This window comes from Streptomyces sp. NPDC059355, from assembly GCF_042752335.1.
In the GTDB taxonomy this organism is placed as follows: domain Bacteria; phylum Actinomycetota; class Actinomycetes; order Streptomycetales; family Streptomycetaceae; genus Streptomyces.
On record NZ_JBHYXN010000006.1, the window covers coordinates 55,744 to 112,407 of the forward strand.

A 56,664-nucleotide genomic window follows, 5' to 3' on the forward strand; every position below is an offset into this window, starting at 1 on the left:
GGTTGATGGCGCCCTGGCCCCGCCATCCGGTGATGAGCCGGTCCACTTCCTCGATGTGGCGGGCGAAGAGGGAGCCCGCCGGGGAACCGGCCGCGACCACGGCCCTGCGCAGCACGCGGCGACGGACGGCCGGGGGCAGGGCGTACAGCTTGGCGCACTCCAGCCGGCCGTCCTCGTCCCGTACGCCGGTCTCGGCCTCGGCGGCCCAGGAGTCGAGGGCGTCGGCGTCGTCGCGGGACAGTTGGGCGGTGCGGGCCAGCGCCTCGACCACTCCCTTGCCCAGCGCCTTCTCGAGGGCGGGCAGTCCCTCGTGGCGGAGCCGGGAGCGGGTGTAGGCGGGGTCGATGTTGTGCGGGTCGTCCCAGACCGGCAGGGACTGGACCATGCAGGCCTTGCGGGCGGTCTGCCGGTCGATCTGGAGGAAGGGGCGGCGGTAGCGGTGGCTGCGGCCCGGTCCGCCCGACACCTCGGCCATGCCGGACAGCGAGCGGATCCCGGAGCCGCGGGCAAGGCCCAGCAGGACGGTTTCGGCTTGATCGTCCCGGGTGTGGCCGAGCAGTACGGCGGCGGCGCCCAGACGGTCGGCGGCCTCGTCCAGGGCGGCGTAGCGGGCGTCACGGGCGGCGGCCTCGGGCCCGCCGTCGCGGCCGACGCGCACGGAGGCGGACTCCACCGGGTCGAGGCGGAGCGCGGTCATGCGGGTGACGACCTCGGCGGCGCGCAGGTCGGAGCCGGCCTGGAGGCCGTGGTCGACGGTGATGCCGCCGGCCCGGATGCCCAGCTTGGGCGCCTCGAAGGCCAGGGCGGAGGCGAGGGCCATCGAGTCGGCGCCGCCGGAGCAGGCGACGAGTACGAGTGGCGGGGTGCCGCCGGCCGCGGCGGGCCCTTGGCGGCCGGCGGGACGGTCGGTGAGGTCGGTGAGGTCGGTGAGGACGTCGTGGAGTACGCGGCGGACCGCCAGGCGTATCGCCGCGACCGCAGGATGGGGACCCATGTCCGGTGCCCTTCGGTGGAGTTCGGATGCCTCGAAGGCTGGGGGTGTGGTGCTGGAACGGCTGCTGTTCGGTGCTGTTCGACGCTGCCCGGTGTCCCGGCTCCCGTGAGGAGCCCCCCGCTGGGAGCCCCGCGAGATGAGGGTTGTCACTCAGAGTGCGTCGATGGTGACAGAACCGAGCCGTTCCCTGAGCATCGCACGCCCTTCCACGCCCCACGGTCCCTCGGACGGGTGACGCTTCTTCCCCCAGTGGGACATGTTTACGCCCCCTGAGTCACTCCCCTTCGCTCCTATTCGCCCTTGCGGTGCACCCGCGCGACCCAGTCCGCGGGCTTGGCGATCTCCGCCTTCGTCGGCAATGTGTTCGGGGAGGTCCAGACCCGGTTGAAGCCGTCCATGCCGACCTGGCCGACGACGGCCCGTACGAACCGCTCGCCGTCGCGGTACTGGCGCAGCTTGGCGTCGAGCCCCAGCAGCTTGCGCAGCGCGGCGTCGAGGCGTCCCGCCCCGCTGGCCCTGCGCTGCTGGAACTTCTCCCGGATCTCGGCGACCGAGGGCACCACGGAGGGGCCGACGCCGTCCATGACGTAGTCGGCGTGACCTTCCAGCAGGGACATGACGGCGGTCAGGCGGCCGAGCACCTCGCGCTGCTCGGGGGTCTGGACGAGCTCGACCAGGGAGCGGCCCTCGTCGCCCTGCTCGGAGTCGGGGCGGGCTCCGGCGAAGGACTGCGCGGCCTCGCGCAGCCGATTCAGGACGGTCGCCGGGTCGACCTCGGTGGCGCTCAGGAACGTCTGGATCTCGCCCTCCAGGTGGTCGCGCAGCCAGGGGACGGCCGTGAACTGCGTACGGTGCGTCTCCTCGTGGAGGCAGACCCACAGCCGGAAGTCGTGCGGACGCACGTCCAGCTCGCGCTCGACGTGGACGATGTTCGGGGCGACGAGCAGCAGCCGGCCGCCGCCCGCGGCCGAGCCCGGCAGGTCGCGCCCAGCCGGGGCGAAGGTCTCGTACTGGCCGAGCACGCGGGAGGCCAGGAAGCTGAGCAGCATGCCCAGCTCGACGCCGGTGACCTTGCCGCCGACGGCGCCGAGGACGGCGCCCGCCGGGGCGCCGGCGCGGCGGTCCTGCATCTTGCCGAGCAGCGGGGCGAGGAGCTCGCGGAAGCCGGCCACGTTGGCCCGGACCCAGCCGGCCCGGTCGACGACGAGGACGGGGGTGTCGGGGACGACGGCCCCTTCGGGGATCATCCGGGTGAACTCGCGGACGTGGCGTTCGGAGGTCTTCGCATGCCCGCGCAGCTCCGCCACCACGGCGCGGGCCTCGTCGCGGCTGACCTCGGGACCAGGCCGTACCAGCCGGGTCGCGGTCGCCACCGCGAGATTCCAGTCGACCATCTCGGCACCACCGATGCTCGTCATGCGTCAACGGTACGTGGACCGGCGCCGCGGCGGATCCCCTCGGAGGCGCCGGGAGGCGCTACGAAGCGCGGGCGACGGCCGCGGCGAGCTTGTCGAGGCCCTTCTCCGCGGCCCCGGGGTCGGGGGTGTTCGCGGTCAGGAACGCGAAGGCGAGCAGTCGCCCGGAGGAGTCGACGACGGTCCCGGCGAGGGAGTTCACGCCGGTCAGGGTGCCCGTCTTGGCCCGGACCAGGCCGGCCGCCGGTGAGGTGCCGGTGTTGCGGCTGCGCAGGGTCCCGGTGAATCCGGCGACGGGCAGTCCGGTGAGCACGGGCCGCAGCTCCGGCCGTTGCGGGTCGGCGGCCTTGGCGAGGAGTCCGGCGAGCAGCCCGGTGCTGATCCTGTCGGCGCGGTTGAGGCCGCTGCCGTCGGCGAACCGGGAGCCGGACGTGTCGACGCCGAGGGCGGTGAGCCGGCCGGTGACGGCTTTCTCGGCGCCCTCGAAGCTGGCGGGCTGCCCGGAGGCGAGGGCGGTCTGGCGGGCGAGGACCTCGGCGATGTCGTTGTCGCTGTTGGTCAGCATCCGCTCGACGAGCCCGGCGAGCGGGGTGGAGAGGGTGGTGGCGAGCGGCTGGACCCCGGCGGGCGCCGTGGCCTTGGCCGGGTCGGCGGTGACCTTGATGCCGCGGTCCTTCAGCAGGGCCGCGAAGGAGCGGGCCGTCTCCCTGGCGGGGTCTGCGACCCGGTCGGCGGGGCCGGAGGTGGAGTCGTCGGTGCGGCCCTCGTCGGCCGCCAGGGCGGTGACCGGCGCGATGTTGGGGTTCTCGCCGATCGGGTGGCGGGCGGGGCCGGTGAAGAGGGTGTCGTCGTAGCCGAGGCGCACGGAGTCGGTGCCGGCGGCCTTGAGGGCCTGGGCGGTGTCGGCGGCGAGGGCGACGAGGCTGCCGCCGGACCCGGCGGGGCTCTTCTTCCTGGCGGTGAGGGAGGGGTCGCCGCCGCCGACCAGGACGATCTCCCCGGGGCCGGCCCCGGGGGCCACGGTGGTCCGGATCCGGTACTCGGGGCCGAGCGCGGCGAGGGCCGCCGCCGCGGTGGCGATCTTGGTGGTGGAGGCGGGGGTCATGGCCTCGCGCGGTCCGGACTCGAAGAGCACCTGCCCGGTGGCGGTGTCCACCACCGAGGCCGTACGGACGCTCCCGAGCGCGGGGTCGGCCAGCAGAGGCCGCAGCACCTCGGCGAACCGCCCCGGATCGGCGGCCACGATTCCGCTGCCGGCCGTGCGCACGGCCCCCGGGCCGATCCCCGGGAGCACCCCGGGGGCGCTGGGCGCGGCCTGCGGCAGCGGCCCGCCGGCGCGGTCGTCGCCGTGATCTGCGCCACCCGTAAGGCCCCGGGAGGCGGCCCTGTCCCGCTCGGCCTTACGCTGGCCGGAGTCCCAAGGACCGGCGGCGGCCACCGCGGCCACCGACAGGGCGAGGCCGGCGACGGCCGACACCGCGATGAGCTGCCACGTCTTGACCAATGGCACCTCGGACCAGCCCCTTTCGCGATCACACATATGCGTGAGGGACACTTAACCACTGCGTCTTGCCGCGAGCATGGCACCCCACCCGGCAGGGCCGGGGGCGACCCGCGAGCAGATGAATCAATGCAGTCCCGAAGCAAATGAAGCTGATCATGGAGGAGCAGGACGTGGAGTTCGACGTCACCATCGAGATCCCCAAGGGTTCGCGGAACAAGTACGAGGTGGACCACGAGACCGGCCGGATCCGTCTGGACCGTCGCCTCTTCACCTCCACCAGCTACCCGGCGGACTACGGCTTCGTCGAGAACACCCTCGGTGAGGACGGCGACCCGCTGGACGCCCTCGTCATCCTGGACGAGCCCACCTTCCCGGGCTGCCTGATCAAGTGCCGCGCGATCGGCATGTTCAACATGACCGACGAGGCGGGCGGCGACGCCAAGCTGCTCTGCGTGCCGGCCTCGGACCCGCGCGTGGAGCACCTGCGCGACATCCACCACGTGTCGGAGTTCGACCGCCTCGAGATCCAGCACTTCTTCGAGGTCTACAAGGACCTGGAGCCGGGCAAGTCGGTCGAGGGCGCGAACTGGGTCGGCCGCGCCGAGGCCGAGGCCGAGATCGAGGCCTCCTTCAAGCGCCTCGAGGCGCAGGGCGGCCACCACTGAGTCCGCTCAGCCCCTGAACGACAAGAACGGGCGGTACCCCTTCACCGAGGGGGTACCGCCCGTTCGTCGTCTGGTTTCGCCGAGGACGAAACGGTTCCGCATACTGATACCCGGGCTGGCCGGGGACTGGAGGACGTGTGGCGGAGGGCGAGGGATCCGGGGGTACGGAGGACCGGAAGCCGAAATCCGACGAGGCGCGCAGCGCCTTCACTGCCCCCTCCGGAATCGAGCCCGAACCGGTCGACGAAGATCAGCCGACCTCCGAGTTCGCCGTGCCGGAAGGGGTTCCCGAGCCGGCCGCCGGGCCCGGACCCGAGGGCTCCGCCTTCGCGCCCCCGGCCACGTACAGCGCCCAGCACTCCCCGCCCGCCTACACCCCCGGCGCGGGGTTCCCCGTCTCACTGATGAAGGAATCCCCCTGGCAGGACCGCATGCGCACCATGCTGCGCATGCCGGTCGACGTCCGGCCCGTCCCGGAGGCCGTGCAGAAGCACGCCGAGTCCGGGCCCGCCGTGGGCCGCGTGCTCGACCTCACCCTGCGCATCGGCGAGCTGCTGCTCGCGGGCGGCGAGGGCGCCGAGGACGTGGAGGCCGCGATGTTCGCGGTGGCCCGCTCGTACGGGCTGGACCGCTGCGAGCCGACGGTCACCTTCACGCTCCTCTCGATCACCCACCAGCCCTCGCTCGTCGACGATCCGGTCTCGGCGAGCCGGACCGTACGCCGCCGCGGCACCGACTACACCCGGCTGGCCGCGGTCTACCAGCTGGTGGACGACATCAGCGCGCACGAGTTCGAGCTCTCGCTGGAGGAGGCCTACCGGCGCCTCGCCGAGATCCGCCGCAACCGGCACCCGTACCCCTCCTGGGTCCTGACGGCCGCCGCCGGGCTGCTCGCCGGGGCCGCCTCCACCCTGGTCGGCGGCGGGGTGCTCGTGTTCTTCGCCGCCGCGATCGGTGCGATGCTCGGCGACCGGCTGGCCTGGCTGTGCGCCGGGCGCGGGCTGCCGGAGTTCTACCAGTTCGTGGTCGCCGCGATGCCGCCCGCGGCCATGGGGGTGGCCCTGAAGCTGGCCGAGATCGACGTACGCGCCTCCGCGGTGATCACCGGCGGGCTGTTCGCGCTGCTGCCCGGGCGGGCCCTGGTCGCGGCCGTGCAGGACGGCCTGACCGGCTTCTACATCACCGCCTCCGCCCGGCTGCTGGAGGTCATGTACCTCTTCATCGGCATCATCATGGGCGTGCTGGTCGTGCTGTACCTCGGGCTCCATCTGGGCCCCTCGCCGAAGCCGGAGGAGGTCCTCCAGATCACCCAGCGGCCGCCGATCCAGATCGCGGCCTCGATGGTGCTGGTGTTCACGTTCGCGATCCTGCTCCAGCAGGAACGTTCCACCGTGTGGATCGTGACGCTGAACGGCGGGGTCGCCTGGGTGACCTTCGGTGCCCTGCACTACGCGGGCGGCATCCCGCCCGTGCCCTCCACGGCGATCGCCGCCGGGCTGGTCGGCCTCTTCGGCCAGCTCTTCTCCCGGTACCGGTTCGCCTCGGCCCTGCCGTACACGACGGCGGCCATCGGCCCGCTGCTGCCGGGCTCGGCGACGTACTACGGGCTGCTGCTGATCGCCGAGAACCGGCTGAACGAGGGCCTCGGCTCGCTGGTGAACGCGGCCGCCATCGCGCTGGCCATCGCGATCGGGGTCAACCTGGGGTCGGAGACCTCGCGGCTGTTCATGCGGATCCCGGGGGCCGCGAGCGCGGCCAAGCGGCGCGCGGCCAAGCGGACCCGCGGCTTCTAGACGCCCCCCGGCCCCTCAGCCCCTCAGCCCCGCACACGCGAAAGCCCCGGCCGACCTATCGGGTCGCCGGGGCTTTCGGACGGGCCTGTACGGGGCTCAGCGCTTGGCGTGGCGGCCGCTGCGCCGGCCAGGGGCCTGCGGGTCCTCTTCGGCCGCGGGCTGCCCGCCGGAGGCGACCGCCGCCTTCTTCTCCTTGCGGGCCTTCAGCACCTCGAAGATCACCGGGATGACGGAGATCAGGACGATGACGATGAAGATCGGCTCGACGTTCTTCTTGATGATCTCGAACTGGCCGAGCTGGTAGCCCAGGATCGTGACGCCCGCGCCCCACAGGATGCCGCCGATGACGTTGAACGTCAGGAAGGTGCGGTACTTCATCGCCGTCGCGCCCGCGACCATCGGCGCGAAGGTGCGGATGATCGGCACGAAGCGCGCGAGCACGATGGCCTTGGGGCCGTGCTTCTCCATGAAGTCGTGTGCCGAGTCGAGGTTCTCGCGCTTGAAGAGCTTGGAGTTCGGCCGGTTGAAGATCTTCGGACCGAAGACCTTGCCGATCATGTAGCCGACCTGGTCGCCGATGATGGCGGCCGCCGAGATCAGGGTGCAGACCAGCCACAGCGGCTGAGTGATCGTCCCGCTCGCGGTGAACAGGCCCGCCGTGAACAGCAGCGAGTCCCCCGGCAGGAACGCGAAGAGGCCGGACTCGGCGAAAACGATGACCAGGATGCCGATCAGACCGAATTGCCCGATCAGATACTCCGGGGACAGCCACTCAGGGCCGAGCGCAAGCGTGTACACGAGTTCCGGGCTCTCCTGGATCTGGGGGTGTCGCGGCGGGCGCCCGCGGGTGCGCCGGACAAGACGGCGGTTTCAATTATCAACGCACAGGACCCCCTCCCGGTTCCAGGTACCGGGAGGGGGCCATGTGAGGAACATCAGGCCGTCCGGACGCTTCGCCGCGGCCGCCACGGCCCGGTCCGGAAGACAGGCCCTAGACGCTGCGGACGGCGTTCGCGAGGATCGCGTCCCGCACGAACACCGCCAGGCCGGTCCGGATCTTGTCGTAGTAGGCCGTGAAGCGCTCGTCCGCGACGTACATCTCCCCCAGGCACGTGTGCATCTCGTGCGAGCAGGTATAGCAGTTGCGGTCGATCCAGCCGCGGTGGTCCTCCGCCACGTCCATGGCCTCCTCGGAATCCGCGGCCGCGCCGGAGTCCAGCAACGCGGCGAACCGCCGGTTGATCGCGTCCGCCTCGTCCTGGAAGCGCTTCCAGTCTTCCTTCGTGAAGCCGGCCGCCCGGCGGGCGGACTCCTTGTACGCGTCCGTGTTCCCCCAGCGCTGGTGCGCCTCGTCCGCGTACCGGTCGGGGTCGAAGTCCCCGAAGACCTCGAACTTCTCCTCGGGCGTGAGGTTGATGCCCATCTTCTGCGCCTCCATGGCGTGCTCAACGGCCTCGGCCATCTGCTGGAGCCGGGCGATCCGGTCGGACAGGAGGGCATGCTGCCGGCGCAGGTGCTCCCTCGGGTTCGAGTCAGGATCGTCCAGCAGGACCGTGACCTCTTCGAGCGGGAAGCCGAGCTCCCGGTAGAACAGGATCCGCTGCAGCCGGTCGAGGTCGGCGTCGTCGTAACGCCGGTGACCCGCGCTGCTGCGGCTGCTTGGGGAGAGCAGGCCGATCTCGTCGTAGTGGTGCAGGGTGCGCACCGTCACTCCGGCGAATCCGGCGACCTGTCCCACGGAGTGGCTCATGGTTTCCGCTCCTTCGGTCGGTACGCCCTTCACTCTGAGCCCTCACGCCACGTGAGGTGCAAGTCCGCCCCGAAGGTCCCCGTCGGAGCCGCTGCTATCCCATCGCCTTGGTGCCGTCCAGGGACTCGCGGATGACGTCCGCGTGGCCCGCGTGCCGGGCGAACTCCTCCACCAGGTGCAGCAGCATCCAGCGCATCGAGACCTTGGCGTTCTCGGGGAACCAGGGCGCCTGCGGCAGCGGGAAGGTCTCGTCCAGGCTGGGGAGGTCCCGTACGAAGGCCGCCAGCTCGGCCGTGACCTCGTCCCAGAAGGCCTGGACGGACTCGATGGTCTCGTCCCCGACGAGACGGAAGGCATCGGCCCAGGAGTCGGGGTTCTGCTCGGTCTCGCCCGCCCGCCCCTGCGCCATCCGCAGCCATGCCAGCTCGACCCCGGCCACGTGCTTGACCAGCCCGGACAGCGACAGCTCGCTCGCGCTGGGCCGGCTCGCCGCCTGCTCCGCGGTCAGTCCGGCCAGCGTTTCGCGGATCGCCGTGCGCTGGGATTCGACGAAGAGCAGGAGCGTGCCGCGCTCGTCGCCCGGGACCTCTTCGGAGATGTGAGCCATGACCAACCGCCTCTTTCGTGGGTCTTCCCTCTGACAAGGAACACGTTACGAAGGGTCGCGGTCAGGTCCTGTCCTCAATCCCGCCGGTGTCGGGCCTAGTTTCCGACACCCTCCGGGCGGATGGCCGGGAGCTGCGTCTGCGGCTTGGGGAGGAGGGCCTTGGACAGGTCCTGGCTGCCCTTCTCGTCGAGCCCGTACATCGCCTCGTAGATATTGCGGACCGCCGGCCCGGAAGCCCCGGAGCCCGTACCGCCCTGGGAGATCGTCATGACGATCGCGTAGTCCTCGGTGTACGAGGCGAACCAGGAGGTGGTCTGCTTGCCCTGGACCTCCGCCGTGCCGGTCTTCGCGTGCATCGGGATCTGCTTCTGCGGCCAGCCGCCGAACCGCCAGGCCGCGCTGCCGGTCGTGGCCACCGAGGCGAGCGCGCCGTCGATGTCGTCGCGCAGTTCCGCGTCCATCGGCAGCCGGCCCTGCTCCTTCGGCGCGATCTCCTTGGCCGAGGTGCCGTCGGCGCTGACGACCGCCTTGCCTATGCTCGGCTGGTGCGTAATGCCGCCGTTGGCGATGCCCGCGTAGATCGACGCCATCTGGATCGGGGTGACGAGGGTGTCGCCCTGGCCGATCGAGTAGTTGATCGCGTCGCCCTCGCGCAGCTGGTTGCCCTGGCGGCAGTTCTCGTACGCGATCTTCTCGGCGTACGAGCCGTCCTTCTTGCCGTCCCGGCACCAGGCGGCCTTGTTCGCCTCGAAGAAGTCCTTCTTCCACTGGCGGTCGGGGACCCGGCCGTTCACCTCGTTCGGCAGGTCGACGCCGGTCGCCTTGCCCAGCCCGAACTCGTGGGCCGTCCTGTAGAACCAGTCGCCCGGGTCCTTCTTGGGGTTGATCCCGCCGTCCTTCTTCCACTCCTTGTCCGCGATGCCGTAGTAGACGGTGTCGCAGGAGACTTCGAGGGCCCGGCCGATGGTGATGTCGCCGTAGCCCTGCGATTCGAAGTTGGTGAAGGTCTGGCTGCCGACCGAGTACGAGCTGGGGCAGCCGTACCGGCCGTTGAAGGGGTACCCGGCGTTCACCGCGGCGGTCGAGGAGACCACCTTGAAGATCGAGCCGGGGGCCGCCTGGCCCTGGATCGCCCGGTTGAGCAGCGGGTAGTTGGATTCCTTGTCGGTGAGGGACGTGTAGTCCTTGGCGGAGATGCCGCCCACCCACGCGTTCGGGTCGTACGTCGGGTTGGAGGCCATCGCCACGATCCGGCCGGTCTTGGCCTCCATGACGATGACCGCGCCCGAATCGGCCTCGTAGTTCTTGTGCGTGATCTTGTCGTACGTCTTGCGCGCTTCGAGCATCGCGTTGTTCAGCTCGCGCTCGGCGACCGCCTGCACGCGCGAGTCGATCGAGGTGACGATGTTGGAGCCGGGCGTCGGCTTGTCGGCCTGCGCCTGCCCGATGACGCGCCCGAGGTTGTCCACCTCGTAGCGGGTGACGCCCGCCTTCCCGCGCAGCTCCTTGTCGTAGGTGCGCTCCAGGCCGGAACGGCCCACCTGGTCGGAGCGCAGGTACGGGGAGTCGGCCTTCCTGGCCTTGGTGATCTCCGCGTCGGTGACGGGCGAGAGGTAGCCGAGCACCTGCGAGGTGTTGGCCCCGTCGGGTCCGACGTAGCGGCGCAGGGCGGTCGGCTCGGCGGTGATGCCGGGGAACTGCTCGGCGTGCTCCCTTATCTCCAGCACCTGGTCCGTCGTCGCCTCGTCGGTGACGGGGATCGGCTGGTACGGGGAACCGTTCCAGCACGGCTTGGGCGTCTTGGCGTCGCACAGCCGGACACTGTTGACCACCTCGTCCGGATTGAGGCCCAGGACGCCGGCGAGCCGGGTGAGGACGTCCTTGCCCTTGTCCTTCATCTTGGTGAGGTCGGTACGGCTGGCGGAGACGACCATGCGCGTCTCGTTGTCGGCGAGGGGCACCCCGCGGGAGTCCAGGATCGAGCCGCGCACGGCGGGCTGGACGACCTGTTGGGTGTGGTTGTTCTTCGCCTCGTCCGTGTACTCCTGGCCGTTGCGGACCTGGAGATACCACAGGCGCCCGCCCAGCGTGAGCAGCAGGGAGAAGACGACCACCTGGATGACGACCAGGCGGTTCTGGACCCGGGGCGTGCGCCCCGTCTCCGGAATGTTGCTCAACTCAGGACTCCCCCGGAACGCTGCCCGCCACTGACTCGCACGAGTCTAGAGCGACCCCGGAAGGAGAAACGAGGCCGGAAGGGGACCAGAGGCCGGAAGGGCGTCGGCGTCAGAACGGGAAAGTGGTGCGGCCGTGCTGCACGGAGATCCACTTCTGGGTGGTGAAGGCCTCGATCGTGGCCTCGCCGTTCAGCCGGCCCAGCCCCGAGGCCTTCTCCCCGCCGAACGCGGCGAGCGGCTCGTCCCCGATGGTCGAGTCGTTGACGTGCATCATCCCGGTCTCGATCCGCTGCGCGAACCGCACGCCGCGCTCCACGTCCCGCGTGTGCACGGCGCCGCTCAGCCCGTACGGGGTCGCGTTGGTCAACCGTACGGCGTCGTCCTCGCCGTCGAAGACCACCAGCAGCGCCACCGGGCCGAAGATCTCCTGGCCGAGCAGCGGGGAGTCCTCGGGCAGGCCGGCCAGGACGGTCGGCTCGACCAGGTTGCCGCGCGTAGACCCGCGTACGAGGGCCTGGGCCCCGGATTCGACGGCCTGGTCCACCAGCGCGGTCAGCGCGTCGGCCTGGAAGGAGTTGATCAGCGGGCCGATGTGGGTGTCGGCCTCGTGGGGGTCGCCGGTCTTCAGGCCCCGCACGCGGGTGGTGAACTTCTCGGTGAACTCCTCGGCGATCGAGGCGTCCACCAGGATCCGGTTGGCGGCCATGCAGACCTGGCCCTGGTAGACGAAGCGGCTGAAGACGGCCGCGTCCACCGCGTAGTCGAGGTCGGCGTCGTCGAGGACGACGAGTGCGCTGTTGCCGCTGAGCTCCAGGACCGTCCGCTTGAAGTGGCGGGCGGCGACCGAGCCCACGTGCCGGCCGACCCGGTCGGAGCCGGCGAAGGAGATGACCTTCGGGACGGGGTGGGTCAGGAGCGCATCGCCTATCTCGGCGATGTCCGTGACCAGCACGTTGAGGAGTCCGGCGGGCAGGCCCGCGTCCTCGAAGATCTTGGCGATGACCCCGCCGCCGACCACGGGTGCGTTCTGGTTCGGCTTGATCACCACCGCGTTGCCCAGGGCCAGGGCCGGGGCGACCGACTTCAGGGTGACCAGGAAGGGGAAGTTGAACGGGCTGATCACGGTGACGACGCCGACCGGGAGGCGCTGGACCCGGTTCTCCTTGCCGTCGACCGGCGAGGCGAGGATGCGGCCCTCGGGGCGGATGGCCAGCTGGATCGCCTCGCGGATGAACTCCTTGGCGAGGTGCACCTCGTACTCGGCCTTGGGACGGGTCCCGCCGAGCTCGTCGATCATCGCCTCGATGATCTCCTTCTCGCGCTCCTCGGTGATGCGGAGGGCGCGTTCCAGGACGGTGCGTCTGGCGTAAGGGCTGGTGGCGGCCCACTCTCTCTGGGCGCTCTCGGCGCCGCGGTAGGCCCGGTCCACCTGCTCGACGGTGGCCACGGTGATGGCCGCGAGCTTCTCCCCGTTGTACGGGTTGACGTCGATGATGTCCCACGAACCGGTGCCGGCCAGCCATTCGCCGTCGATGTACTGGTGAGCCAGGTCGTCGAATATGGACATGCCATCCCTTACTGCGAGCGCGCACCCGTGCGCTGCACCGGAGACCGATCGGTCATCATGCACTGATCAGACGTCATACTACGTGCGAATCAAGACAGTTGGAGCAGGCCGCGGAGAAGATCCCGCGTCCGGTCGGCATCGGGGCAGTCGGCCTGGAGCCGCTCCATCGCCCTTTCGTACTGCGCCACTTCCTCGTCTTTGTCCAGGTAGAGGGCACTGGTGAGCTGTTCCAGATAGACGATGTCCTGGAGATCGGACTCCGGGAAGCGCAGCAGGGTGAAGGCTCCGCTCTCGCCCGCGTGGCCGCCGAAGGAGAACGGCATCACCTGGAGCTGCACGTTGGGCCTTTGGGAGACCTCGATGAGGTGCTCCAGCTGGCCGCGCATGACGTCGCGGTCGCCGTACGGGCGGCGCAGGGCGGCCTCGTCGAGGACGGCGTGGAAGACCGGGGCGTTCTCGGAGACGAGCACCTTCTGGCGCTCCAGGCGCAGCGCGACGCGGCGGTCGATCTCGGCCTTGGTGGCGCCGGGCATGCCGCGGCTGACGACGGCCTGGGCGTAGGCCTCGGTCTGCAACAGGCCGTGGACGAACTGGACTTCGTAGATCCGGATGAGCGAGGCCGCGCCCTCCAGGCCGACGTACGTCTGGAACCACCCGGGCAGCACGTCGCCGTAGCTGTGCCACCAGCCGGCCGCGTTGGCCTCGCGGACGAGCCCCAGCAGGGACTCCCGCTCCGCGCCGTCCGTGACTCCGTAGAGCGTGAGGAGGTCCTCCACGTCCCTTGCCTTGAAGCCCACCCTTCCCAACTCCAAGCGGCTGATCTTCGATTCGGATGCGCGGATCGAGTAGCCGGCCGCCTCACGGGTGATGCCGCGGGATTCTCGGAGTCGCCTGAGCTGAGAGCCCAGGAGGATGCGGCGCACCACAGAACCGCTTGCTTCTGCGGTCACTAGTCCTGCCCTCCCCATCGCCATGTGTACGCGTGGTCTGCGCGTGATGTGCGTCGCCGGGGCCCCCGCGCCCCAGGCCCCGCAGTCTGCCACCAAAACGCATCGGTCCGTACTCGTTCTGTAACGGAATCCCGGCGCCCGGAAAAGAAGTCCGTAAGTATGCGTAGGAAGAAATGAGCAAGAACCATCACGGGAGTGGACAGGTCCGGCGCGTGCACGTGCATCTGCCCTTGCATCCAGCTTCTGCATTCGGAACGATGGTGCCGCGCACCTGCGTGCTCTTTCGCGCCGGCGCCGGACCCACCCCGCAGTTCTTTCTGGACGGAGCGCGCCGCTCCGCCCGCGAATCCCGGGAGTGCCTCGCATGGGGACGAATGGATCGACCATGCTCGAGCCGTTACGGCAGGGGCTGCCCCCGGTCGACCCCACGGCTGTCTCCGGGTCCGCCTCCTGCGCTCTGCCCGCCCGCTTCGAGGCGGTGCGGGGCGCCCGTTCGTTCACCCGGTCGACCTTGTCGCAGTGGGGTCTCGACGAGCGTTTCGACGACGTGGCCCTGGTGGTCTCCGAGCTCGTCACGAATGCGCTGCGCCATGCCCTGCCTGATGACGCCGGGGTCGGCGGCGGTTCGGGGCCGGGTTCCGGGGCGGGCTCGGGCGAGCCGGAACCGACGGTACGGCTGCACCTGATGCGGTGGAGCACCCGGCTGGTGTGCGCGGTACGGGATCCCAGCGAGGACCGGCCGGGCGGGTCGTTCGCGCCGGAGCGCACGCAGGAGAACTGCGACCTGGAGTCGGGGCGCGGACTGTTCCTCGTGGACGCCTACAGCGACAGCTGGGGCTGGCATCCGCTCGCGGGCCGGCTGACCGGCAAGGTGGTCTGGGCGCTGTTCATGCTGCACGAGTAGGGCGGCGGGGCGCGGGGGCGCGGGGCCGAAAACCGGACTCGGTGATTGAAACTGGCCGGGGTTGATCATTGCGATCAGTCCCGGCCAGTGCACGTGCATGGCTTGATCAGCGCGCCGTTCCTCCGGCCGTCCCTCCGGCCGATCAGGCGATGAGGTGGTCGAACTCGCCGTCCTTGACGCCCAGCAGCAGCGCCTCTATCTCGGCCGGCGTGTAGACGAGCGCCGGCCCGTCCGGGAATCGCGAGTTGCGCATGGCGACAGCGCCACCCGGCAGCTTGGCGAACTCCACACAGGAACCTTGCGAGTTGCTGTGTCTGCTCTTCTGCCAGGTCACTCCGTCGAGTTCTGCAGCTGCCATCCCGTTGTACGCGTGGTCCACAGGAAGCCCCCGATAGTGCAGATGTCAACTGCACCGGATCATAGCTGTGTTCATAAGCGCATGCATGGGCAGATGCACGTGCACGCGGAGGGTGCTCCCCTGATCACTGTCAGGGAAGAACTCGGGTGGATCAGGGGCGAATCAGACCCTTATAAAGCCTGGATCAAGCTCCGGCCAGGGTCGGGCGCCGTCCGCCCTTCAGGCCTTCTTCAGATTTGTCCGTACGCGGGCGGCGCTGTTCGATGGTCGGGACCGCACCGGAATTCCCATCACCCGTAAGGGGACCGCGCATGCTCCGCAACGCCCTTGAGCCCTGGCACCTGATCCTGCTCCTCGTGGTCTGCGTGCTGGTCTTCGGCTCGAAGAAGCTGCCCGACATGGCCCGCGCGGTGGGCAGGTCGATGCGCATCCTGAAGTCGGAAACGCAGGCCCTGCGGGGCGAGGGCGACGGACGGCAGCACTAACGCGGGAGCGGGCGCCGCCTGGTGGCCATGTGGGCCCGGTCGGCGGCGGCGGTGCCGTCCTCCCAGCCCGCGTGGTCGGTGGCACCGCGCAGCCGGGTGGTGGTGGTCCGGGGGAACATCTCGTCCGCCCGGGAGGTGACGGCGACGTCGCGGGCCACCAGGGCGGGCAGGTTGTCGGGGGCCTCGGCCACGGTGTGCTCGGCGGTCTCGGCGAGGCGCTGGCCGAGCCTGCTGGCGTACGCGAGCAGGAAGGACTGCCGGAAGGTCTTGGTCCGCTTCCGCCCGCCGGAGCGCTGCGCGGCCTCGGCACGGGTCATGGCGGCGGTGCCCTGCACGAGCAGGGACGTGTAGAGCAGCTCGACGGCTTCCAGATCGCTCTCGAACCCCACCACGGTGGAGAACTCGAAGGCGCTGTTCCACACCGCCCGACACCGGTTGGCAGTGGCCACGGCGTCCAGCAGCACCGCCTTCGCCTCCTCATAAGGAGCCTCGACCCCGATCCGGCAGGCCGCGGGCACCTGCGCGGGCCCCTTGCCGCTCGCCGCGAGCACGGCCTCGTCGACGGTGTGCCGGGCCATCAGCTCCTGCGCCTTGGCACTGAGTGCCTCGGCCTCCTCCGGGAAGTTGGTCGCCTCGGCCTTGGCGAGCAGCGCCCGGATGCGCGAGAGCATGCGGGGCTCGATGTGCGCGTGCTCCAGGGCGTCGCCGACGGGGTCCCCGGGCAGTGGCCCGACCGCCTCGATGGAGGGCAGCCGGATCAACAGCCGGAACACCTCGAGCACGGCGGTGGCCAGGCTGAACCGATCGCTCTTCTCCCGCCGCACGAGGGCTTCCCCGTACGCGCGGTCGTCTCCCCACCACACCTCGGCGTCGGTCCACCGCTCGGGCAGCCGGGCGTACCGGCGCGCCTCGGCGGCGATCAGGTCGCCGGTGATCCGCAGATGCCGGTCGCCGAGGTCCCGCCCCACGAGCCGGAGCACATCGGCGGGCTGCCACCCCCGCTCCCAGGCCTGCCGTACATACGCGTCCCCGCGCGCCAACAGCTCCCGCCCGACCCCACCCCACTGCCCGCCGTCCCCGACAAGCACCGAGGCCCCGGCATCCAACCCGGCATCGTCCTGGCTGTAGAGCGCGGCCTGACAAGCCCGATCGACAATCTCTCTCACCACCCCAGCTTGTCACGCCCCACCGACCCCACCCCCCGCGCGCCGACCAGGCCGGACTGTCAGCCCCCGGTGGGACACTCGCACCCATGAGCGACCCCATCCCCCACTGGGCCCTGGCCGAAGCCCCCGACGGCCTCTGGCACGCAATGCCGCTCACCCCCACGCACGCCGCCCCCGGCACGCCCACCACCCCCGCCGCCGCCTCCACCCGCTCCACCCCCGCCGGCGGGGACCGCCTCACCTTCGAAGACCCCGCGGAAGCGATCCGCACCGCCCCCACCCCCACCCGCTGGATCTGGCGCAGCACCACCGCCGTCTACCCCCGCCTGCTCGCCGCAGGCGCCCGCGTCGACCGCTGCCACGACATCGAGGACACCGAGCTCCTCCTCCTCGCCCACGAAGGGCGCTCCGGCGAACCCCGCTCGGCCGCTGCCGCCTGGGCCCGCCTCACCGGCGCCCCGGTACCCCCCGATCCCCCCGCCCGAGCCGCCGCCCCCACCGCCCAGGCCCAGGCCCAGGACTCCCTCTTCGACCCCCGGCCCGCCTCCATCCCGCTCCCCCTCGACGCCCTCGTCGCCGTCTACCGCGACCAGGCGAAGCGCACGGCCGCCACCGCCCACCCCGACCGCATGCGCCTGCTCACCGCCTCCGAGTCGGCGGCCTTCCTCATCGCCGCCGAAATGCAGCGCGCCGGCCTCCCCTGGCGCGCCGACGTCCACCGCGCCCTGCTCACCGAGCTCCTCGGCGAGCGGTACGCCGGCGGCGGCGAACCCCGCCGCCTCGCCGAGCTGGCCGAGGAGGTCTCCGCCGCGTTCGGCCGCCGCGTGCGCCCCGACCTGCCGGCCGACGTCATCAAGGCCTTCGCCGAGGCCGGGATCAGGCTCAAGTCCACCCGCCGCTGGGAGATCCAGGAGCTCGACCACCCCGCCGTCGAGCCGCTCCTCGCGTACAAGAAGCTGTACCGGATCTACACCGCCCACGGCTGGTCCTGGCTCCAGGACTGGGTCCGCGACGGCCGCTTCCGCCCCGAGTTCGTCCCCGGCGGCACCCTCACCGGCCGCTGGGTCACCAACGGCGGCGGCGCCCTGCAGATCCCGAAGGTGATCCGCAGAGCCGTCGTCGCCGACCCCGGCTGGCGGCTCGTCGTCGCCGACGCCGACCAGATGGAGCCCCGCGTCCTGGCCGCGATCTCCCGCGACCCCGCCTTCATGGAGGTGGCCGGACGCCCCGAGGACCTCTACACGGCCGTCTCCCGCCAGGGCTTCTCCGGCGACCGCGACAAGGCCAAACTGGCCGTCCTCGGCGCCGTGTACGGACAGACCTCCGGCGACGGCCTGAAGAACCTCGCCGCCCTGCGCCGCCGTTTCCCGCAGGCCGTGGCGTACGTGGACGACGCCGCCAAGGCCGGCGAGGAGGGCCGCCTCGTACGGACCTGGCTGGGCCGGACCTGCCCGCCGCCGGTCGGCGCCGACGAGGACGGCGAAGCCGGCATCCCGCAGGACCGGGAGGACGGCTGGACCCCGAGCTACGCCTCCACCAACACCCGGGCCCGCGGCCGGTTCACCCGTAACTTCGTCGTCCAGGGCAGCGCCGCCGACTGGGCCCTGCTGCTCCTCGCGGCCCTCCGCCAGGCCATCGCGGGTGCCGGGCTGCGGGCCGAGCTGGTGTTCTTCCAGCACGACGAGGTGATCGTGCACTGCCCGGCCGAGGAGGCCGAGGCGGTGGCCGAGGCGATCCGCACCGCCGGCGACCGCGCCGGCCGCATCGCCTTCGGCGACACCCCGGTCCGCTTCCCGTTCACGACGGCGATCGTGCAGTGCTACGCGGACGCGAAATAGCGGAGCCTCACCCCACTGCGCGAGCGTCCAGTCCGTGGAAGTAGACGTGGAACTCCTCGCGCTCGAAGCCCTCCGCCTCGTACAGCGCCTGCGCGACGTGGTTGTCGTACGCCGTCTCCAGCTGCACCCCGGACACCCCGGCCTCCCGCGCCCGGCGCAGCACCTCGCGCAGCAGCGCCCGCCCGGCGCCGGTACGGCGGCCGGACGGGTCGACGTACAGGTCGCTCAGGATCCACATCGGCCGCAGGGCGAGGGAGGAGAAGGTCCGGTAGACCTGCGCGAAACCGACCGTGCCGGCCTCCGGCACGTCGGCGAGCAGCACCAGCGACTCACCGGCCCGGATCCGCTCGGCGAGGAACGCCCGGGGTGCGTCCGGGTCCTCGACCTTCACCTCGTAGAAGTCGAGGTAGCCGCGGAACAGCCCACCCGCGACGTCGAGATCGCCCTGACCGGCAACGCGCAGCACCACACTCTGATCGCTCATTCCCTCAGTGTGCGGTAACGGACTGGGCGGGCAGCGTGAAGACGTGGTCCGGGGTGACGACCTTGGTGATCGCCTCGCCGAACAGGGTGCTGGGCTCGGAACCCTCGTAGGAGATGTCCGTGTTCAGCAGCACCACCAGCGTGGCCTTCGACTGCGGCAGGTAGACGGTCAGCGACTGGTAGCCGGGCAGGGAGCCGTTGTGGCCGATCCAGCCCTGGACGTTGAAGATGCCCAGGCCGTAACCGGTGCCCGGCAGCGCCTGGACCACCTTCAGCCGCTCCGCCTGGGTGGCGGGCTTCAGCAGCGTGCCCGTGGCCACGACCTTCGCCCAGGTCTTCAGGTCGCCGAGGTCGGAGATCATGGCTCCGGCGGCCCAGCCCCAGGAGGGATTCCAGTCGGCCGAGTTCTCGGTCTTGCCGGTGGCGGTCTGGTCGGTGTAGCCCTGGGAGTGCGGGGTGGGGAACTCCGCGCCGACGGGGAACAGCGTGTGGTGCAGCCCGGCGGGGGCGACGACCTTCTGGTTGATGTAGTCGTTCAGCCTCTGCCCGCTCTGCTTCTCCACCACCAGCCCCAGCAGGATCAGGTTGGTGTTGCAGTAGTAGAACTTGGCGTTGGGCTCGAACAGCACCGGGTGCTTGAAGGAGTACGCGAGCAACTCCTGCGGGGTGAACGGCCGTCGGGGATTGCTCGTCAGGGCCTTGAAGAAGCCCTCGTCCTCGGAGTAGTTGAACAGCCCGCTCCGCATCCCGGCGAGCTCGCGCAGCGTGATCCGGTCCCCGTTGGGCACCCCGGACACGTACTTGCCGATGGGGTCGTCCAGTCCGACCTTGCCCTGGTCGACCAGCTGGAGCAGGGCGGTCACGGTGAAGGTCTTGGTCTCGCTGCCGATGCGCATGTACATGTCCGTACGGATCGGCCGGCCGGTGGCCTTGTCGGCGACCCCGAAGGCCCGCACGTACGAGCCCTTGCCGGGGGCCGAGAGGGAGACCATCACCCCGGGTATCTTCGCCTGGCTCATCACCTTCAGGACGGCATCGTCCAACTGCCGTGCCACGGCGGGCGTGAGCTGCGGGAACTCCTCATCGGCCGCAACCGGGGCCGAAGCCTGGACGATGCCCGCCGCCGGCGGGGATTCCAACGCGTACCCCACCCCGAGCGGCACCACCACCAGCCCCACGGCGACCACCCCCACCGCCGCTCTACGCACCCGTGTAGACATGCCGCCTCCTACCACGCGTAGCCCAGGTCCAGCCTTCCCAAAGTAGCCCCACCCCCACCCCCCAGCGACCGGGCCCCGACCACCCCACGCGGAAGCACCGGCCGATGGCACGACGTAGACGCGATGGGCACGCGATGGGCACGCAGAACGGCGGGCCACGCATCAGGTCCTTGCCCCGACCTGTGGGGACATAGCAAAAGCCCCAGGTCACGGCGAGTGAGTCCTGGGGCTTCCACAGAGCCGCCTTCGGGATTCGAACCCGAGACCTACGCATTACGAGTTGTCCGATCACTGTCCACTAGCCTCCACAGACGTCCCCGACGGACTCAACTCCCCTGCTCGGAGCACGTAGCAGACGCCCAAGGACGCTCGCACACGACGCCGGACGCAGCCCCGAACGAGCCCAGAACTGAGACCCGGTCGCGCCGTGTAATGCATGAAGGACAGGCCTACAAGGAGTCATCGCGGCCAGCATGAGACTGGCAGAACCTCTCTCCATCTCGAAGCCCGCATCGGGATGGAGAGGCCCATTCATCCCTGCGGGCAGGGCAGCGAGACTCTAGAGTCGCTGCGAGAGCAGAAGATTGCCTTGCCGCGGCTGCGGGCGCTCAAGGTTATTGCCGAGGCGCCGAACGGGGAAGGAGGCCGAAGGCCTGAGGACGCCCGCAGGAAGCAGGCTCACCTGCCAAGATCAGCGTGCATGATGGCAGCTGTAGCGTGACGATAAATGTAGGTGGCCTGTCCGGCCAAGCTCCACCAAACCATTGAACCGAAAACCGTCGATTCCTGATGGTCTGAGAGCGTGACTTCTGCTCAGAGCCTGGGAGATGGTTAGTATGACTGACGATACCCCAGTCTTGTTGCTCGCACATTCAGATCCCTGGGTGCGCCGCCAGCTCGCCAAGGATATAGAGGAGCGGTCAAGACTGGAAGTTGTCCCTGTCGCGAGCAAGTATGACGCTTACGCCACGATCGGCACGATGGCAGAACATGGACACTATTTGGCTGCCGCTATCACGGATCAAACACTTGTGGACGACACTGGAGAAAATCTCCTGCGCGGAATCAACGACCGTTACCCTGCCGCGGCAAGTGCGATCCTCGCGGTGTCGAATACAGGCATGGACGCTGAAGTTTATGTCATGTCCGGCAAACGCGCGCAGCTTCGTACAGATCTGAACAGGCTGCGCTCCAGGTCTCGTCCGCCACACCCCCTCGTCGTCGTGACCGGACCCGAGGGGACGCAGAAAGCGGACGAAGTGCTCGCCACACTCGATCGGTCCTTGACCCCGTACAAATGGGTACAAGCAGATACGCAGCATATCAGTGTGAAAATTGACGGATCCAAAGAGGAACTTATCGATCCTCACCCTGGAGAGATCTTCAGGGCATTGAAGCTAGTTGGGGTTGTGAAACGCCGGCCAAATCACCCTTACGATCTGGTCATCGTAGGTGCTGGTCCTGCCGGTTTGTCCGCCGCCTTGAACGCGAGCGTTAACGTGGGCTTCAGCACTCTGGTAATAGAGAGCAAAATACCCGGGGGCACCGCCACGACTTCGATCAATCCTATAGATAATTACCTAGGATTCCCCCAGGGAGTTTCGGGACCCGCACTCGCTCAACTCGCACTTGAGCAGATAGCGAATCTTGAACTGGTCGACTTTCTCCCCACACTGGAGGCGCAAGCTATCAAGAAGGCCGCTCACGGTCGATACCTCATCCAGGCCCTGGATGCCACAAGTGGCGAAAATAAGAGATATATCCGCCGGGATGATACTTCTTGCGTGCGGGTCAAAGCCCCACACCCTGAAACTAGCCAAAGGAAAAGAGCGCATTCCCAACCGAGGCGTATACTACTCCGCTCTCCCTTGTGACCAGCAGCGCGAAAAAGGCAAGACCGTCGTAATCATCGGGGGCGGCGATTCGGCAGGTCAGGCCGCGCTGCAATTCGCAGAGAGAAGCAGCAGGGTGATCATTGTGGCCCGAGAGGGATTTGATGCAATGTCTCAAGCCCTGCAGGATTCCGTGAGGAAGAATCGCAAGATAAATACCGACTATTTCGGCTATGAGGTCGCCGAGTTCATTGGCGAGCAACAACTGGAAGCCGTTATGGTGAGGAAGACAGGCGGCGATAAGGCATCTAGCCGTAGACAGATAAAAACGACATCGGCCTATGTGCTAATTGGTGGGGACCCTGACACTGCGTGGGTGGGGCACAGAGCCGGCCCACACAGCGAGAGGGTGGCTCAGACGAGGAAGCACTACATCAAGACTGACGTGTACTTGAGACCGCATGGGACAAAACTACCGTTCGAGACAAGCCTGAATGGCGTGTTCGCTGCCGGCGATGTACGGGTGAACTCTTTGAGGCGCGTAGGGCAGGCTGTTGGGCAAGGAGCTGCGGCAGTGGCGTCCATGGAGAGATACGCTTCCAATAATCCCAGAATTCTTATCGACAAGAAGAGCCTGGCGTATACGAGATTTCATGTCCTTGCCCTCACAAGCCCTTAGAGAATTCAGGCATCCCCGGAAGAGGAAGGTCGATGCAACAGCTTCGGGCTGGACCTACTTTGGCGAGAGCGATCCCGGCACCGGAGCTACGGAACCGACGCCCCAGCCACGACGCACTCTTACTCACGTCAGGCGGCTTCTTGCGGTGCGCCCGGCACGGTATCGGCCTAGAGCGGGGCGGAGACAGGAGCGGCAGCTCAACCGGCCAGGTCGGGTGCGGCAAGCAGGGCTGGCCGCCTGGTGAAGGGAACTCTGAGACACGGGAAACGGTGCCGTTTCTCGCCGTCAGGCACCCAGCGAACTTCATTGCTACAGTCGGACTACCGCCGCGGAGTCGACCGTTGTTCGGCTACGAGGCGACTGGTGAAGCCTTGGGAGCGGAGGCGCTCGTACGCCGCCAAAACAGCGGGCGGAACGTCCTGCTGGATCAAGAAGCCCTGCCCTGGGTAGATTAGCAACCGCTGCTGCGCGCCTACGAGCATGTCGAAGACCAGCCGGGGGTCCTGTATCGAATCCACATACTCCGCGAGCGTCATCGGTGCCGATGCGCTGACCAACTTCACTTCCGGCCACAGCTTGCGGGCTGTCGCGTAAGCCCGCCGCTCCTCGTACGGCTTGGTAACCAACAGCACCGACTCGACTTGGACGCCCCGGTCTTCGAGCAGCGACCGCGACAAAACGATGTTCTCGCCCGTGTTGCGAGCCTGCGGCTCCACGAGGATGGCAGACGCGGGTACGCCCAGTTCCACCGCGCGCTCGCGGTAGTGCTCCGCCTCCCCGCGGGGCATCCGCTGGCGGGTCGTCCGGCTCGTGGCGCCGGTGAAGACGATCAGCGGCATCATGCCGCGCTCGTAGAGGTCAACTGTGAATTCAGCGACGCCCAGGTCGTGACTTCCGAGCCCGATGGCCACCGAGCAAGGCCGCAGCTCGTGGTGCATCTGTTGGAAGTCCCAAAGCCGCTCAGCAGCGGCCCAGTTGTGCGCAGAGATCACGGTGTTGCCTCCCGTGCCGAGTCGGGGACCTGGAAGTCGTAGGCCCAGGCGAAGCGGGTAGCCGCGTGCAGGCCGACGGCGAACTCGACGACGGTGCCGTCCGCCGTATACGTCGTCCGATGCAGTTCCACGACCCATTCACCAGGCGCCAGCTGAAGGAGGGCCGCCTCCTCGGACGTTGCAGCCCTGGCAAACAGCTCCTCACGCATGTGGTCGATCTCGTAACCCGCGTCGTAGAGGACTCGGAATCCGCCACCCCGGCCGGCAGGACCGGGGGTCGGATCCACGATGCGGGTTCCCTCGACGTGCTCGGGCCGGTAGTAGCTGGTCAGGGTGTGCGTCGGTTGGTCGCCTTCCTTCACGAGCCTGGCCCTCGCGTACACCTCGGCCCCCTCCGGAAGTCCGTGCGCCGCTGCCACCAGCGGCGGCGCCGGCACGCGGCTGACGCTCTGCGTCTGCTCACCGCGCTTGTACGCGCGGCCCGACGCGACGCGGTCGGCGATGAACGCCACCTCGTCGCCGTCCCGCCACTTCGCCTTGTCGTACCGGGCGATACCAAGGCGCTTCAGCGGGGTCTGCTGCCGCACTACCGTTCCGTGTCCCCGTGAGGAGATCACCAGGCCCTCGGCTTCGAGTGCTTTGTACGCCGCGTGGACCGTGGACTTCGAACCCTCACCCGCATCCACCAGGTCCCGGATGTGCGGTAGCTGCTGGCCAGGAGCGTAGTCGCCCCGCCCGATCTGTTCGGCCAGCTTGTCAGCCAGCTCTCGCCACTTGGGTGCCACGCGAACTCCTCTCGATGAGTCCAGTCAAGCACAGTCCCAGGACTGTTGACAGTCCTGGGACTGCGGGTCCATAGTCATCCACAGAAGTCCGCAGTCCTAGGACAGCGGACCAGAGAGAGGCCTTCTTTGGGCTGCTCTCGGCGCCCGGAGAGCTCGTGAGACGGCTCCAAGGAAGCGGTTGGTCATTGAGAACTGAACAGTGGACGAGGTATCCGTCCCCCTCTGAGCGGGCGGCGTGCGCGGGTTCCGTCCTCGCGTACGGATCAGCGCCACCCAACCACTCCGCCGCCTGACCGGGCTGCGGCCGGTTGCCTCCTCCGCCCGTCCGACGCCCTTTCGCCGGACGGACGGGGTCGAGGGGAGCCGGAGGTTCCGGCCCCGGAAGGGGTTCGAGATGGACAAGAAGCTCGCCGCGGCGATCCAGCGGGACAACGAGCTGGAGGACGCCGGCATGCACGGCGACGACCGTAAGACCTGCTGGACCCACCAGAGCTGGACCCAGGACTGCGCGGACCAGCCGTTCCACACCAGGCCGAGCGTCAGCCACTACCCGCGCCCGGCCTGACCTTCCCGCCTCAACGGCGTGCGGCCCCGGTGCTCGAACACCGGGGCCGCTTCGAGCCGTCCACCTGCTAGGGAGAACACGACTCATGAAGCACATCGCCGCACTTCAGAACCTCGTTACCCCGTGGTCGGACGGCTTGGAGCCGTCGGACGCGGAGCTGGACGCGATCGAGACCGAGATGCCGCTGGTCCTGGCCGAGGTCGAGCTGCTGGACGCGCTGATCGCCCAGCTCGACCGGACGTCGTCCGAGTTCGACGCCCGCCGGATCCGCCGGGCCCGCAACCGGGTGCTGGACGCCCGGCGGGACCTGGCCAACCGCGCCAGTCGTACGGAGTCGGGGGACGCGGCATGACGCACTCCGCCCGTCTGACTAACTCTCCCTTCGGGGAGTGGGAGCTCTACGTAGTCACCGACGGCCTTTGCCAGGGCTGGCCGACATACAAGTTCCACCGCATCCAGCCGATCCCGACGCTCGACGAGCGGACTGCCGCGATGGCCCGCCTGGGCTACGAGGCGGCCGACGAGGCCAGGTGGGAGTGGCTGGAGATGGACAACGGCGACGCGGGCGACGTCGCCCTCCTCGCCGCGTTCGACGTCTGCCCGATCGGGGACTCCTCATGAAGCGCGACCCGAGGGTTCTCCTGGTGCTGGCCCTGGTGGCCGTGGTCGGCATGGCTTTCCGGGTGTCCTGGAACGCGCTGCGGGATGTGGCCCGCGCCATCGGCGCGGACACCACGGCCGCGACGCTCTACCCGTTCGTCGTGGACGGCCTGATGGCCCTGGCCCTGGTCGCGGCCCTCGTCCTCACCGACCAGGCCCGCAAGTTCGCCCTCAACGTCCTCGGCGCGTACACGGCCGCCTCGCTGGTCCTGAACTACGTACACGGACTCGTTCCCGCACTCCACGACCACACGGTGGACTGGATGCGGCTGGCCGCGTGGGATCCGGCGAACTATGCGCTCGTCCTGCTCGCCACCAGCCTGCCGGTCGGGTCCATCTACTTCGGCTCCGACCTCGTCGCCAAAGTCCTCCACCACCGCCCCGAACCGCCGGAACCCGCACCGCACGGGGAGCGTGCGGATTCGTCCGCACGGCATCCGCACACCCTCGAAACGGCCGACATCGACCGGGAGCCGATCCCGGTCCCGCAGACGGCGCACCTGCCGGTGCGGGAGGCGTTGCCGCAGCTCACCACCCATGCGGACGGTGTGCGGGCAGACGATCCGCACACCCCGCACGCCGTCCCTGCACACCCCGCACCCACCGACGCGCACGCAGTGTCCGAGGACGTGTTCGAGGAGGCGGAGCTGGATCGAATGCGGCAGGACGCACGCCGTGCGTACACCGAATCCGCACAGGCCGCACGCCCCCTCTCCGCCCGTGCCCTGGGCGAGGCGTTCGGCATGAGCGAGTCCTGGGGCCGCAAGCAGATCCTCGCCGCCCGCCAGGACGACGACCGGCCCCACCTGACCGCCGTCCCGGCCAACACCGGCTGATGACCAGCCTCCCCGTCTACCGGTGGCGCCTCGCCCCCGACGGACTCGCCACCCGCCGACAGCTCCGCGCCCTCGGCCTGCGCCCCGGCGGTCAGGACGTCGTCGCCCAGCTCGAGCGTCCCCGCCGCCGGCACGGCCCACTGGTCGCCTACCTGTACCGGATCGAACTTGCCGTGCCGGTGCGGCCGATGACCCCAGGCCGGTGGGCGGCTCTCGCCCTGGCCGATGCCGCCCGGCGCCGGTGCCCGGTCTGCCGGGACCACCTCCCGTACGTGATCCCCACCTCCCGCGGCATGTGCAACGCCTGCCACGACTGCCACGGACAGTGCGTCGCCTGACTGCTCCGCCCCGAAAGGAGGAACCACCATGTCCGGAATCGACTGGGACGAGGAGTTCACCCGCCTGAACACCGAAGCCCCTGAGAAGCCCAGCACGTCGTCCAAGTTCTCCGCCAAGATCGGCAAGCTCGGCGGGGTCCGCCGCAACACTGCCGCGCTCGCCGTGTGCGGCACGATCGCTGTCCTCGCGGTGTGCGGCACGGTCGTGGCCGTCACCAGCATGCAGGGCGAGCAGGCCGTCCAGGACCGTGCCCGGGCCAAGGAGAACGCCGCGAACACCCTGGTCGAGGCAGAGGCCGACAAGCAGCGGGCGCAGACCGAGGAAGCCGCGGCCAAGACCCTGTACGAGCGGGAGATGGCCGTCTACCTGGAGTGCATGAAGGTCCGGGCGGCGGCCGTCGCCAAGGCCGCCTCCTGGGAGGTCTCGAAGATCCCCGCCTGCGCCGCCCCGACGCTCGGCGGCGGTACGGCCCCCAAGGCCAAGGAAGAGGCCACCGGGTCCGGCGACTCCATCACCTCCGGCCCCTGGCTGTGGGTGGCGCTCGTCGGCGGCGGCGGACTCATCGCCTACAAGAAGCTCTCCGCACCCTCCGGTTCCGGTGCGGTAACCCCCGCGAACGACAAGGGATTCACCTTCGAGAAGGGTGCGTGAAATGACGCTCCAGTTCTTCGCCCTGGCCCTGTTCGTGTGGGCCCTGTTCTTCACCTTCAAGAAGACCAAGGGAAAGCAGATGGCGATCTGCCTGATGCTGATCGTCTCCGGGATCTTCCTGCCGTACACGCCGTTCAGCACCGAGATCCGCAGCACCCTCGAATCGGTCTTCAACACGGCGAACACCACGGTCAGCAACATCGGAACGTCACGCTAGGCGATCTCCCGCACTGGTTACCGGTTACCGGTTACAGCCCACAGACGCCCGGTTCTAACCGCCCAGGGGGCCCGAACCGGCGTCCGCAGGGCCTGTAACCGGTAACCGGTAACCGCCTCCAACTACAGAGTGTCACTGAAGGAGGGTCGTGGAACTCCTCGTTCTCCTCGCCATCACCTACCTCGTCGGCGTCGACAACACCCACGGCAAATACGAGAAGGCGGGAATCAAGAAGCCCCCACCGACAACGAAAGCCAAATGGTCGCCGACCAGGGCACCGGACACCTTCCGAAACGCCGCCTACAACGTCTCCGCGAAAACCCATTACGGACTCCTGGCGGGTGCGCATTGGGCCGGTGGCCTCCGGGATGGGTGGCGTTCCGCCTACCTGAAGAAGCCGGGCACCAAGCCTTCCGGTTCACCTTCCGCCCAGCCGCCGCCAGGGCCCTCCGCACCCACCGCGGGGACCACCGTGCCGCCCAAGCCGACCACACCCCCCACGGTCCCGCCGCCGAAGCCGACCACGCCCCCGACACCGCCGCCCACTCCGCCCACCGCCGCGCCTCCGTCGGGGCCGACGATCCCGCCGCCCGGCACGATCCCGCAGCCCCGCACCGTCACGCTCCCCGACCAGATCAGGAAGGACCCTGCGATGCAGCCCAACCCGCCCGTTCCCCACAGCGCGACCGTCGACGACAAGGGCATCCACGTCACCACCGCCAATGGGAAGAGCCGCACCTACAGCGGCGGAGAGGTCATCACCCTCACCCAGGTCATCGACCTCGCCGAAGGCGCGGCGACTCTGTGCCAGTCCAGCTCGGAGAAGTGCCTGGAGCTCGTGGACGAGTCCGCCCAGCTCGCCGCGGACTGCGACGTGCTCATCGCCGAGATCACGGAGAAGGACGTCGGCGCGAACCTCATCGGCAAGTGCGAGCACCTCAAGGAGCAGCTCGAGCTCCAGGCCGCCGCCGCCAAGAAGTTGCACGACCAGATCCAGGGCGGCGAGGAAGCCTGCCGCACCGCGTCGGCGAACGCCGAGGTCCGCCACGGCGGCATCTTCCGGGCCGTCGCGGACTCCCCGCTGACCAAGCCCGCCGAACGCGACTTCTACAACGCCCGATAGCCGAGGAGAGGCCAGCATGTCTGCCACCGAATCCCTCAAGGACGCCGCGACCTACGCGGCCCTGCGCGTCAAGCTCGCCTGGCTCACCCACCAGGTCCACGCCCACGCCGACACGGTCACCAAGCTCGCCTCTGACGTCGACGAGACGGCCGAGCAGATGCAGGACGCCGCCGAAACGATGAAGGCGCTGGCCGTGGACGACGCCACAACCGCCGAGTTCGCGGACGCCGCGCTGACCATGACCGGCGCCAAGGACGCAGCCGGCGCCTACACCTCCGCCGCCGACAGCGCGGCCGCAGCCGCCGACGACGCCAAGACCACCACCGAGTCCGACCACGGCGGCATTGCCGACGCAGTGGACACCTCCCCGGTCGAGATGGCCGAAGCCGCTTTCTACGCCCAGCAGTAAGGAGCGGGCCATGGGGCCGACCCGAGCACGGTTCATCCAGTACGCGCCCGCCGCTCTCGCCGTGGCATCCGCCACGGCCGGCCCCTGGTCCGCCCTCGCCGCCGCGGCGGCCGGAGCGGGGGCGTGGGCCATCGACGCCTCCGTCCCCGCCCTGCGCTCCCTGATCGCCTGCGGGATCACGGCCACCGGGTGCGGCATCGCCGCTCACCAGGTCCTCGCGAGCGGGATGAACCCGCTGTTCGCCCTCGGGCTCGCTGTCCCGGCCGGCGCGGCCGCCCTCGCCCACCACCGCAACACCGGCGAGCTTTCCGCGCTTCCTGCCACGGTCACGCCCGCGGCAGGGCAGAGCTCGCAAGCGCAGCTCATCACAGCGTGGTGGAAGGAGTTCATCTCCGGCCCCACCCAGACCGAGGGCCGCAAGCTGATCCAGCCCGGGGCCCAGCTCGCGCACCTCGCCATCGAGGCGGGGGACGACCACGTGTCGTTCACCGGGATCATCACGCTGCCCCAGGGCCAGCAGGTCCGGGTGAAGGCCGCGGACATCGCCTCCGTCTACCAGATCCCTGTCTCCCAGGTCGAGATGGGCGACCCCAAGCACTACGCCCCGAACGCACTACCGGTCACCGTGCACCTCAAGAAGGCGCCGCAGCAGCAGATCGCGGCAGTCGGAGTCCCGACGACGCCGGAGCAGCTGTGGGCCGCGTACGTGGGTGTACCCGAAGGTGCGATGCCCGGCACCACCCTGGCCCTGACCCGTTACGACGGGCCCCTGGACTGGGAGGGGATCGCCACCCGCGACCGGAAGGCGATCGGGGCCGTCAACATCCAGGACCTGGCAGGCAACCTCCACCTGTCGGCGATCCAGATCGCTCTGAGTCCCGCCGACATGCCCTCGCAGATGGGGGTGCGCGTGATGAAGGAGCACGCGCTGATGCACGGCACGATGCTCTCTGCGGTCGTGGACGAGCTGGCCATGGACTCGCGCGGATACGTCCGCCTGGGCACCTACATCGACGCCCGCGCTGCTCTGGTTCCCCTGGCCCAGCCGGGTTCCGGCGCCCGCCACCTGTACCTCGTGGGCGGCTCCCGCTCCGGGAAGTCCGGGGTGCTGGAGCAGGTTCTTCTGTCCGCGCACAAGTCGCGGATCGCGGTGATCCTCTCCTCCCCGCAGGCCGGCACCATCGCCGGAGCAGGCCTGGCCGCGTACTGCGGCGACGGCCTGGATGAGGCGATGGGCGCTCTGCGGCTGGCCTACGCGCTGATGCTCGACCGCGAGGCCCGCTACCGCTCCCCGGCCTTCCCCTTCACCGACCCGCTGATCCTGATCGTCATCGACGAAGCGCACATGCTGCTGTCAGTCTCCTCCCAGTACCACGCGGAGGCCAAGGCGATTGTCGAGCAGCTCACCCGCCGGGCGCTCAAGCGGGGGATCGGCGTGGTCCTGGCCACCCAGACCCCGCTCGCCGAAGACCTCGGCAACTCCTCAATCATCCGCTCCCAGCTCCTGATCGGCGGCGGCGCGGTGTTCCTGCGCTGCGCCAAGGGCCAGGGCTCCCTGGTCGGGGCGAACGCGGTCGAGGGTGCCGAGGGCATCGACCTGTCGAGGATCCCCCCGCAGTGGCCGGGCCAGTACGCCAAGGTCGCTGACCGGGACATGAGCGGCCTGGACACCGAAGCCGCCGCCAATCCGGAGGACGGCACGTTCGGCCTCGGCTACCTCCTCACCCCCGGATCACAGGCCGTCCAGTTCCGCTCCCTGCACCTGGACGTCCCGCCCATCGCCCTCGCCGCAGACACGACCCCCGTCGCCATCGAGGACTGCCAGGCCTGGCGCCACCGAGAGGCGATCACGCAGACCCCGATGGTCGACCAGCGCGGCAAGAACCTGATCGGCAGCCTCACCGACGTCCTCACCAAGGCCCAGCAGGGCCCGCCCCTTCAACAGCAGCGGGCCCAGACCGAGCCCGCCGCCCCTTCGGACGGACAGGAGCTGATCAAGCCGCGAATCCTCGAACTCCTCCGGGAGGAATCCATCCCCATGACCGCCGAGACCATCGCCCGAAAGCTCGGCACGTCCGCCAAGAACATCAAGCCGCGCCTGTCCGAGCTGAAGAAGCGAGACGAGATCACCAACGAACACGGCCTCTGGAGGGCAGCATGACCACCCGCACCCAGACCCACTTCACCTCGATCGACCAGAACCTGTACGCGAAGGCATTCCAGCTCCTCGACCCCACCCCGGAACCCGTCGCTCCCGCACCGGTTTCCGTCATCCTCGCCGCCGCCCTGCCCGTGCACCGGCCCGGCGCCGTGGAGAAGACGCTCAGCGACGCCCTCGCCTTCCTCGACACCCACGGCTGGGCCAAGTACCGGCTGATCCACCCCGAGGGCGCCCGCTGCTCCATCGGCGCCCTGCGCGCAGCCGCCGGCAACCGCAACGCCGCATACCGGGACGCCGGGAAGCTCCTCCTGGACGAAGCCCGCCGCCAACACGGCCAGCACTGGGAGGCGATCCCGGCCTGGAACGACGCCCACACCGGAGCACAGGTCCGCAGCGTGTGGGAGGCCGCCATCCAGCGCGCCCACCACTCGAACATCTGAGCTTGGAGCCACCTGTGTCGTTCTCGTTCACCGACCCCAAACCGGACAACGACCGCGCGTTCTCCTTCACCGGACCTGCGGACGTGGAAGAGAAGCTCCAGACGATCACCGACATGGCGCACGAAATCCTCCGCCTCGTCGCCGACGTGCGCAGCCAGATCCGCAGCTGAGCGCCCCGAGCAGACACGACGAGGGCGGCTCCGTCTCGCCAAAGTCCGGGCCGCCCTCATCTCCCAGTCCGTGCAACAGACCTTCGGAGGTCTCCAGCATGACCCAACCCACCCACATCCGGCGAGACCCCACCGCCCACCGGCCGTTACTCCTGGATGCGTTCTGCTGCCAGGGCGGCGCCGGCATGGGCTACCACCAGGCCGGGTTCGAGGTGACCGGCGTCGACAAGGACGCCCAGCCCCGCTACCCGCTCGCCTTCCACCAGGGCGACGCCATCGACTTCATCCGCACCTTCGGCTCCGCTTTCGACTTCATCCACGCCTCCCCGCCCTGCCAGCACGACACCGACTGCCAGCGCATCCAGGGCAACACCCACCCCGACCTGATCGGCCCGACCCGCGAGGCGTTGAACGCGACTGGGCGCCCGTGGGTGATGGAGAACGTCCGCGGGGCCGCCCACAAGCTGCGGGAGCCGGTGATGCTCTGCGGGGCCATGTTCGGCCTGCGGACCTACCGGCACCGGTACTTCGAGACCGGCGGCGGCTTCACCCTCACCCCGCCCCCGCACCCCGCCCACACGGCGCCGCAGGCCAAGATGGGCCGCCCCATCCCCGAAGGCTGGTTCGGGCAGTTCGTCGGCAACTTCTCCGGCGTCCCCCACGCCCGCCGCGTGATGGACGTCGCCTGGATGACCCGCGACGGCATCCGCGAATGCATCCCCCCGGCCTACGCCCAGCACATCGGCGCCCAAGCCCTCACCCACCTGGCTACCGGGGCGGTGGCTGCATGAGCGCCACCGCGCACCTGCGCACGGCTCTGTGGCTCGCCGGGACCGGCGTGCCCGTGCTGCCGCTGCGGGCCGGGAAGGGGCCCATGGGCAACTGCGCCTCCTGCCGTGACACATCGTGCGGCGGTCGGCCGAACATGCAGACCCCCGGCCCCTGCACCTGTCCCCGCCCCTGCCATGCCTGGGCCGCAGCCACCACCAGCCCCGGCGTCCTCTCGTCTGCTCCATGGGCTGGTGCGTGGCGGCAGGCTGCCGCGGTGGGCTACCACCCCGGCGGCGCCGGGCTGACCGTCGTGGACCTCGACCACGCGGACGCGGTGGCCTGGGCCCGTGAGAACCTGCCCGCCACCCGGACGGTGGCGACCACCCGTGGGGAGCACTGGATCTACCTGGGCACCATGCGCTCCGTGAACGGCGTGCGGGACGGCATCGACCTGAAGTCCACCGCGTCCTACGCCCGGTGGCGCGGCGTCGGCACCGGCACGATGCAGCCCCTCCCGGACACCGTCCGCGCACTGGCCGACAAGACCCCGGCCGTCGCACGCCCGGCCGGAGGCACCGTCACCGTGCCGCGGCTGGCCGGGGGCGGGAAATGCCCGCACCGGTCGCCGGTGTACTTGGAGCGGGGGATCGCAATGGCGGAGCAGCGGATCACCGCCGCGGCCAGCGGGGTGCACGCCACGGCGTACCGGACGTTCCTGGCGGTGCTGTCCGCGCACGGCCGGTGCGGCTGCCTCACCGAAGCCCACATCGGCCGCCTGTTCACCGCCGCGCAGGCCAAGGGCGAGTCGGTCCGTCACTGCACGACGGCCTGGTCCAACGCTGCTGCCGCTCTGGGGATGTGACATGCCCGAGGACGAGAAGAACCCGGCGGCCCGCGAGGTCATCACCGAATACGCGCAGGCCCACTTCCGCTACTTCCGCACCGTCGACGGCACCGTCTACGCCCAGCGCAACGGCCACCCCGTCGCCCGCCCGATCCGCTCCCAGGGCACCACCGGAAGCCACCGCCAGGAACTCATGGTCGGCCTGTTCAACGACGGCCGCGGCGTCTTCAACGGAACCGCGATGAAGGAGGCACTCGACTTGATCGAAGCACTCGCCCTCAGCCAGGACGTACAGCCCGTGCACATCCGCGTCGCCCCCGGCTTCGACGGGGCGACCTGGCTCGACCTGGGCCGCGACGACGGCCAGTCCGTCCGTATCCACCCCACCGGCTGGGACATCCGCGTCCCCGACCCCCGCGAGGTCTGCTGGCGGCGCACCCAGCTCACCGGCGAACTCCCCCTCCCCGCCAAGGACACCGACGGCAAGGGCATCGACCTGCTCATGCGCCTGGTCAACTTCTCCAGCGCCCAGAGCGAGGGCCTGGCCCTGGCCTGGCTCATCGGATGCCTCGGCCCCGACGCTCCCGTCCCCGCCCCCTTCCTCACCGGCCCCCAGGGCGCTGGCAAGTCCACCGCCGGAAAGATGCTCGTGCGGATCATCGAAGGCATGAGCGGAGACCTGCGCCGCCCGCCCAAAGACGAGGAAAACCTGATCACCGCCGTCGCCGCCGGATGGATCACCGGCCTGGACAACCTCTCCCACCTCGGCCCGGACCTCTCTGACCTCATGTGCTGCATCGTCACCGGCGCAGAGAACATCAAACGCGCCCTGTTCACCGACGGCGACGTCGTCCGCTCCCGCTACCGCCGCCCCCTCCTCCTCACCGGCATCGACGTCGGCGTCATCCGACCCGACCTCGCCGAACGCCTCCTGCCCCTGCGCCTCGAACGCCCAAGGGTCCGGCGCACCGAAGAGGAGCTGTGGACAGAGTTCGCCGAGTCGCTGCCCGTGATCCTCGGCTCCGTCCTCGACCTCGCCGTCAGCGTCCGCGCAGCCCAAGCCGACATCCCCACCGACCTGCGCATGGCCGACTTCGCCCACCTGTGCGCACAGCTCGACGCCGCCCGCAGCCTCGGCGCACTCGACTCCTACCGGGCCAGCCTGGACGACCTCAACGACGACGTCATCGAGGGCGACCTCCTCGCCCAGACCGTCCTCAAGCACGCCGCCGGCAACGCGGTCCGGATGACGTCCGCCGAGTGGCTGCACGCCCTCACCCAGCTCTACACCGGCGAGGACTTCCGGCCCCTGCCCAAGGGCTGGCCCACCACCGGCAAAGTCCTCTCCGACCGCCTCAAGCGCCTCCAGCCCGTCCTCGCCGCCCGCGGCGTCCTCGTCGACTGGGGCCGCACCAAAGCCGCCCGCTACATCGAAATGACCCGCCCCGAGCCCCCGCACGACGAGCAACAGCAGCTCTCCTAGCCGCGCGCCGCACCGGGGCGCCCGCACAAGCAAGAGGAGCACCCCCCGGCGGCGCCCGGTGCTCCTCTTGCACTTCGGCGGCCGCGCCGCCGCCCAAAGGGCGCGCCGCTACGCGGCTCCTTCTTCGCTCTAACGCGCACACAACAACAGACACAGCCCCTCTCTTTTTCCTAAGTAGAAGGACGCTGCGTCACCTACGTCACCGAGGCACCAAAAACCCACCCTGACCTGCACCGACAAGGGTGACGCAGAGCTCCAAATCCTGCGTCATCCTGTGTCACCTGCGTCACCCCATGACGGACGGCTCCGTCACCGGTGACACAGCCCCCAAAGCCCTGCGTCACCGATTCCCGCAGGTCAGCGCCCCGAATGACGCTGATGACGCGGTGACGCAGAAATCCCAGCCTCGGACACACGCGGACCGCCCAGCCCCTCCGGCCGCATACGGCCGTAGTGACCCCGCCCATCGCCGTGGAGGCACTTCGATGACCACCGCCGCCCAGTCCCCCTCCCCCGTCCTCTGCACCGTGAAGGATGCCGCTGCGCTCCTCAGGCTCGGCCGCTCCACCGTCTACGAGCTGATGGCTTCCGGAGAGCTGCCCTTCACCAAGCTCGGCCGGGCCCGCCGCATCAAGCGGGCCGACATCGACGCGTTCGTCGCCCAGCTCCCGCCGCAGTCCGTCTGATCTCAACGCAGCCAAAGGCGGCCCTGGGGACACCCCAGGGCCGCCTTCAGCATGGAGGAGTACAGAAGTACATGAACACCCGCAAGCCGAACATGGAATCGTCCATCTACCTGGGCAGCGACGGATGGTGGCACGGCCGCGTCACGATGGGCGTGAAGCCCGACGGAGGCCCCGACCGCCGACACCGCCGTGGCAAGACCGAGACCGCGGTCACCAAGAAGGTCCGCGAACTGGAGAAGCTGCGCGACGAGGGCCGGGCCACGAAGGCCGGGCGGAAGCCAACCGTCGCGGAGTGGATGGACACGTACCTGACCACCATCGCGAGCCTGAAGCTCAAGCCGCGGTCCCTGGACGACTACTGGTCGAAGACCCGCAACGACATCATCCCCGGCGTCGGGAAGCACCGCCTCGACAAGCTCGCCCCCGAGCATCTTGAGGTCATGTACGCGGCCATGCTGGACGAGGGGCACGCCCCGTCGCACGTGGTCAAGGTCCACCGCATCCTCTCCCGGGCCCTGAAGATCGCCCACCGCCGCCGGATCGTCAACGAGAACGTCGCCACCCTGGTCGACCCGCCGTCTGTGGACGAGACCGAGGCGAACCCGTTCTCTCGGGGCGAGTCCAAGGCGTTCCTCGCCGCCGCAGCGAAGCGGCCCACCTTCATGCGGTGGGCCATCGGCGTCGGCATGGGCTTCCGACAGGGGGAGGCCCTGGGGCTGCGGTGGCCGTACGTCGACCTGGAGCAGGGGCTGTTCCACCCCGCCTGGCAGCTCCAGCGCCTCACTTGGAAGCACGGCTGCAAGAACGCGCACGCCTGCGGCGAACGGCTCCACCGGTTTGATCCGTGCCCGCCCGACTGCTCGACGCACAAGGGCTACAAGCGCGGCTGTCCACAGCCCTGCACAAAAACCTGCCGCCGGCACGCCAGCACCTGCCCCGAGCGGAAGGGGGGCGGCCTGGCCTTCACGCGGCCCAAAACGAAGAAGAGCCAGCAGCCCGTACCGATCCCCCCGCCCTTCCTGCCCTACCTCCTGGAGCACAAGGCGAAGCAGGACGAGCAGCGACAGGCCGCCGGAGAGCTGTGGGAGGAGTGCGGCGCGGTGTTCACCCGGGCCGACGGCCGGCCGCTCGACCCTCGGGCCGACTGGGAGGAGTTCAAGGAGCTACTCGAGGAATCGGGCATCAGCGACCGGCGGCAGCACGACGGGAGCCGTCACACGGCCGGAACGATCCTCAACGAGTTGGGGGTGGACATGCCGACCATCATGGAGATTCTTCGTCACACGCAGATCAGCCAGACGCGGCGGTACGTGAAGGGGCGATCGGAGCTCTCGCGGGAGGCGATGCGCCGGATGGGCGAGGCGTTCATGCCTGGCCCCAATCCGGTGTCTGAGACCAGAACTGAGACCGAGAGCACCCGGGCGGCCCGTGCACGTCGGCGACGCAAGATCCGGTGAATAGCAAAAGCCCCAGGTCACGGCGAGTGAGTCCTGGGGCTTCTACAGAGCCGCCTTCGGGATTCGAACCCGAGACCTACGCATTACGAGTGCGTTGCTCTGGCCAGCTGAGCTAAGGCGGCACCGCTGGTTAGACAAGTGTTCCCTCGAAGAGGAGCTCTCATCAGCAGCGGCGCCAAGTCTACAGGCTCGAACGGGGTGCCCTGAACCGCATTGTGCGGGGTGGGGCATGTGTCACATACAGGGTGGATCCGGGCGTCACGTGCACTTCTTGCCGTCCTTGGGCGCGGTCCCCTGCAGGAGGTACGCGTTGATCGCCGTGTCGATGCAGGAGCTGCCGCGGCCGTACGCCGTGTGGCCGTCGCCGTCGTACGTGAGCAGGACTCCCGAGTCGAGCTGCTGCGCGAGTGCCTGGGCCCACTTGTACGGGGTCGCCGGGTCGCGGACCGTGCCCACCACCACGATCGGCGGGGCGCCCTTCGCGGTCAGGGAGCGGGCCCCGCCTGTGGCCTTGACCGGCCAGTACGTGCAGTTCAGCGAGGCCCAGGCGAGGCCCGCCCCGAACACCGGGGAAGCCTTCTCGAAGGAGGGCAGGGCCGCGTCCACCGCCTCCGGGCCTGCAAAGGCGGGCGGCTGGTCGAGGCAGTTCACCGCGGCGTTCGCGAACATCAGGTTCGCGTACTTCCCGTCCGGCTCGCGCTCGTAGTAGCTGTCGGCGAGGCCGAGCAGCCCGGACCCGTCGCCGTTCATCGCCGCCGTCAGCGCCTCGCGCAGCTGCGGCCACGCGCTCTCGTCGTAGAGCGCCGCGATCACCCCGGTCGTGGCGAGGGACTCGCCCAGCGGGCGGGCCGGGTCGCCGCTGGGCACGGGCTGGGCGTCGACCTTGCGGAAGAACTCCTGCAGCCGCTGCGCCACCGCCTCCGGGCCGCCCTTGCCGAGCGGGCAGTCGGACTGCTTCGCGCAGTCCTTGGCGAAGGAGCGCAGCGCGGTCTCGAAGCCCCCGGTCTGGTCCCGGTTCATTTCGAGGGCAGGACGGGAGGGATCCATCGCGCCGTCCAGGACCAGACGGCCGACCCGGCCGGGGAAGAGGTCCGCGTACGTCGCCCCGAGGAGGGTGCCGTACGAGGCTCCGACGTACGTCAGCTTCTCGTCGCCCAGCGCCGAGCGCAGCATGTCCATGTCGCGGGCCGCCTCGACGGTGGAGACGTGCGGCAGGACCCGCTGCGAACGGGCCTTGCAGCCGTCGGCGAACTCCTTGAAGGCGGTCACCAGCTCGGCCCGCTCCGCGGCGTTGTCCGGCGTCTGGTCCACCTGCGTGAACTTGTCCATCTGCGGCCCGGTCAGGCACTCCACCGGACTGCTGCGGTCCACCCCGCGCGGGTCGAAGGAGACCATGTCGTACTGGGCGCGGACGGATGCCGGGTAGCCGATGCCCGCGTACGCCTGGAGGTACCCGATGCCGGAGCCGCCCGGTCCGCCCGGGTTGACCACGAGCGAGCCCAGCCGCTTGCCCGGGCCGGTGGCCGGGCGGCGGGCCACGGCGATGTCCACGTCCTGCCCGGATTGGGGGTGCGCGTAGTCCAGCGGGGCCTTCATCGTGGCGCACTGGAACCCGGGGACACCGCAGTCACGCCACTTCAGCTTCTGCTCGTAGTACGGGCGCAGCGCCGCCGGGACCACGGGCGGAGCCGCCTGCGCGGCGCCCCCGGACGAGGAGGCTGCCGCCTGCAGGCCCCCCGAACCGGTCGAGGTGCACCCGGAGAGCAGCAGCCCGGCGGCTGCGATCACGGTTCCGGTGGTACGCAGCAGGCGACTGGTGTCCATTCTCGGAGCCTACGGCCTGCCGGGCGCACCGGCCGGGCGAGCGCACGCCGACCGGCCGCCCGCCGCCCGGGGCCCGCCGCAGGCCCGCCCGGAGCCCGCACCGCGCGGCCCGACCTCGCCGGATCGCTCATACGGGTGAAGCGGTCAACGCGGGCGCCGGCGAGGGCCGGTCAGCCCGCGCGCAGGGACATCGTCATCGCCTCGACCGCGAGGAGCGGGGCCACGTTGCGGTCCAGGGCCGTGCGGCAGGCGATGATCGCCTCGATCCGGCGCAGGGTGCGCTCCGGTCCGGACGCTCGGGCGATCCGGTCGAGGTCGGCCCGCAGCTCCTCGTTCGCGATCGCCAGCGAGGAGCCGAGCTGGAGGGCCAGCACGTCCCGGTAGAAGCCGGTGAGGTCGCTCAACGCCAGGTCGAGGGTGTCGCGCTGGGTACGGGTACGGCGGCGCTTCTGCCGGTCCTCGAGCTCCTTCATCACGCCCGCCGTGCCGCGCGGCATCCGGCCGCCCGTGCCCGCCCCGGCGCCGAGCGCGACCCGCAGGTCCTCGGTCTCCTTCACGTCGACCTCCTCCGCGACCTGCTTGGCATCCTCGGCGGCGGCGTCGACCAGCTCCTGGGCGGCCTTGAGGCAGCCGCCCACGTCGTCGATGCGGAGCGGGAGCTTCAGGACGGCGGCCCGGCGGGTCCGGGCGGACTCGTCGGTGGCGAGCCGGCGGGCCCGGCCGATGTGCCCCTGCGTCGCGCGCGCGGCGGCCGCGGCGACGGCGGGCTCGATGCCGTCGCGCCGGACCAGCACGTCGGCGACGGCCGCGACCGGCGGGGTCCGCAGGGTCAGGTGGCGGCAGCGGGAGCGGATGGTGGGCAGCACGTCCTCCAGGGAGGGCGCGCACAGCAGCCACACGGTCCGCGGAGCGGGCTCCTCCACGGCCTTGAGGAGCACATTGCCCGCTCCCTCGGTCAGCCGGTCGGCGTCCTCCAGGACGATGACCTGCCAGCGGCCCACCGCCGGGGAGAGCTGCGCCCGGCGGACCAGGTCGCGGGTCTCCTTCACACCGATGGAGAGCAGATCCGTACGGACGATCTCCACATCGGCGTGCGTGCCGACCAGGGTGGTGTGGCAGCCGTCGCAGAAGCCGCAGCCCGGCTCGCCCCCGAGGGCGCGGTCGGGGCTGGTGCACTGGAGCGCAGCCGCGAAGGCGCGGGCGGCGGTGGCCCGCCCGGAGCCGGGCGGGCCGGTGAACAGCCAGGCGTGGGTCATCTTGGACGCGGCGGGCGGCGCAGTCCCGGCCCCGACGGCGGTGACCAGGGCGTCGGCGTCACGGGCGGCGGCGGCCAGCTGCGCCTGCACCCGCTCCTGTCCCACCAGGTCGTCCCATACGGGCATCCCGCCCACCGCCTTTCACCGGCCGTCGTCGCCTTGGCCGTCCGTACCGCTCGTCCTGCTCCTGCCCGCCCCCAGTGTGGCGGGCGCCGCTGACACACCCCGTCAGCGGCGGCGCGGACCGCCCTCTTCGCCCTCGTCGTCCCGGCGCGTGCCGAGCAGCTCGTCCGCCAGGGTCGGCAGATCGTCGAGCGGGGTCTCCTCGGCCCAGGCGGGCCGCGGCCGGCCCGGCCGCGTCGACTGGTCCTGCCGGTCCTCCCGGCCCTGCCCGCCCGGGAGGCCGTCGGCTCCGAAGACCGGGAGCTCGCGCGTGGCGTCCTCGGCATCCCGGAAGATGCCCGGCGGCACCCGGTCGGCCGGGCTCTCCTCCGGACGCCGTGCCGTCGGCCGCTTGGCGGACCGGGCCGGGCCGGACGGGGCCTGACCGGCCGCGGGGCTCGTACGGGACGGGCGTACGGGAGGCAGCACCGCCGTCTCGTCGGTCGGACCGGCTGCCGGTACGGGCGGCAGGACCGCCGTCTCGTCCGCGGGGCCGGCCGGCGGAACGGCCGGCAGCACCGAGGTCTCCGCCGCCGGGTCGATCTTCGGCACCGGGACGGTCTGCGTCACGTCGTCCGGCTGGACGACCCGCTTGACCAGCGGCGTCTCCACGGTCACGGCGTCGTCCGGCAGCGGATCCTTGGTCATCGCCACCTTGGGCGCCGGAGCCGCCTGAGCCGGAGCAGGCGCCGCAGCCGGGGCAGGCGCCGATGCCGCCGCCGAAGCCGAAGCGGCCGCCGCGGCCTGCGCAGCCGCCGCTGCCGCCGAGGCCTCCGCCAGCCGGCGCGCCTCCTCGGCCCTCAGCAGGGCCTCCTCCGCCCGCCGCTGCTTCTCCAGCCGCCGCTCCTCGGCCTCGGCGCGCAGCCGGGCCTCCTCCTCCGCCTGCCTGCGCAGCCGCTCCGCCTCCGCGGCGCGGGCCTTCTCCTCGGCCTCCGCGCGCAGCCGCTCGGCCTCGGCCTTCAGCCGGGCTTCCTCCTCCGCGCGCAGCCGCTCCTCCTCCGCCTTGCGGGCGGCCTCGGCCTCGGCCTTGATCCGGGCGGCTTCCGCCTCGGCCTTCAGCCGGGCTTCCTCCTCCGCGCGCAGCCGCTCTTCCTCCGCCTTGCGCGCCGCCTCTTCCGCGGCCCTGCGCCGGGCGTCCTCCTCGGCCTTGCGCCGGGCCTCGGCCTGGGCGGCCACCTCGGCCTCCGAGAGCGGAAGCGTCCGGTCCAGGCGGTGGCGTACGACGGTGGTCACGGACTCGGGGTCCTGCCCGGCGTCGACCACCAGGTAGCGCCCGGGGTCGGCCGCGGCCAGCGTCAGGAACCCGGCGCGGACCCGCTGGTGGAACTCGGCCGGCTCCGACTCCAGCCGGTCCGGCGCCTCCGTGAACCGCTCGCGGGCCGTCTCCGGCGATACGTCGAGCAGCACGGTCAGGTTCGGGACGAGCCCGTCGGTGGCCCAGCGCGAGATCCGGGCGATCTCGGTCGGGGACAGGTCGCGCCCGGCGCCCTGGTACGCGACCGAGGAGTCGATGTAGCGGTCGGAGATGACGACCGCGCCGCGCTCCAGTGCGGGCCGGACGACGGTGTCCACGTGCTCCGCGCGGTCCGCGGCGTACAGCAGGGCCTCGGCGCGGTTCGACAACCCGGCCGAGGAGACGTCGAGCAGGATCGAGCGGAGCCGCTTGCCGACCGGGGTGGCCCCCGGCTCGCGGGTCACGACGACCTCGTGGCCCTTGCCCCGTATCCAGTCGGCCAGCGCCTCGACCTGGGTGGACTTGCCGGCTCCGTCCCCGCCCTCCAGGGCGATGAAGAACCCGGCGTCGGACGCGGCCTGCACCGGCTCCCCGCCGCGCAGTGCCTCGCGCAGGTCACGGCGCAGCGGTACGCCGCTGCGGTCGTCGGCCTTGGCGAGCACGACGACGGCGACCGGCAGCAGCAGGGCGCCGACCAGCATCAGGGTGAAGGCGGCCCCGCCGTGCGCGAAGACGACGTCCCCGGATGCCAGCCGGTGCGGGCCGATGGCCGCGGCCAGGGCCGGGGCCAGGACGGCTCCGATGCCCACGGCCACCCGTACGACGGCCTGCAGGTGCTCGGTGACCCGGGCCCGGCGGAACTCCTCGGTCTCCTGGTCGAGCAGGGTGTGCCCGGTGTTGGCGGCCACGCCTGCGGCGGTGCCGGCGAGCAGCGACAGGAACAGGACGGTCGCGGTGTCCGTGACCAGCCCGGTCAGCAGCAGCGCGAGCCCGGCCACCGCGATGGCGAGGGCCAGCAGCCGGCGCCGGGACAGCGCGGGCAGCACCTTGCCGGCCTGGGTGGCTCGGATGCCGACGGCGGTGCCGCCGAGCAGGGCCAGGACGAGCAGGGAGAAGGTGGCGGGGCCGCCGCCCAGGTCGAAGGCGTGCAGGACGGCGACGGCGGCCGCACCGGCCACGGCTCCGGCGACGGCGGCGCAGGCCAGGACGAGCAGTGGAATGGCCCCCGTACGCCCCTTCTCCGGGCGGTCCCCCGTCTTGGGGGCCCGCAGGCCCTCCAGCGGGGACCGCGGGCGCGGGGTCTTCGCGGCGGGCAGCACGAGCGGGAGCAGCAGCGACACGGACGCCGCGAAGAGGCCGGAGGCCACGTACGAGCCGAGGGCGGCCTGGTTCGCCGCGAACCAGTCCACGCCGAGGCCGAGGGCCTTGCCGACCAGGGTCGCGGCGAGCAGGACGGCTGCGGCGACGGGCAGCGCGGCGAAGGACGTGCGCAGATTCAACCGGCGCAGCGCGTCGAGGTGGTCGGGCAGCGGCCGTACGGTCGCCCCCTCGGGCGGCGGCGAGGGCAGCAGGGCGGGGGCCGCGCTGTCCTTGGCCAGGGTCCACAGCCGCTCGGCGACGCCGGAGACGAAGACGGTGGCCAGCAGCGCGGTCAGCGCCTGGGCCGGGATCCAGTCGAGCCAGAGCGGGGCGACGACGAACAGGCCGAGCCGGATGCCGTCGGCGCCGATCATCGTCCAGCGGCGGTCCAGCTTGCCGCCGGCCTCCTTCGGAGCGAGGAGCTTGGCCAGTGGACCGAGCAGGACGGCGCCGAAGATCAGGGTGGCAAGGATCCGGACGCCGAACACGGCGGCGATCGTGAGGGCCCAGCCCTGGTAGCCGCCGCCGAGGGTCTCTTCGGAGACGGCCGTCTGGAAGGCCACCAGCACCAGCACCAACAGGGCGAGGGCATCACCGATGCCGCTCACCAGCTGGGCGCTCCACAGCCGGCGCAGCCTGGGGGTGCGCAGCAGGGCGCGCACCGCACGCTCGCGGGAATCCGCGGCGAGGGCTTCGTCGTAGGTGGGGTTCGCGGGGGCGGTCACGACCGTTGGCTGCTCGGCTCGCGTCATCCGCCCAGCCTATCCGCTGCGCTTGGCAGCTGCGGAGCCTGTGGATGACCGTCCGGTGTGACCCCGGCCCCACTGCGGCGCGAAGGCCCCGGGCCCGTGCGATCCGCACGGGCCCGGGGGTCGATCAGTCGTCCGACGAGGGGGCGGCGGCGGCCGCCTTCTTCGCGACCGTCTTCTTCGCCGTCGTCGTCTTCTTGGCGGCGGTCTTCTTCGCCGTCGTCGTCTTCTTCGCCGCGGCGGTCTTGGTCGCCGTGGCCTTCTTCGCGGGCGCCTTCTTGGCCGGGGCCTTCTTCGCCGTCTTCTTGGCCGGGCCCTTCGCGCGCTTCTCCGCCAGCAGCTCGTAGCCGCGCTCCGGCGTGATCGTCTCGACGTCGTCGTCCCGCCGCAGCGTCGCGTTCGTCTCGCCGTCCGTCACGTACGGCCCGAAGCGGCCGTCCTTGACCACCACCGGCTTCTCGCTGACCGGGTCCGTGCCCAGCTCCTTCAGCGGCGGCTTGGCCGCGGCCCGCCCCCGCTGCTTCGGCTGGGCGTAGATGGCGAGGGCCTCGTCGAGGGTGATCGAGAACAGCTGGTCCTCGGTCTCCAGCGACCGCGAGTCCGTGCCCTTCTTCAGGTACGGGCCGTAGCGGCCGTTCTGGGACGTGATCTCCACGCCCTCCGCGTCCGCGCCCACGACCCGGGGAAGGGACATCAGCTTCAGCGCTTCGTCCAGCGTGACCGTGTCCAGGCTCATCGACTTGAAGAGCGAGGCCGTCCGCGGCTTCACCGCGTTCTTGCCGGTCTTCGGGGTGCCCTCGGGCAGGATCTCCGTCACGTACGGCCCGTAGCGACCGTCCTTCGCGACGATTTCGTTCCCGCTGACCGGGTCCTTGCCCAGCTCGAACTCGCCGCTCGGCTTCGCGAACAGCTCCTCCGCGTACCCGACCGTCAGCTCGTCGGGAGCCAGTTCCTCCGGCACGTCGGCCCGCTGGTGGCCCTCCGCGTCCTTCTCGCCGCGCTCGACGTACGGCCCGTAGCGGCCGACGCGCAGCACGATGCCCTCGCCGACCGGGAAGGAGGAGATCTCCCGGGCGTCGATCGCACCGAGGTCGGTCACCAGCTCCTTCAGGCCGCCGAGGTGGTCGCCGTCGGCCGGCACGACCTCGGTCGCGTCCTCGGAGCCGAAGTAGAACCGCTTCAGCCACGGCACGGACTGGGCCTCGCCCCGCGCGATGCGGTCGAGGTCGTCCTCCATCTTCGCGGTGAAGTCGTAGTCGACGAGCCGCCCGAAGTGCGTCTCCAGCAGGTTGACCACGGCGAACGACAGGAAGGACGGCACGAGCGCCGTGCCCTTCTTGAAGACGTACCCGCGGTCCAGGATCGTGCCGATGATCGACGCGTACGTCGACGGGCGGCCGATCTCGCGCTCTTCGAGCTCCTTGACCAGCGAGGCCTCGGTGTAGCGGGCCGGCGGCTTGGTCGAGTGGCCGTCCGCCGTGATCTCCTCGGCCGACAGCGCGTCGCCCTCCGCGACCTGCGGCAGCCGCTTCTCGCGGTCGTCGAGCTCGGCGTTCGGGTCGTCCGCGCCCTCGACGTACGCCTTCATGAACCCGTGGAAGGTGATCGTCTTGCCGGAGGCGGTGAACTCGGCGTCCCGGCCGTCAGAGGCGCGGCCGCCGATCTTGACGGTGACCGAGTTGCCGACCGCGTCCTTCATCTGGGAGGCGACGGTCCGCTTCCAGATCAGCTCGTACAGGCGGAACTGGTCGCCGGTCAGGCCCGTCTCGGCCGGGGTGCGGAAACGATCACCCGAAGGGCGAATCGCCTCGTGCGCCTCCTGCGCGTTCTTGACCTTGCCCGCGTAGACGCGCGGCTTCTCCGGCAGGTAGTCGGCTCCGTAGAGCTGCGTGACCTGCGCCCGCGCCGCCGACACCGCGGTGTCGGAGAGCGTGGTGGAGTCCGTACGCATGTAGGTGATGAAGCCGTTCTCGTACAGCTTCTGCGCCACCTGCATCGTCGCCTTCGCGCCGAAGCCCAGCTTGCGCGAGGCCTCCTGCTGGAGCGTCGTCGTGCGGAACGGGGCGTACGGGGAGCGGCGGTACGGCTTGGACTCGACCGAGCGGACGGCGAACGAGGTGTCCGCCAGCGCGGCGGCCAGCGCCCGCGCGTTCGCCTCGTCGAGGTGCAGCACCTCGCTCTTGAGCTGCCCGGTCGAGCCGAAGTCGCGGCCCTGCGCGATGCGCTTGCCGTTCACCGTGTTCAGGCGGGCGACCAGCGTCGAGGGGTCGGAGGCGTCACCGGCGCGGCCGGTGGAGAAGGTTCCGGTCAGGTCCCAGTACTCGGCGGAGCGGAAGGCGATGCGTTCGCGCTCCCGCTCGACGACGAGGCGGGTGGCCACCGACTGGACGCGGCCCGCCGACAGCTTCGGCATGACCTTCTTCCACAGGACCGGCGAGACCTCGTAGCCGTAGAGGCGGTCGAGGATGCGGCGGGTCTCCTGGGCGTCGACCATGCGCTGGTTCAGCTCGCGCGGGTTGGCGACGGCGTCGCGGATCGCGTCCTTGGTGATCTCGTGGAAGACCATCCGGTGGACGGGGACCTTGGGCTTGAGGACTTCCTGCAGGTGCCACGCGATGGCTTCGCCCTCGCGGTCCTCATCGGTGGCGAGGAAGAGTTCGTCGGACTCGGCCAGCAGCTCCTTGAGCTTCCTGACCTGGGCCTTCTTATCGGCATTGACGACGTAGATCGGCGCGAAGTCGTGTTCGACGTCGACGCCGAGACGGCGGACCTCGCCGGTGTACTTGTCGGGAACCTCGGCCGCGCCGCTCGGGAGGTCGCGGATGTGCCCGACGCTCGCCTCGACGACGTATCCCGGGCCGAGGTAGCCCTTGATCGTCTTCGCCTTGGCAGGGGACTCGACGATGACGAGTCGGCGGCCGCCCTTTGCGGTCTCGCTAGTCGGGGACAACTTGGCTCTTCTCTCCGGTCGGCACTCGGTCGCGGTACGGCGACGCTGCGGAGTGTGACGGTACAACCCGCCCCCGTGTCAAACGGCAGAAGCCCGCAACGGCCACTCGAACGGTAACCCGACAAGTGCCATTTCTGCCGCCCGGATACCGCGCCCGACCCGTAGCGATCACCGGGCCGGGTGGCCAGAGGGCCGTCTGGCCCCGCCCCCGCACACCCTCTGACGTCCTGCTTCATGCCGCGCGGCCGCGCGGGTCGGCGCGCCGGTGCCGGGTCGGCGATCAGGCTCCGATCCGGCCTGCGGGCAGGCCCGCGATCACCGTCGTACGAGGCACCAGACGCCGAGCGCCAGGGAGGTCCCGGCGGCGAGCAGGGCCAGCGCAACGGCCACGGCGGGGCGCACACCCTCGGCCACCGGCGCCCGGCGCGCCGCGCACGCCCCCGTCCAGCCCAGCAGGGCCGTTCCGAACAGCAGGAACACGGTCGCCTCGAAGATCGCCGGACCGCTCTCCATGCCGCTCCCCCCTACTCCCGCCTGCCTCCGGGCCGCTCTGAGGGCCCCGTACGGGTCCCCCCGGATCCCCGTGGCCGGTCCGCGGCCGCCTCCTGGGCACGAGGCTGCCAGACGCTGCGTAACGGCCTGCGAACCCGGGGTTACATGAGGGTTTCGGCCACGGCCGGACGCCCCGGCCGAGACCTCGGCGGTATTGCCGGGGACGCCGCCGGAGAAGCCGGAGGGAGCGGCCGAGGCGTCGGCCGAAGGCCCGCTCAGCCGTCGGCCGAGGACCCGGTCAGCCGTCGGCCGGCTCCAGGAATCCCTGCTCGACCAGCACCCGGATCGCCTCCGGAGTCCGGTCCCGCAGCACGACGGGATCCTCCTGCACCAGATGCGCGATGGCGTCCAGGATCCGGCCCGCCGTGAGTGAGCCGTCACACACTCCCGCGAAGCCCGCCCCGACCGTGTCGACCTTGGTCGCCCGACGCATCCCGCGGTTCTGCCGCAGCACCACGTGCTCCGGGTCCTCCGCGCCGGGCGCGCCGACCTGCTCCTGGACGACCTCCGCCGCCAGCACGAAGCGGGCCTCCAGCAGGGCCGCGTCGTCGTGGTCCCGCAGGTAGTCCTGCCGGGCGAAGTGGGCCACGACGGCGTCGCCGAGCGGCTGCTCCACCGAGTGCGGCCACTCCTCGACCACGACCGAGGGCTCCGCCGCGTCGCTGCGCCGCAGGGTGATCCAGCCGAAGCCGACGGCCTTGGTCTTGCGCGCCTCGAACTCGTCCAGCCAGTCCTCGTAGCGCCGCGCGTACTCGGCGGGGTCCGTGCGGTGGTCGCCCGCGTCGCGCAGCCACAGCTCCGCGTACTGCGTGACGTCCTGCACGTCACGCTGCACGATCCACGCGTCGCAGCCGCGCGGCACCCAGGCGCGGACCCGGTCGTGCCAGTCCTCGCCCTCCACGTGCTGCCAGTTGCCGAGGAACTGCGCGTACCCGCCCGGATTGAGATGCGCGCCGGCCTCCTGGACGAGGGTCCGGCACAGGTCGTCGCCGCCCATCCCGCCGTCTCGGTACGTCAGCCGGGCGCCGGGGGAGATCACGAACGGCGGGTTCGACACGATCAGGTCGTAGGCGGCCTCGCCGACCGGCTCGAACAGCGACCCCTGGAGCAGCTCGGCCTCCTGGGCGCCGGACAGCGCCAGGGTCAGCCGGGTGAAGTCCAGGGCCCGGGGGTTGACGTCGGTGGCGGTGACCCGGGTGGCGTGCTGGGCGGCGTGCAGGGCCTGGATGCCGGATCCGGTGCCGAGGTCGAGGGCGCTGCCGACCGGGGTGCGGACGGTGATCCCGGCCAGGGTGGTGGAGGCCCCGCCGACGCCGAGGACGACACCCTCTTCGCGGCTGCCGATCCCGCCGGCCCCGCCGACGGCGCAGCCGAGGTCGGAGACGATGAACCAGTCCTCGCCGTCGGGACCGCCGTACGGGCGCACGTCGACGGTGGCGTGCAGCTCATCGCCCTCGCGGCGCAGCCAGCCGTCCGCCAGCGCGGCCTCGACGGGCAGCGCCCGGGCGGCGTTCACGTACGGCTCCGGCTGCTGCAGCAGGAACAGCCGGACCAGGCTCGCGAGCGGGCCGTCACCGCGGCCGCGCGTGGCGCGCAGGGCGGGGACCGTCTCGCTGCGGGCCAGCGCGGCGTAGGCGGGGGCGCCGAGCAGGTCGAGCAGGCCGTCGGCGGTGAAGCCGGCGGCGAGCAGGGCCGTGCGGAGCTCGGCGGCGCGGTCGGGCGAGGGAAGGCTGGTGGTACTCACCGGTCCATTGTGTCGGCTGGCGCCGCCGATGCGTATGCCGCGCGGCCGCTGATGCCGACGATGCGTGCGCCGCGCGGCCGGTGGCCGCTCCCCACGGGTACCACCGCCGCCGACGGCGGCCCGGCATGCGCCGGGGCGGCCGGGTTCCTCGCGGCCCCGGCCGCCCCGGTCCGCGTACGCATGCCGCGGCCGCCCTCAACGGCGGCCGCGGGCCACGTCACTTCGGCGAGGCCGACGGCGCCGCGACCTGGCAGCCCTTCTGGCCGTTCATCGCCTTGTCCAGGCCGCCGGCCTTGAGCGTGCCGAGCGCGTTCTTGCCGCCCTTGGTGGCCTCCTCGAGTCCGCCGGCCACGTCCTTGAGGCCCTCGGCGAACTTCGTCTGGTCCTTCGGGTCCAGGGCGTCCATCTTCGCCTTCAGGTCGGCGTAGCCCTTGGACGATTCCTCGAAGCCCTTGATCGCCGTTCCCTGCGTCGTCTGGCCGTCCTTGACCGGCGGAACTCCCGCCCCCTGCAGGGCGGCCCCCATCGCCTTGTACGAGGTGGACATGGTCCCGAACGCCGCCGAGTCGGTCGTCTGGACCTCTTCGGGCTTGCTGCTCTCGGTCGCCACCCGCTTGATGTCCGCGTTGGCGGTCTCGATCTTCTTCAGCTCGGGCTGCCACTTGTCGCAGACCTTCTTGGCCCAGGCGTTGGCCTTCTGGTCCCCGTCGTCGCCGCCGCAACCGGACAGCACGATCATCAGTACCGCACCGCCGGACACCGCGGCCGCAAACTTCTTGTTCACCGGATTGGTCCCTTCGAAGGCTCTCGGCCCGGAAGATACACGTCCGCCATCCGGGCACGCAGAACGGCGGACAGACGGCGCGTCAGTCCGCGCCGCCTGTCCGCCGTTCGGGCGTAGCTTCGAGTCCTCGGGCCGGGCGGCCCGCAGGCCCCTTCGGGGGTCACCCCTCGGGTCAGGAAACCACCGCGGGATCGGCCTGCTGGGCCGCCCGCTCGGCGGGCGCGCCCTCGCCCTCGGAGTCGTCCCCGACCGCGATGCCGCGGCGCTTGGAGATGTACACCGCGCCGGTGATGACGCCGATGGCCAGGACCGCGACGATCGCGCGTACGGTCGCGCTCGTGTCGGGTCCGTAGCTGAACTGCACGACCGCGGGGGCGATCAGCAGCGCCACCAGGTTCATGACCTTGAGCAGCGGGTTGATCGCGGGACCGGCGGTGTCCTTGAACGGGTCGCCGACCGTGTCGCCGATGACGGTCGCGGCGTGGGCCTCGCTGCCCTTTCCGCCGTGGTGGCCGTCCTCGACGAGCTTCTTCGCGTTGTCCCACGCGCCACCGGAGTTGGCGAGGAAGACCGCCATCAGGGTGCCGGTGCCGATGGCGCCCGCGAGGAACGAGCCGAGCGCGCCGACGCCGAGCGAGAACCCGACGGCGATCGGGGTGAGGACCGCGAGCAGGCCGGGCGTGGCGAGCTCGCGCAGGGCGTCCTTGGTGCAGATGTCCACGACGCGCCCGTACTCGGGCTGCTCGGTGTAGTCCATGATCCCGGGGTGCTCGCGGAACTGGCGGCGCACCTCGTAGACGACGGCGCCCGCGGAGCGGGAGACGGCGTTGATGGCGAGCCCGGAGAACAGGAACACGACGGCCGCGCCCAGGATCAGCCCGACCAGGTTGTTGGGCTGGGCGATGTCCAGGCTGAGGTTCATCTCCCCCGCCTTGGCACCGACTTCCTTGACCGCGTTCGCGATGGCGTCGTTGTACGAGCCGAACAGCGCGGCCGCGGCGAGTACGGCGGTGGCGATCGCGATGCCCTTGGTGATGGCCTTGGTGGTGTTGCCGACGGCGTCCAGGTCGGTCAGGACCTGCGCACCGGCGCCCTCGACGTCGCCGGACATCTCGGCGATGCCCTGGGCGTTGTCGGAGACGGGCCCGAAGGTGTCCATGGCGACGATGACGCCGACGGTGGTGAGCAGGCCGGTGCCGGCCAGGGCCACCGCGAAGAGCGCGAGCATGATCGACGTACCGCCGAGCAGGAACGCCCCGTACACGCCGAGGCCGATGAGCAGCGCCGTGTACACGGCAGACTCCAGGCCGACGGAGATGCCGGCGAGGATGACGGTGGCCGCGCCGGTCAGGGAGGACTTGCCGATGTCCCGGACGGGACGGCGGTTGGTCTCGGTGAAGTAGCCGGTCAGCTGCTGGATCAGGGCCGCGAGCAGGATGCCGATCGCCACGGCGACGAGGGCCAGGATGCGCGGGTCGCCGGAGTGGTTGGTGATCGTGGCGTTCTCGACGCCGATGAGGTCCTTGTAGCTGGACGGCAGGTAGACGAAGACCGCGATCGCGACCAGGACCAGCGAGATCACGGCGGAGATGAAGAAGCCGCGGTTGATGGCGGTCATTCCGCTCCGGTCGGAGCGGCGCGGGGAGACCGCGAAGATGCCGATCATGGCGGTGATGACGCCGATCGCGGGCACGATCAGCGGGAAGGCCAGGCCGAGGTCGCCGAAGGCGGCCTTGCCGAGGATGAGCGCGGCCACGAGGGTGACGGCGTACGACTCGAAGAGGTCGGCCGCCATACCGGCGCAGTCGCCGACGTTGTCGCCCACGTTGTCGGCGATGGTCGCGGCATTGCGCGGGTCGTCCTCCGGAATGCCCTGCTCGACCTTGCCGACCAGGTCGGCGCCGACGTCGGCGGCCTTGGTGAAGATGCCGCCGCCGACGCGCATGAACATCGCGATCAGGGCGGCCCCGAGGCCGAAGCCCTCCAGGACCTTGGGGGCGTCGGCGGCGTAGACCAGGACGACGCAGGAGGCGCCGAGCAGGCCGAGGCCGACGGTGAACATGCCGACGACGCCGCCTGTGCGGAAGGCGATCCGCATGGCCTTGTGCGAGACGTCGGTGAGGTCCTTGGCGGGCTCGCCCTCGGCGGGGGTGGCCTCGCGCGCCGCGGCGGCGACGCGCACGTTGGCGCGGACCGCGAGGCGCATGCCGATGTAGCCGGTGGCCGCCGAGAAGACGGCGCCCACGAGGAAGAAGGCGGAACGCCCTGCCCGCTGCGTCCAGTCGTCGGCGGGGAGCAGGAAGAGCAGGAAGAACACGACGACGGCGAAGATCCCGAGGGTGCGCAGCTGCCGGCCGAGGTAGGCGTTGGCGCCTTCCTGGACGGCGGCGGCGATTTTCTTCATGCTGTCGGTTCCCTCGTCGGCGGCGAGTACCTGGCGGACCAGGATCTGCGCGACGACGAGTGCGGCAAGTGCCACGGCCGCGATCACCATGACGATGAGCCGATTGTCATCGGTGAGTACGGCGGCTGCCAGATCGGAGTTCCCGATCGGCGCGTTGGGGGTGAAGAGCCCCGTCATTCGTCCTCCTTGACGTGATGAGCTCAAGATGTGGACGGATTGTAGGGAGCTCTTCCCGATCAAAACAGTGCGCAGGAAACGGAATTGGCCTGCTCTTGCTCCTCAGCAATAGATCGCGTCACTCCATTACCCCCGAAAGAGGTAATGGGGCAAAGGCATTGACGCCTGATCATCGATCTAGGAAATGCCCCGGGGTATGAAAAAAGGCCCTGCTCAGCAGGGCCTTGATGAAGATCGGAAGAATCTCCGAACCGCGGGACTTGTGATACCGGCGGGACCCGCGGGACGTGCGAAACACCGGCGGGACGTGCGAAGCCCGACGGGACCTACGGGAGATCGGACGCGCCGGACACGGGCCAGCTCATCCGGATGGTCCCGCCCGCCTCCCCGCTCGTCACCTCGACGTCGTCGACGAGCCCGCTGATCACCGCGAGACCCATCTCGTCCTCGGTGTCGGTGTCCGGGTCCAGGGCGGCGTCGATGCCGGACATGGCGCCCTCCGGGCCGCCGGCCGGTCCGGGCACCTCGTCGCCGACCTCGATGGAGAACAGCTTCTCCTCCTCGGTCAGGACCACCCGGACGGGCGCGGTCAGCCCGTTGCTGAGATGCAGACCGACGGCGCGCGAGCAGGCCTCGCCCACGGCGAGGCGGACCTCGTCGAGCACGGCTTCGTCCACGCCGGCCCGCCGCGCCACGGCGGCCGCGACGAGGCGGGCCGTCCTGACGTGCTCGGGCTGGGCGCTGAAGCGCAGTTCAACGGTGGCCATGCGCGTCCCCCTCGGACTACGGGCGTGCCTTACAGAGGCCCGGACCGCTGTCGGCCCGCGCCCCCGCTCCTCTTCGGCTCCCCTCCGCGGCGCCGTGAGGCGCCGCGGAGGGTGAAACCGTCAGTCGGTGGCCGCGACGGCGTCTTCCACGGTCGTGTGGATCGGGAACACCTTCGTCAGGCCGGTGATGCGGAAAATCTTCAGGATGCGCTCCTGGTTGCACACCAGACGCAGCGAGCCCTCATGTGCACGGACGCGCTTGAGACCTCCCACGAGCACACCAAGCCCGGTGGAGTCGAGGAAGTCCACTCGCTCCATGTCGACAACCAGGTGGTAGCTGCCGTCGTTCACCAACTCGACCAACTGCTCGCGCAGCTTGGGCGCGGTATACACATCAATCTCGCCACCGACCTCCACGACCGTGCGGTCGCCGACAGTGCGAGTCGACAGGGACAGGTCCACGGATCCTCCAGCACCTTGCTATCGAGCGGCGCCCCCCAGGGGCCTCCCCACCCGTAGGCAGGGGAGGGATTGGCTGCCGCGATGGCATTCAATCACTTACCGGCAGGCGCGCACGACGCCTTCCGACCATTGTCCCGCACGCCGGTGACACACTCGGTTCCAATGGCCAATACTCACCGTCCCGGTCGGCCCACGGCACCCGAGGACCCTCGACCCACTCCCGGCACGGTCCTGGACCGGCTCTCACGGGGGCCTTCTCGAGCTGCGCGCATCACCCATACGGAGCACTTGCCCCCTCGGGAGGGTCGTCATGCAGTCTGGCCCGACCGCATCCGAACGGATGTCGTAGCCGCGATCCGGGCCGCGGGCATCGACCATCCGTGGGAACACCAGGCCGCGGCCGCCGAGCACGCCCTGGACGGCGAGTCGGTGGTCGTCGCCACCGGCACCGCCTCGGGCAAGTCGCTGGCCTACCTCGCGCCCGTGCTCTCGGCCCTCGCGGACGGGGCGCAGGCCCCGAACGGGCGCGGTGCGACCGCCCTCTACCTGGCCCCGACCAAGGCCCTGGCGGCCGACCAGCGGCGCGCCGTGCGAGAGCTGGCCGCTCCCCTCGGCAACGCGGTCCGGCCCGCGGTCTACGACGGCGACACGCCGGTCGAGGAACGCGAATGGGTGCGCCAGTACGCGAACTACGTGCTCACCAACCCCGACATGCTGCACCGGGGCATCCTCCCCGCCCATCCCCGCTGGTCGTCCTTCCTGCGCGCGCTGCGCTACGTGGTCATCGACGAGTGCCACACCTACCGGGGCGTTTTCGGCTCCCACGTGGCCCAGGTGCTGCGCCGTCTGCGGCGGCTGTGCGCCCGCTACGGCGCCGATCCGGTCTTCCTGCTGGCCTCGGCCACCGCGAGCGATCCGGCGGCCGCAGCGTCCCGTCTGACGGGCGTACCGGTGCTGGAGGTCACCGACGACGCCTCCCCGCGCGGCGAGGTCGTCTTCGCCCTGTGGGAGCCGCCGCTGACCGAGCTGCGGGGCGAGAAGGGCGCCCCGGTGCGCCGCACCGCCACGGCCGAGACCGCCGACCTGCTGACCGACCTGGTCGTCCAGGGGGTCCGTACGGTCGCCTTCGTCCGCTCCCGGCGCGGCGCGGAGCTGATCTCGGTGATCGCCCAGGAGCGGCTGGCCGAGGTGGACCGGTCCCTGCCCCGGCGGGTCGCGGCCTACCGGGGCGGCTACCTGCCCGAGGAGCGCCGCGCCCTGGAGCGGGCCCTGCACTCCGGCGAGCTGCTCGGGCTGGCCGCCACCACGGCCCTGGAGCTGGGCGTGGACGTCTCGGGCCTGGACGCCGTCCTGATCACCGGCTACCCGGGCACCCGCGCCTCCCTGTGGCAGCAGGCAGGCCGGGCCGGCCGCTCGGGCCAGGGCGCCCTGGCCGTGCTGATCGCCCGAGACGACCCCCTGGACACGTATCTGGTCCACCATCCGGAGGCCCTGTTCCGCCGACCGGTGGAAGCCACGGTCCTGGACCCGGACAACCCGTACGTCCTGGCCCCGCACCTGTGCGCGGCCGCCGCCGAGCTCCCGCTGACGGAGCCGGACCTCGCCCTGTTCGGCCCGGCGGCCGCGGAGCTGATCCCGCAGCTGGAGGCGGCCAAGCTGTTGCGCCGCCGGGCGACGGCCTGGCACTGGACCCGCCGGGAGCGGGCCTCGGACCTGACCGACATCCGCGGCGGGGGCGGCCGCCCGGTGCATATCGTCGAAGCGGCCACCGGGCGGCTGCTGGGCACGGTCGACGAGTCGGCGGCCCACACCGCCGTGCACGAGGGGGCCGTCCACCTCCACCAGGGCCGCACCTATCTGGTGAAACAGCTGGACCTGGAGGAATCGGTGGCGCTGGTCGAGGAGTCCAGCCCGCCGTTCTCGACCACCGCGCGCGACACCACCTCCATCTCCGTCCTGGAGACCGAGACCGAGATCCCCTGGGGTCCGGCCCGGCTCTGCTTCGGCTCGGTCGAGGTGACCAACCAGGTCGTCTCGTACCTGCGCCGCAAACTGATCACCGGCGAGGTGCTCGGCGAGGCCAAGCTGGACCTGCCGCCCCGCACCCTGCGCACCCGGGCCGTGTGGTGGACCGTGACCGAGGACCAGCTCGACGAGGCCCGGATCAACCCGGAGATCCTCGGCGGCGCCCTGCACGCCGCCGAGCACGCCTCCATCGGCCTGCTCCCGCTCTTCGCCACCTGCGACCGCTGGGACATCGGCGGGGTCTCCGTCCCGCTGCATCCCGACACCCTCCTCCCGACCGTGTTCGTCTACGACGGCCACCCCGGCGGAGCCGGCTTCGCGGAGCGGGCCTTCCGCACGGCCCGCGCCTGGCTGACGGCGACCCGCGACGCGATCGCCGCCTGCGAGTGCGAGGCCGGCTGCCCGTCCTGCATCCAGTCGCCCAAGTGCGGCAACGGAAACGACCCGCTCCACAAACGCGGCGCGATCCGCCTCCTCACCCGCCTCCTGTCCGAGGCCCCGCCCGCCTGAGGGCCCCCGTACGGGGCCCGTGCGCCGGTCCCAGCCGGCCGGACGGCCCCGTACGCGAACCCGGGCCGGTCGGCGGCCGGCCCGGGCGGGCCCGCCCGGGCGGTGATCGTCGGGGCGAAGAAGCCCGTCGCGGGGCGGGCCGCCACCTCGGCGACCTCACCGTGGACGGTGCAGGAGGCCACCGCCGCGCCCTGGGCCCCGGCGACGCGGCGGGCCGCGGCGCAGGCGGCCTCGGGGCCGTGGGTCCAGGTCGCGGCCGCCGCCAGGGCCGCCAGGTCGGCGGCCGCCGCCGCGCGGTGCCGGGCCACGACGGCCTGGCCGAGCAGCAGCACCCCGCCGAACACCGCCCCCAGCGCCGTCGCGACCAAGGCCGCCCACACCGTCGCCGAGCCGCGGTCCCGGCTCATGGCGGCGGCCCCACGCTGTCCTCGGCCAGTGCCACCGCCTGCGCCCCGAGCCGCACCGGCAGTCCGCCCGGGCCCGGCGCCGGCGCGGACACCCGGACCCGCCACAGGTCCCCCTCCCGCTCCAGCCCCACCTGCGCCCCCGGCGGGGCGGCCGCCCTGGCCGCCGCCTCCGCCACGCCCGGCGGCTCCGAGCGGGCCGCCGCCCGGGCACCGGCCCGGGCCGCGTCCACACACCGGATCTGCGCGGCCGCCGCCATCAGCGCCCACACCAGCAGCGCCGCGAAGAGCACCAGCGCGGGAATCACCAGGGCGGCCTCCGCCG

General features: G+C 70.8%; 50 protein-coding genes, 1 tRNA gene and 2 pseudogenes (2 of these 53 cut by a window edge). 25 read left to right on the top strand and 28 right to left on the bottom strand.

Annotated elements, in window-relative coordinates:
* From tilS to dacB, 3 genes are all read right to left on the bottom strand, one after another.
* Positions 1-994, bottom strand: partial view of a tRNA lysidine(34) synthetase TilS gene (gene tilS, locus ACFXGI_RS07955; protein ID WP_384704598.1) — the 5' portion only. It extends 59 nt beyond the left edge of the window; only the first 994 of its 1,053 coding nucleotides appear in the window; it begins with the start codon at positions 992-994; the stop codon falls past the left edge of the window.
* 290 nt (positions 995-1,284) lie between these two features.
* A complete protein-coding gene (locus ACFXGI_RS07960) occupies positions 1,285-2,412 on the bottom strand; it encodes a zinc-dependent metalloprotease (protein ID WP_384704599.1) in 1,128 nt (375 codons plus the stop codon).
* Positions 2,413-2,470: 58 nt separating this feature from the next.
* Positions 2,471-3,949 carry a D-alanyl-D-alanine carboxypeptidase/D-alanyl-D-alanine-endopeptidase gene (gene dacB / locus ACFXGI_RS07965; protein ID WP_384704600.1) on the bottom strand — a complete coding sequence of 493 codons (1,479 nt, stop codon included), beginning with the start codon at positions 3,947-3,949 and terminating at the stop codon, positions 2,471-2,473.
* Between the two features lie 134 nt (positions 3,950-4,083).
* Between dacB and ACFXGI_RS07970 the strand changes: the two genes are divergently transcribed.
* The gene (locus tag ACFXGI_RS07970; protein ID WP_007264878.1) at positions 4,084-4,578 is read left to right on the top strand and encodes an inorganic diphosphatase; all 495 of its coding nucleotides are present in this window, start codon (positions 4,084-4,086) and stop codon (positions 4,576-4,578) included.
* Positions 4,579-4,715: 137 nt separating this feature from the next.
* Positions 4,716-6,371, top strand: coding sequence for a threonine/serine exporter ThrE family protein (locus ACFXGI_RS07975; RefSeq protein ID WP_384704601.1), 1,656 nt, complete (start codon positions 4,716-4,718; stop codon positions 6,369-6,371).
* 129 nt (positions 6,372-6,500) lie between these two features.
* On the opposite strand, the pseudogene ACFXGI_RS07980 reads toward ACFXGI_RS07975, so the two are convergent.
* The 6 genes and pseudogenes from ACFXGI_RS07980 to ACFXGI_RS08005 form a co-directional block, all read right to left on the bottom strand.
* A pseudogene (locus tag ACFXGI_RS07980) lies at positions 6,501-7,169 on the bottom strand (DedA family protein); the annotation flags it as partial.
* Positions 7,170-7,362: 193 nt separating this feature from the next.
* Positions 7,363-8,121, bottom strand: coding sequence for a MerR family transcriptional regulator (locus ACFXGI_RS07985; RefSeq protein WP_384704602.1), 759 nt, complete (start codon positions 8,119-8,121; stop codon positions 7,363-7,365).
* Between the two features lie 94 nt (positions 8,122-8,215).
* Positions 8,216-8,728 carry a DinB family protein gene (locus ACFXGI_RS07990; protein WP_384704603.1) on the bottom strand — a complete coding sequence of 171 codons (513 nt, stop codon included), beginning with the start codon at positions 8,726-8,728 and terminating at the stop codon, positions 8,216-8,218.
* A 95-nt stretch (positions 8,729-8,823) separates the two neighbouring features.
* Complete coding sequence (gene mrdA / locus ACFXGI_RS07995; protein WP_384704604.1) at positions 8,824-10,905, bottom strand: penicillin-binding protein 2; 2,082 nt, start codon at positions 10,903-10,905, stop codon at positions 8,824-8,826.
* 109 nt (positions 10,906-11,014) lie between these two features.
* On the bottom strand, positions 11,015-12,472 hold the full coding sequence (locus ACFXGI_RS08000; RefSeq protein ID WP_384704605.1) for an aldehyde dehydrogenase family protein: 1,458 nt from the start codon (positions 12,470-12,472) through the stop codon (positions 11,015-11,017).
* 89 nt (positions 12,473-12,561) lie between these two features.
* A complete protein-coding gene (locus ACFXGI_RS08005) occupies positions 12,562-13,440 on the bottom strand; it encodes a helix-turn-helix domain-containing protein (RefSeq protein ID WP_384704606.1) in 879 nt (292 codons plus the stop codon).
* 346 nt (positions 13,441-13,786) lie between these two features.
* On the opposite strand from ACFXGI_RS08005, the gene ACFXGI_RS08010 reads away from it, so the two are divergent.
* Positions 13,787-14,326, top strand: coding sequence for an ATP-binding protein (locus ACFXGI_RS08010; protein WP_384704607.1), 540 nt, complete (start codon positions 13,787-13,789; stop codon positions 14,324-14,326).
* A gap of 142 nt (positions 14,327-14,468) precedes the next feature.
* Here the strand turns inward: ACFXGI_RS08010 and ACFXGI_RS08015 are convergent, their stop codons facing one another.
* Complete coding sequence (locus tag ACFXGI_RS08015) at positions 14,469-14,705, bottom strand: DUF397 domain-containing protein (RefSeq protein ID WP_030868010.1); 237 nt, start codon at positions 14,703-14,705, stop codon at positions 14,469-14,471.
* Between the two features lie 290 nt (positions 14,706-14,995).
* Between ACFXGI_RS08015 and tatA the strand changes: the two genes are divergently transcribed.
* Complete coding sequence (tatA, locus tag ACFXGI_RS08020; RefSeq protein ID WP_384704608.1) at positions 14,996-15,169, top strand: Sec-independent protein translocase subunit TatA; 174 nt, start codon at positions 14,996-14,998, stop codon at positions 15,167-15,169.
* Here the strand turns inward: tatA and ACFXGI_RS08025 are convergent.
* Positions 15,166-16,335, bottom strand: coding sequence for a DUF2786 domain-containing protein (locus ACFXGI_RS08025; protein WP_384704609.1), 1,170 nt, complete (start codon positions 16,333-16,335; stop codon positions 15,166-15,168). The two genes, tatA and ACFXGI_RS08025, sit on opposite strands and share 4 nt — an antisense overlap.
* An 86-nt stretch (positions 16,336-16,421) precedes the next feature.
* On the opposite strand from ACFXGI_RS08025, the gene ACFXGI_RS08030 reads away from it, so the two are divergent.
* Positions 16,422-18,173, top strand: a complete 1,752-nt coding sequence (locus ACFXGI_RS08030) for a bifunctional 3'-5' exonuclease/DNA polymerase (RefSeq protein WP_384704610.1) — start codon at positions 16,422-16,424, stop codon at positions 18,171-18,173.
* 7 nt (positions 18,174-18,180) lie between these two features.
* Here ACFXGI_RS08030 and ACFXGI_RS08035 read toward each other — a convergent pair whose 3' ends face one another.
* Together ACFXGI_RS08035 and ACFXGI_RS08040 are read right to left on the bottom strand one after the other, a co-directional pair.
* Positions 18,181-18,657, bottom strand: a complete 477-nt coding sequence (locus ACFXGI_RS08035; RefSeq protein ID WP_384704611.1) for a GNAT family N-acetyltransferase — start codon at positions 18,655-18,657, stop codon at positions 18,181-18,183.
* A 4-nt stretch (positions 18,658-18,661) separates the two neighbouring features.
* Positions 18,662-19,876 carry a serine hydrolase domain-containing protein gene (locus ACFXGI_RS08040; RefSeq protein WP_384704612.1) on the bottom strand — a complete coding sequence of 405 codons (1,215 nt, stop codon included), beginning with the start codon at positions 19,874-19,876 and terminating at the stop codon, positions 18,662-18,664.
* 836 nt (positions 19,877-20,712) lie between these two features.
* On the opposite strand from ACFXGI_RS08040, the gene ACFXGI_RS08045 reads away from it, so the two are divergent.
* Both ACFXGI_RS08045 and ACFXGI_RS08050 read left to right on the top strand, forming a co-directional pair.
* Entirely contained in the window at positions 20,713-21,750 is a 1,038-nt protein-coding gene (locus ACFXGI_RS08045) for an NAD(P)/FAD-dependent oxidoreductase (RefSeq protein WP_384704613.1), read from the top strand.
* Entirely contained in the window at positions 21,647-22,387 is a 741-nt protein-coding gene (locus tag ACFXGI_RS08050) for an NAD(P)/FAD-dependent oxidoreductase (protein ID WP_384704614.1), read from the top strand. The genes ACFXGI_RS08045 and ACFXGI_RS08050 overlap by 104 nt, the downstream gene beginning before the upstream one ends.
* Before the next feature lie 320 nt (positions 22,388-22,707).
* Here ACFXGI_RS08050 and ACFXGI_RS08055 read toward each other — a convergent pair whose 3' ends face one another.
* Both ACFXGI_RS08055 and ACFXGI_RS08060 read right to left on the bottom strand, forming a co-directional pair.
* The gene (locus tag ACFXGI_RS08055) at positions 22,708-23,379 is read right to left on the bottom strand and encodes a YdcF family protein (protein WP_384704615.1); all 672 of its coding nucleotides are present in this window, start codon (positions 23,377-23,379) and stop codon (positions 22,708-22,710) included.
* Positions 23,376-24,164 carry a GntR family transcriptional regulator gene (locus tag ACFXGI_RS08060; RefSeq protein ID WP_384704616.1) on the bottom strand — a complete coding sequence of 263 codons (789 nt, stop codon included), beginning with the start codon at positions 24,162-24,164 and terminating at the stop codon, positions 23,376-23,378. The genes ACFXGI_RS08055 and ACFXGI_RS08060 overlap by 4 nt, the downstream gene beginning before the upstream one ends.
* 394 nt (positions 24,165-24,558) lie before the next feature.
* On the opposite strand from ACFXGI_RS08060, the gene ACFXGI_RS08065 reads away from it, so the two are divergent.
* The 17 genes from ACFXGI_RS08065 (at position 24,559) to ACFXGI_RS08145 (ending at position 36,976) form a co-directional block, all read left to right on the top strand.
* Entirely contained in the window at positions 24,559-24,729 is a 171-nt protein-coding gene (locus ACFXGI_RS08065; RefSeq protein ID WP_384704617.1) for a hypothetical protein, read from the top strand.
* An 85-nt stretch (positions 24,730-24,814) separates the two neighbouring features.
* Positions 24,815-25,081 (top strand): DUF6284 family protein, encoded by a 267-nt coding sequence (locus tag ACFXGI_RS08070; protein ID WP_384704618.1) that lies wholly within the window; start codon positions 24,815-24,817, stop codon positions 25,079-25,081.
* Positions 25,078-25,350, top strand: a complete 273-nt coding sequence (locus ACFXGI_RS08075; RefSeq protein WP_376195315.1) for a DUF6303 family protein — start codon at positions 25,078-25,080, stop codon at positions 25,348-25,350. The genes ACFXGI_RS08070 and ACFXGI_RS08075 overlap by 4 nt, the downstream gene beginning before the upstream one ends.
* Positions 25,347-26,225, top strand: coding sequence for a DUF2637 domain-containing protein (locus tag ACFXGI_RS08080; RefSeq protein WP_384704619.1), 879 nt, complete (start codon positions 25,347-25,349; stop codon positions 26,223-26,225). The genes ACFXGI_RS08075 and ACFXGI_RS08080 overlap by 4 nt, the downstream gene beginning before the upstream one ends.
* Complete coding sequence (locus tag ACFXGI_RS08085) at positions 26,225-26,563, top strand: RRQRL motif-containing zinc-binding protein (RefSeq protein WP_384704620.1); 339 nt, start codon at positions 26,225-26,227, stop codon at positions 26,561-26,563. The genes ACFXGI_RS08080 and ACFXGI_RS08085 overlap by 1 nt, the downstream gene beginning before the upstream one ends.
* A gap of 28 nt (positions 26,564-26,591) precedes the next feature.
* Positions 26,592-27,215, top strand: coding sequence for a hypothetical protein (locus ACFXGI_RS08090; RefSeq protein WP_384704621.1), 624 nt, complete (start codon positions 26,592-26,594; stop codon positions 27,213-27,215).
* 1 nt (position 27,216) lies between these two features.
* Entirely contained in the window at positions 27,217-27,432 is a 216-nt protein-coding gene (locus ACFXGI_RS08095; RefSeq protein ID WP_384704622.1) for a hypothetical protein, read from the top strand.
* A 148-nt stretch (positions 27,433-27,580) separates the two neighbouring features.
* Entirely contained in the window at positions 27,581-28,555 is a 975-nt protein-coding gene (locus ACFXGI_RS08100; RefSeq protein ID WP_384704623.1) for a hypothetical protein, read from the top strand.
* A 16-nt stretch (positions 28,556-28,571) separates the two neighbouring features.
* Positions 28,572-28,964, top strand: a complete 393-nt coding sequence (locus tag ACFXGI_RS08105) for a hypothetical protein (protein ID WP_384704624.1) — start codon at positions 28,572-28,574, stop codon at positions 28,962-28,964.
* 10 nt (positions 28,965-28,974) lie between these two features.
* Complete coding sequence (locus tag ACFXGI_RS08110; RefSeq protein ID WP_384704625.1) at positions 28,975-31,125, top strand: hypothetical protein; 2,151 nt, start codon at positions 28,975-28,977, stop codon at positions 31,123-31,125.
* The gene (locus tag ACFXGI_RS08115; RefSeq protein WP_384704626.1) at positions 31,122-31,565 is read left to right on the top strand and encodes a hypothetical protein; all 444 of its coding nucleotides are present in this window, start codon (positions 31,122-31,124) and stop codon (positions 31,563-31,565) included. The genes ACFXGI_RS08110 and ACFXGI_RS08115 overlap by 4 nt, the downstream gene beginning before the upstream one ends.
* Before the next feature lie 2 nt (positions 31,566-31,567).
* Positions 31,568-31,735 (top strand): hypothetical protein, encoded by a 168-nt coding sequence (locus ACFXGI_RS08120; RefSeq protein WP_384704627.1) that lies wholly within the window; start codon positions 31,568-31,570, stop codon positions 31,733-31,735.
* Positions 31,736-31,833: 98 nt separating this feature from the next.
* Positions 31,834-32,526, top strand: a complete 693-nt coding sequence (locus ACFXGI_RS08125; protein WP_384704628.1) for an SAM-dependent methyltransferase — start codon at positions 31,834-31,836, stop codon at positions 32,524-32,526.
* Positions 32,523-33,368, top strand: coding sequence for a bifunctional DNA primase/polymerase (locus tag ACFXGI_RS08130; RefSeq protein WP_384704629.1), 846 nt, complete (start codon positions 32,523-32,525; stop codon positions 33,366-33,368). The genes ACFXGI_RS08125 and ACFXGI_RS08130 overlap by 4 nt, the downstream gene beginning before the upstream one ends.
* A 1-nt stretch (position 33,369) precedes the next feature.
* On the top strand, positions 33,370-34,833 hold the full coding sequence (locus tag ACFXGI_RS08135; RefSeq protein WP_384704630.1) for an ATP-binding protein: 1,464 nt from the start codon (positions 33,370-33,372) through the stop codon (positions 34,831-34,833).
* A gap of 485 nt (positions 34,834-35,318) precedes the next feature.
* The gene (locus ACFXGI_RS08140) at positions 35,319-35,519 is read left to right on the top strand and encodes a helix-turn-helix domain-containing protein (RefSeq protein ID WP_384704631.1); all 201 of its coding nucleotides are present in this window, start codon (positions 35,319-35,321) and stop codon (positions 35,517-35,519) included.
* A 71-nt stretch (positions 35,520-35,590) separates the two neighbouring features.
* Positions 35,591-36,976: a tyrosine-type recombinase/integrase gene (locus ACFXGI_RS08145; RefSeq protein WP_384704632.1), complete on the top strand. Its 1,386-nt coding sequence runs from the start codon at positions 35,591-35,593 to the stop codon at positions 36,974-36,976.
* 48 nt (positions 36,977-37,024) lie between these two features.
* Here ACFXGI_RS08145 and ACFXGI_RS08150 read toward each other — a convergent pair.
* From ACFXGI_RS08150 to bldG, 11 genes are all read right to left on the bottom strand, one after another.
* Positions 37,025-37,098, bottom strand: a tRNA-Thr gene (locus ACFXGI_RS08150).
* Between the two features lie 136 nt (positions 37,099-37,234).
* Positions 37,235-38,800 (bottom strand): alpha/beta hydrolase, encoded by a 1,566-nt coding sequence (locus tag ACFXGI_RS08155; protein WP_384704633.1) that lies wholly within the window; start codon positions 38,798-38,800, stop codon positions 37,235-37,237.
* 170 nt (positions 38,801-38,970) lie between these two features.
* Positions 38,971-40,182: a DNA polymerase III subunit delta' gene (locus tag ACFXGI_RS08160; RefSeq protein WP_384704634.1), complete on the bottom strand. Its 1,212-nt coding sequence runs from the start codon at positions 40,180-40,182 to the stop codon at positions 38,971-38,973.
* Between the two features lie 102 nt (positions 40,183-40,284).
* Entirely contained in the window at positions 40,285-43,563 is a 3,279-nt protein-coding gene (gene tmk / locus ACFXGI_RS08165) for a dTMP kinase (protein ID WP_384704635.1), read from the bottom strand.
* Between the two features lie 124 nt (positions 43,564-43,687).
* The gene (topA, locus tag ACFXGI_RS08170; protein WP_384704636.1) at positions 43,688-46,510 is read right to left on the bottom strand and encodes a type I DNA topoisomerase; all 2,823 of its coding nucleotides are present in this window, start codon (positions 46,508-46,510) and stop codon (positions 43,688-43,690) included.
* A gap of 315 nt (positions 46,511-46,825) precedes the next feature.
* Complete coding sequence (locus tag ACFXGI_RS08175) at positions 46,826-47,023, bottom strand: hypothetical protein (protein ID WP_384704637.1); 198 nt, start codon at positions 47,021-47,023, stop codon at positions 46,826-46,828.
* A 277-nt stretch (positions 47,024-47,300) separates the two neighbouring features.
* Positions 47,301-48,806: a methyltransferase gene (locus tag ACFXGI_RS08180; RefSeq protein WP_384704638.1), complete on the bottom strand. Its 1,506-nt coding sequence runs from the start codon at positions 48,804-48,806 to the stop codon at positions 47,301-47,303.
* A gap of 217 nt (positions 48,807-49,023) precedes the next feature.
* Complete coding sequence (locus ACFXGI_RS08185; RefSeq protein WP_384704639.1) at positions 49,024-49,590, bottom strand: small secreted protein; 567 nt, start codon at positions 49,588-49,590, stop codon at positions 49,024-49,026.
* A gap of 172 nt (positions 49,591-49,762) precedes the next feature.
* Positions 49,763-52,171: a sodium-translocating pyrophosphatase gene (locus ACFXGI_RS08190; RefSeq protein WP_384704640.1), complete on the bottom strand. Its 2,409-nt coding sequence runs from the start codon at positions 52,169-52,171 to the stop codon at positions 49,763-49,765.
* Between the two features lie 326 nt (positions 52,172-52,497).
* Positions 52,498-52,938: an ATP-binding protein gene (locus ACFXGI_RS08195; RefSeq protein WP_384704641.1), complete on the bottom strand. Its 441-nt coding sequence runs from the start codon at positions 52,936-52,938 to the stop codon at positions 52,498-52,500.
* Positions 52,939-53,058: 120 nt separating this feature from the next.
* On the bottom strand, positions 53,059-53,400 hold the full coding sequence (bldG, locus tag ACFXGI_RS08200) for an anti-sigma factor antagonist BldG (RefSeq protein WP_030152678.1): 342 nt from the start codon (positions 53,398-53,400) through the stop codon (positions 53,059-53,061).
* Positions 53,401-53,481: 81 nt separating this feature from the next.
* Between bldG and ACFXGI_RS08205 the strand changes: the two genes are divergently transcribed.
* Positions 53,482-55,935 carry a DEAD/DEAH box helicase gene (locus ACFXGI_RS08205; RefSeq protein ID WP_384704642.1) on the top strand — a complete coding sequence of 818 codons (2,454 nt, stop codon included), beginning with the start codon at positions 53,482-53,484 and terminating at the stop codon, positions 55,933-55,935.
* 146 nt (positions 55,936-56,081) lie between these two features.
* Here the strand turns inward: ACFXGI_RS08205 and ACFXGI_RS08210 are convergent.
* Together ACFXGI_RS08210 and ACFXGI_RS08215 are read right to left on the bottom strand one after the other, a co-directional pair.
* Positions 56,082-56,342, bottom strand: a pseudogene (locus ACFXGI_RS08210) (Rv3654c family TadE-like protein); the annotation flags it as partial.
* Positions 56,339-56,664 carry the 3' portion of a TadE family type IV pilus minor pilin gene (locus ACFXGI_RS08215; protein ID WP_384704643.1) on the bottom strand. 52 nt of this gene lie beyond the right edge of the window, so 326 of the gene's 378 nt are visible here — the last part of the coding sequence; its start codon lies off the right edge, out of view; its stop codon occupies positions 56,339-56,341. The gene ACFXGI_RS08215 and the pseudogene ACFXGI_RS08210, both read right to left, overlap by 4 nt.

Bases quoted from the DNA above. Each gene is read 5' to 3' on its own strand.
- tmk (WP_384704635.1), bottom strand. From the start codon at position 43,563: ATGACGCGAGCCGAGCAGCCAACGGTCGTGACCGCCCCCGCGAACCCC.
- ACFXGI_RS08105 (WP_384704624.1), top strand. From the start codon at position 28,572: ATGTCTGCCACCGAATCCCTCAAGGACGCCGCGACCTACGCGGCCCTG.
- ACFXGI_RS08085 (WP_384704620.1), top strand. From the start codon at position 26,225: ATGACCAGCCTCCCCGTCTACCGGTGGCGCCTCGCCCCCGACGGACTC.
- ACFXGI_RS08145 (WP_384704632.1), top strand. From the start codon at position 35,591: ATGAACACCCGCAAGCCGAACATGGAATCGTCCATCTACCTGGGCAGC.
- ACFXGI_RS08030 (WP_384704610.1), top strand. From the start codon at position 16,422: ATGAGCGACCCCATCCCCCACTGGGCCCTGGCCGAAGCCCCCGACGGC.
- ACFXGI_RS08175 (WP_384704637.1), bottom strand. From the start codon at position 47,023: ATGGAGAGCGGTCCGGCGATCTTCGAGGCGACCGTGTTCCTGCTGTTC.
- ACFXGI_RS08040 (WP_384704612.1), bottom strand. From the start codon at position 19,876: ATGTCTACACGGGTGCGTAGAGCGGCGGTGGGGGTGGTCGCCGTGGGG.
- ACFXGI_RS08065 (WP_384704617.1), top strand. From the start codon at position 24,559: ATGGACAAGAAGCTCGCCGCGGCGATCCAGCGGGACAACGAGCTGGAG.
- ACFXGI_RS08205 (WP_384704642.1), top strand. From the start codon at position 53,482: ATGGCATTCAATCACTTACCGGCAGGCGCGCACGACGCCTTCCGACCA.
- ACFXGI_RS08155 (WP_384704633.1), bottom strand. From the start codon at position 38,800: ATGGACACCAGTCGCCTGCTGCGTACCACCGGAACCGTGATCGCAGCC.
- ACFXGI_RS08070 (WP_384704618.1), top strand. From the start codon at position 24,815: ATGAAGCACATCGCCGCACTTCAGAACCTCGTTACCCCGTGGTCGGAC.
- ACFXGI_RS08050 (WP_384704614.1), top strand. From the start codon at position 21,647: ATGATACTTCTTGCGTGCGGGTCAAAGCCCCACACCCTGAAACTAGCC.
- ACFXGI_RS08090 (WP_384704621.1), top strand. From the start codon at position 26,592: ATGTCCGGAATCGACTGGGACGAGGAGTTCACCCGCCTGAACACCGAA.
- ACFXGI_RS08005 (WP_384704606.1), bottom strand. From the start codon at position 13,440: ATGGGGAGGGCAGGACTAGTGACCGCAGAAGCAAGCGGTTCTGTGGTG.
- ACFXGI_RS08125 (WP_384704628.1), top strand. From the start codon at position 31,834: ATGACCCAACCCACCCACATCCGGCGAGACCCCACCGCCCACCGGCCG.
- ACFXGI_RS08095 (WP_384704622.1), top strand. From the start codon at position 27,217: ATGACGCTCCAGTTCTTCGCCCTGGCCCTGTTCGTGTGGGCCCTGTTC.
- tatA (WP_384704608.1), top strand. From the start codon at position 14,996: ATGCTCCGCAACGCCCTTGAGCCCTGGCACCTGATCCTGCTCCTCGTG.
- ACFXGI_RS08130 (WP_384704629.1), top strand. From the start codon at position 32,523: ATGAGCGCCACCGCGCACCTGCGCACGGCTCTGTGGCTCGCCGGGACC.
- ACFXGI_RS08135 (WP_384704630.1), top strand. From the start codon at position 33,370: ATGCCCGAGGACGAGAAGAACCCGGCGGCCCGCGAGGTCATCACCGAA.
- ACFXGI_RS08115 (WP_384704626.1), top strand. From the start codon at position 31,122: ATGACCACCCGCACCCAGACCCACTTCACCTCGATCGACCAGAACCTG.
- ACFXGI_RS08195 (WP_384704641.1), bottom strand. From the start codon at position 52,938: ATGGCCACCGTTGAACTGCGCTTCAGCGCCCAGCCCGAGCACGTCAGG.
- ACFXGI_RS08045 (WP_384704613.1), top strand. From the start codon at position 20,713: ATGACTGACGATACCCCAGTCTTGTTGCTCGCACATTCAGATCCCTGG.
- ACFXGI_RS08160 (WP_384704634.1), bottom strand. From the start codon at position 40,182: ATGCCCGTATGGGACGACCTGGTGGGACAGGAGCGGGTGCAGGCGCAG.
- ACFXGI_RS08140 (WP_384704631.1), top strand. From the start codon at position 35,319: ATGACCACCGCCGCCCAGTCCCCCTCCCCCGTCCTCTGCACCGTGAAG.
- ACFXGI_RS07990 (WP_384704603.1), bottom strand. From the start codon at position 8,728: ATGGCTCACATCTCCGAAGAGGTCCCGGGCGACGAGCGCGGCACGCTC.
- dacB (WP_384704600.1), bottom strand. From the start codon at position 3,949: ATGTGTGATCGCGAAAGGGGCTGGTCCGAGGTGCCATTGGTCAAGACG.
- ACFXGI_RS08035 (WP_384704611.1), bottom strand. From the start codon at position 18,657: ATGAGCGATCAGAGTGTGGTGCTGCGCGTTGCCGGTCAGGGCGATCTC.
- ACFXGI_RS08110 (WP_384704625.1), top strand. From the start codon at position 28,975: ATGGGGCCGACCCGAGCACGGTTCATCCAGTACGCGCCCGCCGCTCTC.
- ACFXGI_RS08080 (WP_384704619.1), top strand. From the start codon at position 25,347: ATGAAGCGCGACCCGAGGGTTCTCCTGGTGCTGGCCCTGGTGGCCGTG.
- ACFXGI_RS07960 (WP_384704599.1), bottom strand. From the start codon at position 2,412: ATGACGAGCATCGGTGGTGCCGAGATGGTCGACTGGAATCTCGCGGTG.
- ACFXGI_RS08000 (WP_384704605.1), bottom strand. From the start codon at position 12,472: ATGTCCATATTCGACGACCTGGCTCACCAGTACATCGACGGCGAATGG.
- ACFXGI_RS08010 (WP_384704607.1), top strand. From the start codon at position 13,787: ATGGGGACGAATGGATCGACCATGCTCGAGCCGTTACGGCAGGGGCTG.
- ACFXGI_RS07985 (WP_384704602.1), bottom strand. From the start codon at position 8,121: ATGAGCCACTCCGTGGGACAGGTCGCCGGATTCGCCGGAGTGACGGTG.
- ACFXGI_RS08075 (WP_376195315.1), top strand. From the start codon at position 25,078: ATGACGCACTCCGCCCGTCTGACTAACTCTCCCTTCGGGGAGTGGGAG.
- ACFXGI_RS08190 (WP_384704640.1), bottom strand. From the start codon at position 52,171: ATGACGGGGCTCTTCACCCCCAACGCGCCGATCGGGAACTCCGATCTG.